The following is a 55122-nucleotide window of genomic DNA, read 5'->3' as shown; positions in this document are numbered from 1 at the left end:
AAACGCCCGGTTAACCGTTCCGATCCCGGTAGCTAAGCCCATTCGCGCTGATGGTACTGCAACTTGGTGGTTGTGGGAGAGTAAGTGACCGCCGCAAATTGATTTGAAGTGTGTGGGGCATGACCTTTCAGGGGTTGCGCCCCACACGCGTATTCATCTGCTCCAGCCCTTCGGCCTCGCCGGAGGGCTTTTTTGGTTTTCCGATGCGTCGGACTGTGTTTCTGTGTTGTAACACACAATTGGCATATCAGCGTGTACGCTAGGGGATGCCGCGGACGCGCAGGAGCGATCCTCCTGCTGTTGTGGCAGATCGTCCATCAGCAGTCGACGCCCAGTTCAGAACCCGTATGATCTCGCATCACCTCGGGTACGGTGATGGAGTGCTGATAGAAAAGACGAGACGAAGATCCAGATGTCCATGTGAGCGCACAGGTCCTCAGCGTCGAGCGACCAGGCCCTCCCATCCATTCGACCGTCCATCCGACAAAGGAATATCGAGATGACCGACGTAATAGATCCACAAGCCAAACCGGACAAGGTGTCCAGATCCCTTCCCAAGGTCAACAAGAAGGTGTTCTTCGCCGCAGCGATCGGCACCATCGCCATCACCCTGTGGGCGCTGATCTCCCCGACGAGCGCCGAAGGCGTACTCGGTGCGGCGGTCAGCTGGATATCGGATTGGTTCGGCTGGTTCTACGTCCTCCTCGTCGCCGTCGTCCTGGTGTTCGTCATCTATCTCGCTGCTTCGCGGCACGGATTGACCAAGCTGGGGCCCGAGCACTCCAAGCCTGAATTCGGTCTGCTCTCATGGGCGTCCATGCTCTTCGCCGCAGGCATCAGCACCGACCTGATGTTCTTCGCAGTCGCAGAACCGGTGACCCACTACCTGGCGCCGCCGAGCACCGAGCCCGAAACCGTGGAGGCCGCCCGTGAGGCCACCGTGTGGACGCTGTTCCACTACGGACTCAGCGGATGGGGACTCTACGCTCTGATGGGTCTCGCTCTGGCCTACTTCGCCTACCGGGCGAACATGCCGTTGGCCATCCGTTCGGCTCTCGCTCCTATCTTCGGCAAACGCATCCACGGTCCCATCGGTGACAGTGTCGACTTCGCGGCTCTGCTGGGGACGATCTTCGGCGTCGCCACCTCATTGGGCATCGGCGTCGTCATGGTCAACGTCGGACTCAACGCCGTCTTCGGGTTGCCGGTCACCACCGCGTCCCAGGTCGGCATCGTCATCGTCGGTGTGGCCGTGGCGACCCTGTCCGCGATCTCCGGAGTAGACAAGGGCATCAAGTTCCTGTCCCTGCTCAATGTCTTCCTCGCCATCGCGCTGGCCTTCTGGGTTCTCGTGGCCGGCAACACCAAGTTCCTCCTCGATGCCTTCGTCCTCAACGTCACTGACTTCGCGCGGCTGTTCCCGGACATGGTCGGCCAGACCTTCGCCTTCGAAGACACCGGCACATGGATGACCGACTGGACCCTGTTCTTCTGGGCCTGGTGGATCGCGTGGGCATCCTTCGTCGGACTGTTCCTCGCCCGCATCTCCCGCGGCCGTACCATTCGTCAGTTCGTCATCGGAACCTTGACCATCCCGTTCATCTACATCTTCATGTGGATCTCGATCTACGGGAACTCTGCCCTCGACCTGATCCGCAACGGAAACAAGGAGTTCGGCGAACGGACCATGGCCAGCCCGGAAGGCGGGTTCTACGAACTGCTCGCCCAGTACCCGGCCTTCGTCATCATCGCCGCGCTGGCGACGATGACAGCGCTCCTGTTCTATGTCACCTCGGCGGACTCCGCGGCACTGGTGATGGCGAACCTGTCCTCGTTCCTGCCCAACCCGCAGGACGACGGTCGACCGGCACTGCGCGTCTTCTGGGCCGTTCTCACCGGCGCGTTGACCGTGGGCATGCTCATCGTCGGGGGAGTCGGGGCATTGCAGGCCGCGACGGTGATCATGGGGCTGCCGTTTGCGTTCGTCATCATTCTCGTCATGATCGGCCTGCACAGAGCTCTGCGGATCGATTCCTACCGCTCGAACAGCGCCGACCAAGGCCTGCCGTACTCCCGGATTCGCCGTTCGGGCTCGAGTCGGGACAATCTCAAACAGCAGCTCACCCGTGTCCTCGCCTTCCCCGGCCGCTCCAAGGCCCTCGACTTCGAGAACAACGTGCTGCTGCCGACCCTGCAGGAGATCGCTGAGGAGATGCAGTCGCGCGGCATCGGCGCTCGTGCCTGCCGGGCGAACTCGGAGGGCCACGCCGACGAAGAGGGCGCGCTGATCCAGCTCGAAGTCGACGGCGAGGGGGAGTACCCCTTCCACTACCAGGTCTGGCCGCGCAAGGTCGGTGTGCCGTCGTTCGGAGGCCGGGTGCCCAAGGGCGCCGAGGAATACGTGCGGATGGAGGTCTACTTCGACGGCGGAGCCAGCCAGGGCTACGACATCATGGACTACACCAAGGACCAGATCATCGATGATGTCCTCGACAAGTATGAGCGTCACGTGGAGTTCCTCTACATCAACGACAGTTCGAACGGTCGGAATCACGAGTGAGCGCACGCGCGTCGGGATGAGCACTGCGACATCTCGCCCGCGGCGTGAAGTGTCCGCTCGCCATCGCTGACCGCCCGTGGGGCATGACCTCGGTCGTGCCCCACGGGCGTTCTCGCGCTCCGACGGACTCCGCTCGACGGGGTTTCTGCGCCCTCTCGATGTGACTTCTTCTCATGGCTGATCCTCCCACGTGGGCTGATACCGGCACCAAGATCGCTTGTAATTCGCTTAACGATCGGTAGTCTGGTGCGCGTCACTCAATGGAAGGTATCCGTCATGCTCGTGAGACTGCACGATACACTCAGACTCAGAACGACCCCATCGATCTTCTTCGCCTCGGCACTGGTCATCATCCTCTTCGTCCTCGGGACGATCTTCTTCACCGACGCTCTGGACACCGGCGTCTCAGCAGCCTCGGAATGGCTCCTGACGAACCTGGGCTGGTTCTACATCCTCGGTGTGACCGTCTTCCTCGTCTTCCTCATCTATATCGCCGCCTCCCGGTACGGCAGAGTGAAGCTCGGCCCGGAGGACGAGGAGCCGGAGCACTCCCGGGGCGCCTGGTTCGCGATGCTGTTCGCGGCGGGCATCGGATCGATTCTTATGTTCTGGGGTGTCGCGGAACCCGTCAGTCACCTCGGCGATCCTCCACGGGCGTCGCTGGGCATCGAACCGGGCACCGTGGCAGCGGCCACCGATGCCATGAACTTCACCTACTACCACTTCACCCTGCACACGTGGACGATCTTCACCCTGCCGGCGCTGTGCTTCGCGTACTTCATCCACAAACGCAATCTGCCGCCGCGCGTGAGCTCGATCTTCCAGCCGATCCTCGGTGAGCGGATCCACGGTCCGATCGGAAAGCTCATCGACGTCGTCGCCATCATCGGCACCGTGTTCGGTGTGGCCGTGTCGATCGGACTCGGCACGCTCCAGATCAACAGCGGCCTCGCGCAGACCATCGGAATCCCGGAGAGCGCACTCTGGCAGCTTGTCATCATCGGAGTCGTGTGCGGTCTGGCCACGATTTCCGTCGCTCTGGGCCTGGACAAGGGGATCAAGGTCCTGTCGAACATCAACATCGTCATCGCCGTGCTGCTGCTGATCTTCGTCTTGGCGCTGGGACCGACCCTGTTCATGACGCGCGGCGTCTTCGAGTCCCTCGGCACCTACATCCAGGAGCTGCCCAAGCTGGCACTGTGGAACGACACCTTCGCCAACACCGGCTGGCAGAACAGCTGGACCGTGTTCTACTGGGCCTGGACCATCACCTGGTCACCGTTCGTCGGCATCTTCATCGCCCGGATCTCACGCGGGCGCACCATCCGCCAATTCGTCATCGGCGTGCTCGCGATTCCCTCGGCGTTCTCCATCATCTGGTTCGGCGTCTTCGGCTATGCGTCCTTCGACATCGAGTTCAATCAGGGCGGAGGGCTCGTCGATCGGGTCGTGGAGCAGGGCGATGTGCCCGGAGCGCTCTTCGCGTTCCTCGAGCACTATCCGCTGGCGGGCCCGATGTCGGTGATCGCCATCGCGCTCGTCGTGATCTTCTTCGTCACCTCGGTGGACTCCGCTGCACTGGTCCTCGACACGATGAACAACGGACACGAGGACTTCAATCCGCTCGGCCAGCGCATCTTCTGGGCCGTGGCGGTCGGACTCGTCACCGCCACCCTGCTCGTGTTCTCCGGCAGCGGAGGCCTCGAAGCGCTGCAGTCGACGATCATCCTCGTCGGTCTGCCCTTCTTCGTCATGGCGTACTTCCAGATGTACGCGCTCATGCGTGCCCTGCGCGAGGACGCCGGCATTCTGCCCCGAGTCCGCGTCAGGCGCTGGAAGAAGGTGCTGCCACCCGAGGAAGTCGAACGCCGTGAGGACGGCAACGACGCGTTCAACGAGCATTACGACGAGGCGGAGGAGATCGTCGTCGTGCCGGAGGCCATCGAGCCGGCCCCGGAGTTCGCCGACCCCTATGTCGACACACACGCGCACAAGCACCACCGCGAGGGAACCCTCGCGTCCAGGACCGGCAGCAAAGCGCGGCACTACGACCACGGCTGACACGCCGGCACAGAAGAGGGGCCCTGCAGTTCACGAACTGCAGGGCCCCTCTCGCACGCCCAAGCCATTCAGGCTGCAGAAGCAGCCTCTGAGCGACTCAGGCGAGCAGAGTGATCAGTTTCCGGACTTGATCAGCTCGGCGCACTTCTCGCCCATCATCATCACTGTGATGTTGGGGTTGACCGTGGTGATCTCCGGCATCGCCGAGGCGTCCACCACGCGCAGGCGTCCCACACCCTTGACCCGCAGCTGCGGATCCAGCGGTGCCGACTCGTCGTCGACGGCACCCATGCGCACGGTGCCGGCGGGGTGGTAGACGGTGTTGTGAGTGCGGGTGATGTAGTCCTCGATCTGCTCATCCGTCTGCACGTCGGCACCGGGGAACAGCTCCTGGCCGGCCCATTCGGACATCGCGTCCTGGGAGACGATCTCACGGGCCTTGCGGATGCCGGCGATCATCACCCGCATGTCGTGACCTTCGGGATCGGTGAAGTAGCGCGGGTCGACATGCGGCTTGTCGCGGAAGTCGCGGGAGCGCAGGCGCACCGTGCCGCGTGAGCGGGCGTGGGTGACGTTCGGCGTCAGGCAGAACGAGTTCTCCGACGTCGGGTAGCCCTGGCGCAGGGTGTGCATGTCGAAGGGCACCGATCCGTAGTGCATCATCAGGTCGGGGCGATCGAGCCCGTCCTGTGTGGGGGAGAAGATGCCGATCTCCCACCACTGCGTCGAATCCTCGACCATCGGCTTCTTGGCCTCCCAGGAGATCACACCTTCGGGGTGGTCCTGAAGGTTCTCACCGACTCCCGGCGAATCGACGCGGACGTCGACGCCCACCTCGGCGAGGTGCTCTGCCGGGCCGATGCCGGAGAGCATCAGCAGCTGCGGGGTGTTGATCGCACCCGCGGAGACGATGACCTCCCTCTTCGCCTCGATGCGCTTCGTCCGACCGAAGGCGTTGTTGACCACGAGGACGCCGGTGCAGTTGTCTTCGGCGTCGAACTCGAGTTCCTTGGCCTGCGTGTCCGTGAGGATCGTGAGGTTCTCGCGATCGAGGATCGGGTGCAGGTAGGACACCGAGGAGGACGACCGGGTGCCGTCTTCCTTCCGGTTGATCTGGAAGAAGTTCGCCCCGCTGATGATGGTTTCACCGTCATTGAACTGAACCCGGGGAATGCCGGCCTGTTCGCAGGCGTCGAGGAGCGCGATGCCACACGGGTCGACCGCTGGCACGTTCATCAGCCGCACCGGTCCGTCGTGACCGTGGTGGTCGCCGGGAAGCTCATTGTTCTCGAGCTTCTTGTAGAGTCCGAAGGTGTCCTTCGAGCCCCACCCGGTCGCGCCGTACTTCGACTCCCATTCGTCGAGGTCTTCCTTCGGAGCCCAGAACGCGATGCACGAGTTGTGCGAGGAGCATCCGCCGAGGACCTTTGCGCGGGCATGGCGCATGTGGGAGTTTCCGTGTTCCTGGGCTTCGATGGGGTAGTCCCAGTCGAAGCCCGATTCGAGCAGTTCCATCCAGCGGTTGAGGCGGAGGATGACGTCTTCGTTGACGTCGGTCGGGCCTGCCTCGAGCAGACCGACGGTGACCTCGGGGTCCTCGCTGAGTCGAGCTGCGACGGCGGCTCCCGCGGACCCGCCGCCGACGACGACATAGTCAAAGCTGTGAGTGGTTTCCAATTCTCATCTCCTTAGTGGCAGTGGCCGGGGATCATTCGCTGTGCTCGCGGAACCAACCGGTGACGGCGGGTTCGAGGTTGTGGTAGATGTGCTTCGCCTCCTGATATTCGGCGAGTCCGGTGGGCCCGAGCTCCCGGCCGAATCCGGACTGTCCGAATCCGCCCCACTCGGCCTGCGGGAGGTAGGGGTGGAAGTCGTTGATCCAGATGGTGCCGTGGCGCAGCTTCGCAGCGACCCGCTGGCATTTGCCGGCGTCCTGGGTCCACACGGCGCCGGCCAGACCGTAGATCGTGTCGTTGGCGGTGGCGATCGCGTCTTCCTCGGTGGAGAAGGTCTCGACAGTGACAACAGGACCGAAGGCCTCATCGGTGACGACGGACATTCCGCGCTTGACCTGGTCGAGGACGGTTGGCAGGTAGTAGAAGCCCTTCTCCAGATCGCCCTCGCCCCACTTGCCGCCGCAGCGCAGACGCGCGCCCTCGGCCACACCGTTCTCGACATACTCGGTGACCTTGTCGCGGTGCTCGGCGGAGATGAGCGGTCCGGTCTCGGCGTTCTCGTCGAAGGGTCCGCCGAGGCGGATCTTCTCGGCACGGGCGACGAGGCGATCGGTGAACTCCTCGGCGATGGAATCCTCGACGATGAGCCGAGCTCCGGCCGAGCACACCTGTCCGGAGTGGACGAAGGCGGCGTTGAGCGCATTGTCGAGGGCGGCGTCGATGTCGGCATCGGCGAAGACGACGTTCGGGTTCTTCCCGCCGAGTTCCAGGGCGACCTTCTTCACCGTCGCGGCCGCGTTGGCGCCGATCAGGCGTCCGGTGGCAAGTCCACCGGTGAAGGAGACCATGTCGATGTCGTCGTGGGTCGACAGCGGTGCGCCGGCGACGCGACCGCGGCCGAGGATGAGGTTGCCCACGCCGGCAGGCAGGCCCAGCTCCTCGAGCAGCTGCATCGCGAGGATCGCAGTGCTCGGAGTCAGCTCGGCCGGTTTGAAGACGAACGAGTTGCCCGCGGCCAGGCACGGTGCGATCTTCCACGCTGCCTGGAGCAGCGGGTAGTTCCACGGAGTGATGAGAGCGCAGACGCCCACCGGCTCGTGGACGATGCGGCTGACCACGGATTCGCTGCCCGCATCGACGATGCGACCGGCGTCGTTGGCGGCGAGCTTGCCGAAGTATTCGAAGCAGTTGGCGATGTCGTCCATGTCGATCTGCGACTCGACGAAGCGCTTGCCGGTGTCGAGCGATTCGGCGCGCGCGAACTCATCCTTGCGCTCCCGCAGCGTGTCGGCGAACCTCAGCAGCAGGTTGCCGCGCTCGGCGGCGGGTGTGGTCGACCAGACCCCCGAGTCGAAGGCACGACGGGCGGCGGCGATCGCCAGTTCGGTGTCCGCGGCAGTGGCCTCGTCCACCTCGACGACGATGCTGCCGTCGGCAGGGTTGCGGATCTCGCTGGTTCCGCCCTCTTGGGCCGAGACCCAGTTTCCGTCGATGAAAAGCGTGTTGGGCACGGTTATCTCCTATTCCTTGGGGGCGAAGTCGTCTGGCCAGCCTACGCTCAATGTTTTCTCACCGGAATGAGCCGAGCCGCAGGCTGAGAGTGGGACATATGTGATTCGGCATTGCTCAAAATCAGCGGGAAGACAGGCGATGAGCCGATTTCGGGCGTCGAACAATTTCTCGTGCGCGGAGTGTCGTCGCACCGCGAAACGGTGTGGTGGTGACGGCATGACGGAAGCGGCTCGTGGTGTCCTGGTGAGAACCTTGGAGTTCCGCTGTGCGAGCATGCCAACGGTTCCGTCGACACGCGGCACATCCCTCACTGGTGGCGTGAAGCATCGTTGCTTCTCGACGAACCTCAGCTGGCGGACCGGCACCGGGCCATATTAACAGACAATTGGTATGTCAGACCGGACCTCCGGGGCGTCCATGGACAGTGGTATCGGGTCCGGCGCGTGCCCGCTGCTGTGCGGTTTCGAGTGGGGAAAGACTCCCGTGTGAGGTGGCTGGAACAGGGGGCGCGGACCGGCTGGTGCACTAGAATGGTACGGAATCATCAAAAGACTTTATAGGGAGAATCGTGGCCCAAGGGGATTCGCGAGACCATCAGCAGAACCGCCGATCTGAAGGCGGACACCGCCCAGACCGCGGGAACAACAATCGGAATTCTCACTCCGCTCGGGATGAGCGGGGTCACTCGGACCGGCGCGGTGGATACCAGGGGAATCGTCGCGAGGACGGGGAACGCCGCGGTGGTTTCAACTCCGATCGTCGCAGCGACGATCGTCGAGGTGGCTATCAGGGGAACCGTCGTGAGGACGGAGAGCGTCGCGGAGGTTTCGGCGGCGAGCGTCGGGACGACAACCGTGGTGGCTACCAGGGCAACCGCGGCGGTTACCAGGGCAACCGCAACGACGGCGAACGCCAAGGTTTCAACTCCGATCGTCGCAGCGACGATCGTCGAGGTGGCTATCAGGGGAACCGTCGTGAGGACGGGGAACGTCGCGGAGGTTTCGGCGGCGAGCGTCGGGACGACAGTCGCGGTGGCTACCAGGGCAACCGTGGCGGCTACCAGGGCAGCCGCAAGGACGGAGACCGCCGCGGAGGTTCCAGCGGCGACCGACGCGAGGACAGCCGCGGTGGCTACCAGGGTAACCGTGGTGGTTACCAGGGCAATCGTCGTGAGGACGGCGACCGCCGTGAAGGTTTCGGCGGCGACCGTCTGGACGATCGTCGCGGTGGCTACCAGGGCAACCGTGGTGGTTACCAGGGGAACCGTCGTGAAGACGGTGACAAACGCGGCGGTTTCGGCGGTGACCGTCGCAATGATGATCGCCGAGGCGGCCAGGGCGACCGTGGTGACGACCGCCGAGGCGGTTACCAGGGGAACCGTCGTGAGGACGGCGACCGGCGTGGAGGTTTCGGCGGCGACCGTCGGGACGACCGTCGCGGTGGCTACCAGGGGAACCGAGGTGGCTTCCAGGGTGATCGCCGGAACGATGGCGAGCGCCGCGACTTCAACTCCGATCGACGCAACGATGATCGCCCAGGTGGCTACCAGGGGAACCGTCGTGAAGACGGCGACCGCCGAGACGACAACCGTGGCGGCTACCAAGGGAACCGTGGCGGCTACCAGGGCAATCGTCGTGAAGACGGCGACAACCGCGGTGGAAACCAGGGCAGCCGTGGCGGCTACCAGGGGAACCGTCGTGAAGACGGCGACCGCAGCGGCGGTTTCGGCGGCGACCGTCGCAACGATGATCGCCGAGGCGGCCAGAGCGACCGTGGTGACGACCGCCGTGGTGGCTACCAGGGGAACCGTCGTGAAGACGGCGACCGTCGCGGTGGTTTCGGCGGCGACCGTCGAGACGACAAGCGCGGCGGCTATCAGGGCAAGCGAGACGGCGACCGTCGCGGAGGCTTCGGCAATGACCGACGGTCCGACCGTGACCAGGGCGACCGTGGCCGCAACAACAACGATCGTCGGGCGTCGCGTCCGACCGACTCGGGCGACTACGCACGTGAGCAGCGTTCTCGTCGACCCCGCGTCCAGGAGCCCGAGATCCCGGCAGAGGTCACCGGTTTCGAGCTCGACAAGGAGATTCGGGGTCAGCTGCGCTCTCTCGACAAGGAGAACGCCGACATGGTCGCGAAGCACCTCGTCGCAGCCGGCGGATTCCTCGACGTCGACCCCGAGCGTGCGCACCAGCATGCCAAGGCGGCTATGGCGCGAGCCGGTCGAGTCGGCCTCGTCCGCGAAGCCCTCGGCATCGCGGCCTACCACGTCGAACAGTACGACGAGGCAGTGCGCGAGCTGCGCACCCACCGTCGCATCTCGGGCTCGAACGACAACATCGCTCTCATCGCTGATGCCGAGCGTGGACGCGGCAAGCCGGAGAAGGCGATCGAACTCCTCGAACAGTCGAAGGAGCTCGAACTCGACAATGAGACTCGCACCGAACTGGTCATCGTGGCGGCCGGAGCGAAATCGGACCGCGGCGACCTCAAGGGTGCGCGTGCACTGATCGAGGCCGAGGACTTCACCCAGCGTCCGGGCGGCGCACTGGTTCGCCTGCTCGCCGCGTACTCGGAGGTTCTCCGCCTGCACGGTGAGTCCGAGATGGCCGACAAGTACGAAGAGCTCTCCCGCCGCACGGCGAAGGCCACAGGCACCCTCTTCGGTGACGAGGAGCCGGATCCGAACGCCGGCGTCGAGATCGAAACCGTCGAAGAGCTGCCCGACGAGGACTTCGAGGCCGACGAGGACGAACCCGAGTTCGAGTCCGACGAGTTCGATTCCGCGGATGACGAAGACGACCGGGACGACGAAGACGACCGGGATGACGACGAGCTCGGCGCCGGTGTGTCCGGCAACCGCGTGGTCCCGACCGCAGCCGTCGAGAGCGATGTGCACGGGACTGTCGATTCCGACGGCGATGAGTTCACGGATGACGACTCCGAGCACGATGATTTCGCCGAAGACGCCTTCGCGGACGTTTCGTTTGCCGAGGAGGAATCCGACGACGAGGAACCTGCGGATGACGATTCCGACGGCGACGAGTTCGCCGACGTCAATTCCGACGATGATGGGTTCACGGACGTCGACTCCGACGACGAGGAACTCGAGCACGAAGAGGCTGCACCCGCTCCGGCGAAGTCGAAGACGCACGTCTCCGAGAAGGAGCTGAAGAAGATCAAGGTCTCCGAGGCCGAGATCGAGGCCGAACTCGCCGAGCTCCTCGGTGAGGACGACACCGAGTCTGCTGACACCGAGTCTGCTGACACAGAGTCTGTCGACACTGAGCCCGTCGAGGCCGAGTCCGACGCAGAGTCTGCTGACACCGAGTCTGCTGACACAGAGTCTGTCGACACTGAGCCCGTCGACACCGAGTCCGCAGCTGCGGACAGCGAAGCGGCCTCCAAAGGATCGACGGAGGACGCCGACGACTCGAACCCCGAGGAAGACGATCGGTGAGTCCGAGCACTGATCATGGTGCTCCCGGGCAGCCGGGAGCACCGATCGACTGCGTTCTGTTCGACCTCGACGGAGTCGTCTACCGCGGCCCCGAAGCGGTCCCCGGAGCCGTGGAGGGAATCGGCTTCCTGCGGGATCACTCGATCCCGCTCAGCTTCGTGACGAACAACGCGGTGCGCACCCCCGAGGCCGTGGCCGAGCGGATCACCGCGCACGGCATCAGCACCACCGCCGCCGAGGTGACCACCTCGGCGCAGGTGCTCGCCGCACGGCTGGCCGAGAAGTACGGAGCCGGGGCGCTCATCCACCTCGTCGGCGCGGCCGGGCTGGCCGCGGCACTTGAGTCCGAGGGCCTGCGGATCACTCGCTCCCTCGATGACGACGTCGTCGCCATCGCCCAGGGGCTCGACCCGGAGATCGACTACGCGACGATCGTGACCACCTGCGAAGTGGTCCGCTCCGGGATCGACTGGTGGGCGTCCAACCCCGACTTCTCGATGCCCGGACCCCACGGTGAGGTGCCCGGCAACGGCGCGTTCGTCGAGATGATCGCTCGGCTCACCGGTACGCAGCCGACCATCGTCGGCAAACCCTCACCGCACATGCTCGAACACGCCGCCCACCGCCTCGGCGCCGTGCGGCCACTGATGATCGGTGACCGTCTCGACACCGACATCGAGGGCGGGAACGCCGCCGGTTTCGAGACCGCACTCGTCCTCACCGGCGTCCATGACATCCACGACGCCCTGCACGCCCCTGCGGGACGGCGGCCGGACTTCGTGCTGCCGAGTCTGCGCGCGCTCCCCGAACTCATCGCTGCCACGAAGGCAGACATCCAGGCCGCGACGAGTGCCGCCGCACCCAGCCCCGGACCCGGTGGCGTCCCTGCGACCACCTCCTGCCGCCTCGTCGACGGTGAGCTGATCGTCGACGGTGAGCTGATCCTCGACGATGCCGCGCGCACCGGCGCCCACGGCGTCGAAGCGGCGCTGCGGTTAGCATGGGAGGCGATCGACCGGGGAGAGCCAGTGCGTCCCGGGAACCTGCCGCGGAGGATCCATGACTGAGATGACCCCTGCCGCCCTCAGCGGCGACGTTCCGGCCGAGAAATGGCGCCGCGACCTCGAGGCGCTGGCCGAGGTCCCCTCCCGCGAACGCCACGCGCAGCTCGGCGAACTGCTCGACGAACTCGATGCGCAGGTGGGCTCGTTGTGACCCGGCTCGACCGGGCTCTGGTCGAGCGGGGACTCATCCGGTCCCGATCCCGCGCCGCCCGCGAGATCGCGGCCGGGAGGGTCAGCGTCAACTCCGCGACCGCCTCCAAACCCTCCGCCGAGGTGGGAGAGGCGGATGAGGTCACCGTGCACGAACCCGACCCCTGGGTGGCCCGCAGCGCCCACAAACTCCTCGGCGCCCTCGACGCCTTCGGCATCGAGACGCTGTCCGGCATCAGCGCCCTCGACGCCGGTGCCTCGACCGGCGGCTTCACCCAGGTGCTGCTCAGCCGCGACGCCGCCGAGGTGTGGGCGGTCGACGTCGGCCACGATCAGCTCGACGTCTCCCTGCGCACCGACCCCAGAGTCCGCGTCCGCGAAGGACTCAACCTGCGCGAACTCTCCGCCTCCGACGTCCCTGCCGTCGACCTCGTCGTCGCCGACGTCTCCTTCATCTCCCTGCGCCTGCTGCTCGAACCGCTCCTCGCGGCCACCCGGCCCGAGGGTGAGCTCCTGCTCATGGTCAAACCCCAGTTCGAACTCGCGCGCAGCTCCCTCGACAAGCACGGAGTCGTGACGAGCCCCGCGAACCGTCGACGCGCCGTGCTCTCCGTCGTCGAGGCGATCACCGCCCTCGACGCCCGCGTCACCGACATCGCACCCTCCGTCCTGCCCGGTCCGAGCGGAAACCGGGAGTACTTCCTGCGTGTTCGACCAGGAAGAACCACCGCCGCTTCCGATAGGCTCAATGAGGCGGACGTGCCCGAGACCGTGGACGCGATCATGAGAGGAGAGTCGTGAGGCGAAACATCATGGTGCTCCTGCACCCCCACCGCGAGGATTCGGCGGTGGCGGCGGTGCGCGTGTGGAAGGCACTCCTCGAGGACGGCATCATCCCCGTCGTGCTCGACGAGGAGATCCTCGACATCGCCCGGCGCAGCTCCTACCCCGACGTGCACCAGGACCTGCTGCGCCGCTGCGAGGTCATCAGCCCCAACCAGCTCGCCACCTGGAAGTCCCGGTGCGAACTCGTCATCGTCCTCGGCGGCGACGGCACGATCCTGCGCGCGGCCGAACGCTTCCACGGCTCCGGAGTGCCCCTCATGGGCATCAACCTGGGCCACGTCGGATTCCTCGCCGAGAGTGAGAGGGAGGACCTCGCCGAGGCGGTCCACCGGGCGTCCCAACGCGACTACCTCGTGGAGGAGAGACTCGCCCTCGACGTGTCCGTGTGGCACGAGGGGGAGAACATCTACAGCGCCTGGGCGCTCAACGAGGCGACCGTGGAGAAGACCTCGAAGTCGCGGATGATCGACGTCGTCCTCGGCGTCGACTCCCGCCCCGTGTCCGCCTTCGGCTGTGACGGAGTCATCCTCGCCACCCCGACCGGATCGACCGCCTACTCCTTCTCCGCCGGCGGGCCCATCGTCTGGCCCGAGGTCGAGGCCCTGCTCCTCGTGCCGATCTCCGCCCACGCGCTCTTCACCGAACCGCTCGTCGTCAACCCCAACTCCCGCCTCGGCGTGGAGATCAGCTCGTCCAACCCAGACTTCTCCGCGGTGATGTGGTGCGATGGCCGGCGTGCGCTCGAACTGCCGGCCGGTGCGAGGATCGAGGCCAAGCGCTCGGAGTCGCCGATCAAGTTCGCCCGCCTCCATACCGGCCCCTTCACCGACCGGCTGGTGGCCAAATTCCGTCTGCCCGTCTCCGGCTGGCGGGGACCCGTCGAGGAGGCGTAGATGCCGAGGAGGAACCGATGATCTCCGAACTGAGGATCTCCCACCTCGGCGTCATCGCCGAGGCCGCGGTCGAACTGTCCCCGGGCCTGACCGTCGTCACCGGTGAGACCGGCGCCGGCAAGACCATGTTCGTGTCCGCACTGACCCTGCTGATGGGACGCAAGGTCGGCTCCGGGGTCGTGCGCCGAGGCGCGGAGAAGGCCGAGGTCGAGGGCATCTTCTCCGAGGTCTCCGAGGCCGTGCGCGCCCGCATCGAGGAAGCCGGCGGCAGCGTCGACGACGAGGCCATCGTCACCCGCACCGTCGCCGTCAAAGGGCGCGCCCGCGCCACCGCCGGCGGTCGCACCGTCCCGATCTCCGTGCTCTCCGAGGTCTCCGAGGAGCTCATCGCCCTGCACGGTCAGTCCGAGCAGTTGGGACTGCGCAGCCCCGCCCAGCAGCGGCAGCTCCTCGACGCCGCCGGGGGTGCGGAGCTGGCCCGGGTCGCCGCCGACTACTCCGGGGCCTACGAGCACTGGCGTGAGACCGTCGAGCGCGTGGCGCGGATCAAGGACTCCACCGCAGCCCGGCGCGAACGCATCCTGTGGCTGCGCGGCTGCCTCGAGACGATCGACAATGTCCGCCCGGTCCCCGGCGAGGACGAAGCGCTGCAGGCGCTGGCCGCGAAGCTCGGCGCCGCCGCGGAGATCACCCGCGCCGTGGGGCTGGCCCACGACCTCATCGTCGGCTCCGAGATGGACGACGCCCCCGCCGCGGTCGACGGCGTGCACCAGGCCATCAGCATGCTCTCCGACGTCGAATCCTCCGACACGGAGCTGACGCGGATCAGAGAAACGCTCAACGACGCGGTGCTGCGGCTCAGCGACTCCGCGGCCGAACTGAGCTCCTACCTCTCCGGCTTCGACGAACTGGGGGAGACCTCCCTCGAGGAGACCGAAGCGAGGCGGGCCGAACTGGGGACGCTGGCACCGTACGGGCAGAACGTCGCCGAGGTGCTCGACTTCGAGACCCGCGCCGCCCAGGAGCTCGCCGAACTCGAGGCCGAGGACCGTGACCTCGACCAGCTCGACGCCGAACTCGTCGCCGCCGAGGAGGCGATGCGCACGCAGGCGACCGCGCTGACCGAGATCCGCACCCGCACAGCCGAGCGGTTCTCGGCCGCCGTCAGCGCGGAGCTCGCAGCCCTGTCCATGCCGAAGGCGCAGGTGCGGTTCGAGCTCACCGACCGCGAACCGGCCCCGCACGGCTGCGATGACGTGCGCCTGCTCTTCGCCCCGCACGACTCCTCGACCGGTGACGACATCGGCAAGATCGCCAGCGGCGGTGAGCTCTCCCGTGTGATGCTGGCCATCGAGGTCGTCCGCGCCGCCGGGGACCGGATCCCCACCTACGTCTTCGACGAGGTCGACTCGGGAGTGGGCGGTCGCGCCGCCGTCGAGATCGGCCGCCGGCTTGCGAAGCTGGCCGAACACGCCCAGGTCATCGTCGTCACCCACCTGCCCCAGGTCGCGGCCTGGGCCGACACGCACGTGACGATCGTCAAGGACGACGACGCGGAGACGGTGTCCTCAGGGGTCCGGGAACTGAGCGAGGACGAACGCGTCGTCGAGCTCTCACGGATGCTGGCGGGGATGGAGGAATCCGCCTCGGCGAAGGCCCATGCCGCCGAACTCCTGGACTCCGCACGGCAGGTCAAGGCGGGAGCCGAGACGCTTGCATGAGAGAATGGCCGCACCATGAAATCGCGTAGAACTCGGGAGACACCCACGGTTGTGCCCCGCACTGGCCCGGCTCCTGCCAGGCTCGACCGGCGGACGAAGGACCTGACGAAACGCTTGAACTCCGGCGACATCGCCGTCATCAAGCACTCCGACATCGACCGAGTCTCCGCCGAGGCCCTCGTCGCCTGCCGCCCCGCCGCCGTCATCAACGCGGACAAATCGATCTCCGGACGCTACCCCAACCTCGGGCCGGGAATCATCGTCGAGGCGGGCATCCCGCTCATCGACGACACCGGTGCGGAGATCTTCGAGGCGCTGGCCGAAGAGGACGAGATCGTCGTCGAGGGTGAGAACGTGCTCCGTGGCGACGAGGTGATCGCCACCGGCCTCCTCCAGACCGCCGAGACCATCGCCGAGGACATGCACCGGGCCGAAGCCGGGATGAACTCGGTGCTCGTCGACTTCGTCGAGAACACGATCGAGTACATCCGCAAGGACTCCGACCTGCTCTCGGCCGAACTCGTCGTGCCCACGGTGCGGACGAACTTCAAGGACCGTCACGTCCTCATCGTCGTCCGCGGATACCACTACAAGGAGGACCTGGCGATGCTGGCCTCCTACATCCGCGAATACCGGCCGATCCTCATCGGCGTCGACGGCGGCGCCGATGCGATCCTCGAGGCCGGGCACAGACCGGACATGATCGTCGGCGACATGGACTCCGTCTCCGACTCCGCCCTGACCTCGGGCGCCGAGATCGTCGTCCACGCCTACCGCGACGGACACGCCCCCGGAGTCGAACGCGTGCATTCGCTCGGCGTCGACTGCGTGCCCTTCCCAGCCTCGGGCACCAGCGAGGACATCGCGATGCTGCTCGCCGACGACAAGGGGGCCAGCCTCATCGTCGCCGTCGGCACGCATGACACCCTGATCGAATTCCTCGACAAGGGCCGCAAGGGAATGGCCTCGACCTTCCTCACCCGCCTGCGCGTGGGCTCGAAGCTCATCGATGCCAAGGGCGTCTCCCTGCTCTACCGGCAGAGGATCTCGAGCATCCAGCTCAGCGTGCTCATCCTCGCCGGACTCGTCGCCCTCGGGGTGGCCCTCTTCGCCACCGCCGCGGGGCAGACGTTCCTCGGCCTCATCGGCGCCCAGCTCGACGGAGTGTTCGGCTGGATCGGTTCGCTCTTCGGCGGCGACCCGGCCGTCACCCCCGAATCAGCAGTCTTCGGCGCAAGGATTGACCAGTGATTGATTTCCGTTACCATCTCGTCTCCCTCGTCTCGGTGTTCCTCGCCCTGGCGGTGGGAATCGTCCTCGGGGCCGGCCCGCTGAAGGAGCCGATCGGGGCGTCGCTGCAGAGCCAGGTCGACTCGCTGCGCACCGATCGCGACGATCTGCGCGCTAAGCTCGACGCGGCCGGCGGCAACATCGAGAAGCAGAACGAGTTCATCACCGAGGCGGCTCCCGAACTCACCAGCGGGATCCTCAATGACAAGACGATCAGCATCGTCACCGGTCCGCACGCCGACCCCGAGCAGGTCGAGGCCGTCGTCAACCGGATCACCGAAGCGGGCGGCACTGTGGCCGTCGACGCCTCCTTCGTCGAGAACACTCTGTCCCTGGCCGATTCGACCGAGTTCCTCAAGACCCTGCGCACACTCGTGCCCGCTCTGCCCGAGGACGACGCCACCGCGATCCGGTCCGCACTCGTCATCGCGCTCACCGGAAAGGCCTCGGCGCTGCCGGAGGGCAAGGAGCGCGACGATGCGGCCAAGCAGGCGGGCGCCCTCTTCGACGCGTTCGTCGACGCCGGCCGCCTGCGCACCGACTCCGACCACGCCACGAGCGATCTCTTCCTCGTGGTCGACAACAAGAACTCCCAACTGGCCGAACAGGACAAGCCGACGGCCGAGGCGAGCGAAGGCCAGGCCAAGCGCACCGTCATCACCGACTTCGTCAACGCCCTGACCACGGAATCGAAATCGGTCGTCGCCGCCGGCGACGCCGGATCCGCCCAGACCGGCCTCATCTCCGTCCTGCGCACCGAACGGTCCAAGGCCAGCACGGTCGACGGACTCTCGCTGGGCGCGGGACCCGTGATCACGGTGCGGGCCCTGGCCGCGGGCAGCGCCGGCGGGCACGGCCACTACGGCTTCGCCTCGAATGCCGACACCATCCTGCCGAAGAAGGAGTGAGATGATCCGTTCACTGGTCAGCGCGGGCGTCGCGGGTCTGGCGTCCTTCGCCGTGACCCGAGCCGTCATGCGCTCGCAGCTGCGCCGTCACGACAAGGTGCTGAGGACCAACCACGCGGGCGCAGAGGTCTCCCTCATCGAGGGTCCGGCCCTGGCCGCGGGACTGCTAGCCGGAAGCGTCCTCATCGAGGACCCCAGGCAGCGGGCCGCGACACTGCTCGCGACCTCCGTCTCCGGTGTCCTCGGGGGAGTCGACGACTTCTGCGAGGCCGGCAGCTCGAAGGGACTGCGCGGTCACCTCGGCGCTCTGGCCCGCGGTGAGATCACCACCGGGGCGATCAAGGTCACCGGGATCCCCATTGCGGCCATCGCCTCGGCGGCGATCCTCGGATCGGAGACGAACGCCTCGGCGAGGAGGCTGTCCTTCGGTGCGAGCTCTTCGGCGGGGTCCAACTCGGCGGCGCGGAATGCGCTCGGCACGGCCGTCGACGTCGTCGTCGCCGGGGGAGTCATCGCCGGGACTGCGAACCTATTCAACCTCCTCGACCTGCGGCCCGGGCGCGCGCTCAAGGCCGGATTCCTCGCCGTGGCCTGCATGGAGCACCATCACGGGGTGACGTGGGTGCCCGCCGCCGCGGTCGCCGGCGCCGGAGCCGGCGCCTGGGACGACGACCTCAAGGGCGCGGCGATGCTCGGGGACACCGGGGCCAATGCCCTCGGTGCGGCGCTGGGCACGATGCTGGCCGCGCACAGCAGTCCTGGGCAGCGGGCGGGGATGCTCGCCGTCCTCGTGGCTCTGACCCTGCTCAGTGAGAAGGTGTCGTTCACGAGCGTCATCGAAGCCACTCCTGGACTCCGGCAACTCGACGCATTCGGGCGTGACACGTGTGAATAGGCTGGTTCGAGTCTTCGCCTCCGCGGCGCTGCTCGTCTCGCTGATCACGCTCGTCACCCGGCTCGTCGGGTTCCTCCGGTGGCTCGTGTTCTCGCCCACCGTCGGCGCCGGCACGGTGGGCACCGCCTACCAGTCGGCGAACCAGGCTCCCAACATCCTCTTCGAGGTCGTCGCCGGCGGTGCATTGGCCGGGGCCGTCATCCCTCTGCTCGCCATTCCCCTGGCGCGGGCGGACAGGGAATCGGCGTCGAGGATCGCCTCGGCGCTGCTGACCTGGGCGGTGAGCCTGACGCTGCCGTTGAGCGTGCTGCTCGTCGTCTTCGCCGATCCCATCGCGACCCTCCTCCTCGGCTCGCACACCGGCGCGCACATCCAGACCGGCGCCCACGCGCAGACGACGGCGTTCCTCGTGATGTTCGCCCCCCAGCTCGTCCTCTACGGCATCGGCGCCGTGCTCACCGGGGTTCTGCAGGCGCATCGGAAGTTCCTCTGGCCGGCCTTCGCGCCCCTGCTCTCAAGCGCCGTCGTCATCGGCTGCTACATCACCTACCGGATGGTCGGCGGCACGGACTCCACGTGGGAGTCGACGATCGGCTGGCTCGGCTGGGGCACCACCGCGGGAGTCGCGGCGCTGGCCCTGCCCCTGGCCCTGCCGACCCGCTCGACCGGACTGCGGCTGCGTCCCACCTGGTCCTTCCCACCCGGAGTCGCCCACCGGGCGCTGCGCCTGGCCGGGGCAGGAATGGTCGCCCTGCTCGCCCAGCAGGCTGCGGTGCTCGCGACGATGAGACTGTCGAACCAGTCCGGGGGCACCGGCACGTTCGTCCTCTTCAGCTACATCAACGCCGTCTACCTCCTGCCCTATGCGGTGCTGGCTGTGCCCGTCGCCACGGTGATGTTCCCGGCCCTGTCGCATCAGGTCGCGCGCAGCCAGGATCCCGAGTCCTCACCGAGCAAGCGCCAAGAGGCCGCCGAGGCGCTGCGACACACCACCGCCACCACCTCGGCGTTCATCCTCACCATCGGTCTGCTCGGAACGGTGATCCTGATGAGCGCGGCGGGGCCCCTGCAGACGTTCTTCACCGCCATCGACGCCGCGAGCGGACGCTCGAGCGTGCCGTTCGATGCGATGACCGAGGCGATCACGGTGATGGCCCTCGCCGTTCCCGGCTGGTCCTTCGTCGCCTGGGGCACCCGCATCTTCTATGCGATGGAGCGCTCCCGCCACTCCTCGATCGCCACCACCCTGGGGTGGATCCTCGTCATTGTGGGAATGGTCGCCGCGATCATCCTCACGAATGCGAACAATGACCCGGGACTCACTCTCGTGGCGATCTGCAGCGGCTACGTCCTCGGCATGAGCGTCGCGGCGCTGTCCCTGCTCATCTCCGTGCGCCGCAGCCTCGGCCACGGGGCATTGAGGCATGTGCTGCGCCGCAGCGCGCTGTCCCTGCTCGCCGCGACCCTCGCCGCCGTCGCCGGGATGCTGACCTCGCGCGGTCTGTCCGCGGCGCTGGGCACCGCGGCACTGCCGTCGGTGCTGACCGGGGTGCTGTCTGCGCTGCTGGCCTGCCTCGTCTTCGGCGTCATCCTGCTCCTCGACCGCCGCTACATCGCCGAGGTGCGCGAGATCCTCATCGGCCGCCGAGGTGAGAGCGAGGAGACCTCCGTCGCCGCGGGTGTCAGAAAGTCACAGGAGCAGAACTCGGTCGGGAACGGCCCGGTCGGGAACGGCTCGCACGGGAACGGCTCGCACGGGAACGGCTCGCACGGGAATGAGGAGGAACGATGAGGATCGTCTATGTGATCGGCACGTCCACCGGCGGAGTCGGCACGCACGTGCGGGCCCTGGCCCGGGACGTGGCCGCCGCCGGGCACGAGGTCGGCGTCATCGGGCCGCGTGCCACCGACGAGCACTTCGGCTTCTCCCACCTGCCTGGGGTCCGCTTCGCCGCCCTCGAGATGGGCACGGGCATCGGCCCCCGTGACGCCGCGCTCGTCATCAGGCTGCGCGCCCTGCTCGACTCCTTCGGCGCCGACATCGTCCACGCCCACGGGTTCCGCGCCGGACTCGTCACCTTCCTGGCCACCCGGTCGCTGCCCGACCGTCCCCTGTTCATCGTCAGCCTCCACAACCAGGCCGGGGGACAGGGGCTGCGCGGCCGGGTCGAGTCCGGGATCGAGATCCTGCTCGCCAAGGGCGCGGACCTCACGCTCGGAGCGAGCGCCGACCTGGTCGAGCGGGCACGCTCACTCGGCGCCTCAGGCGCCCGGTTCGCGCCTGCCGCCGCGCCCCAGGTCCGTCGAATCCCGCCCGAGGCGGCGAGACGGACCCGCGAGGAATTGGCCGTCGAGTACGACTTCGACCCGGATGCCGTCATCGTGCTCTCGGTCGGTCGGGTCGCCCCGCAGAAGAACTACCCGATGCTCGTCAGGGCCCTCGGAAGACTCACCGCGCGCCACGGCCTTACTCCCGTCGATGAGGCCGCAGGAGCTGAGGTCAACGCTGCGGGCACTGCGGGCACTGCGGGCACTGCACGCGCTCACCTCACCACGAGCGCTGACGACACTGACGGCACCGCGGGCGCTCGACACGAGCGGCCGGAACTCGTGTTCCTCGTCGCCGGCGCCGCCGACGATGCCGTGCTCGAAGAGGTCCGCGCGCAGCACCGGGACCTGGGAACCACCTCGGCGGTGCCAGAACTGCACTTCCTCGGACCCCGCGACGACGTCGCCGAACTCCTCGCCGCGGCGGATGTCTACGTGCTCACCAGCGTCTGGGAGGCACGCGCCCTGGTCCTGCAGGAAGCGCTCATCGCCGGCAAGGCGATCGTCGCGACCCGCGGCGGCGGCACCGAGGAGCTCATCGGAGACGCCGGGGTGCTCATCGACTCCGACGACGACCTCGCGCTGGCCACCGTCGTCACGAAACTGGCCGCCGATCCCGCCCTGCGGACCGAACTCGGCTCCCGGGCCGCCGCTGCCGGAGCCCGCCTTCCCGATGAGACGGAAGTCGCCGAAGTTCTCCTGGGCGTGTACTCCGAACTCAAGTCCGCCCAGGTAGGCTGAGCGGAGCGTTGATCGAATGAAAAGGATGAGGAAATGAGCGAACCCGGCGAGATCCAGCCACTGAGTGCAGACACACGGATTCTGCATGTGCTCGCCGAGACCACCGGCCCCGTCGTCGAAGTCGCCAAGCTGGCCGTGCTCGGCCACCTTCGCGCCGGCTACAAGGTGGCTGTCGCAGCCCACCGGTCCCTGCTCGGCACCTTCGGGGTCCCGCCGGAGCTGGCGGAGAACTTCCGCGAGATCCCGCTGACCGCGCGCCGCCGACTGTCGGCGGCCGATCCCAGCACCGCCTTCCGACTGCACAAGTACTACCAGCACGTCGACCTCGTCCACGCCCATGGCCTCCACGCCGCGACCCTGGCCGGGCTGGCCTTCACCGGACTGCCGGCCCGGCACCAGCCGCGGCTGGTCGCCACCGTCGAGTCCTTCGACTCCAACAACGCCATCGAACGCACCGGGGCCGAGATCGTCACCCGCACCGCCACCGCGGTGCTCGGCACCACGGAACCCGTCGTCGACTACTTCGGCGACACGGTGCCGGTCGTGGAGCGGGCCGAACTGGTCCACCCCGACATCGACATCGACCTCACCGTACGGACCCCGCGCGCCGAGGTGCGCGAGAGCCTCGGCATCGAGGTCGGCACCTGGATGGTCGCCAGCCCCATCGCCCTGCGCGATCACACCGCCCTGGCCACGGTCCTCGACGCCGCCTCCCAGATCAACACCCGCCGCCCCGACCGCAAGGTCGTGACCGTGCTGACCGGCACCGGCCGGGACCGCCGAACCATCGCCCGGGCATTCGCCGACCGCGACGTCATCGTCGCCCCGGCCGACGACCTCGTCGACGTGATTGCGGCCGCCGACGTCATCATCGCCGGCGAGCAGATGACCGGACTCAGCCACGAGGACCTCATGCAGCTCTCGCGCCCGGCCGTGTTCATCGGCAGCGCCCGCCGGGCAGGCATCTGGGGGAGTGCGGCCAACGCCGTCGCCCCCGACAGCACCGACGAGCTGCTGCGTGAGATCAATCATCTTCTCGACAACCCCTCCGGACGCGGGTCGCGGGCGGTCGCCGCGAAGAAGCGGGTCATCGACGTCGCCAACGGCGCCGCGATCTCCTCGACGCTGCTCGATCTCTACGCAGAAGTCGCCGAGACCGGAACCGGGCGGAGCGAACTTTGATAGAATCAAACCCCGTGGTGAATCGAACCGGCCCAGGCGGCACAAATACGGCAAAGCACATCTTCGTCACCGGAGGCGTGGCCTCCTCGTTGGGCAAGGGACTGACGGCCTCGAGCCTCGGCCATCTGCTCACGGAGCGCGGACTCAAAGTGGCCATGCAGAAGCTGGATCCCTACCTCAATGTGGATCCGGGAACCATGAACCCCTTCCAGCACGGCGAGGTCTTCGTCACCGAAGACGGAGCCGAGACCGACCTCGACATCGGTCACTACGAACGCTTCCTCGACATCGACCTCGACGGTGCGGCCAACGTCACCACCGGCCAGGTGTACTCCTCGGTCATCGCCAAGGAGCGCCGCGGCGCCTACCTCGGCGACACCGTGCAGGTCATCCCGCACATCACCGATGAGATCAAGTCGCGCATGCGTGCCCAGGCCGAACGCCCTGTCGCCGATCGCCCCGACGTGATCATCACCGAGATCGGCGGCACCGTCGGCGACATCGAGTCCCAGCCGTTCCTCGAAGCTGCTCGCCAGGTCCGGCACGACGTCGGTCGCGAGAACGTGTTCTTCATCCACGTCTCCCTGGTGCCCTACCTCGGACCCTCGGGCGAGCTGAAGACCAAGCCGACTCAGCACTCCGTGGCCGCCCTGCGGTCCATCGGCATCCAGCCCGACGCCATCGTCCTGCGCTCGGACCGTGAGCTGCCCGATTCGATCCGGACGAAGATCGCGTCCTCCTGCGACGTCGACGCCGAGGCGGTCGTGTCCTGCGTCGACGCCCGCAGCATCTACGACATCCCCAAGGTCCTCCACGACGGCGGCCTCGACGTCTACGTCATCCGCCGGCTCAATCTGCCCTTCCGCGACGTCGACTGGGACAAGTGGGACTGGGTGCTCGAACGCGTCCACAACCCGGCTCACGAGGTCAACATCGGCATCGTCGGCAAATACATCGACCTGCCCGACGCCTACCTGTCGGTGACCGAGGCCCTGCGCCACGGCGGATTCGCCAACGACGCCCGGGTGAAGATCCACTGGATCCAGTCCGACAAGTGCGAGACCGAGGAGGGCGCCGCCGAGGCACTGTCCGGCCTCGACGCGATCTGCGTCCCCGGCGGCTTCGGCATCCGCGGCATCGAGGGCAAGCTCGGAGCGCTCGAATACACCCGCACGAAGGGCATCCCGACGCTGGGCCTGTGCTTGGGCCTGCAGTGCATGGTCATCGAGTACGCCCGGAACGTCGCCGGTATCGACGAAGCCTCCTCGTCCGAGTTCGACCCGGAGACCCCCGTGGCCGTCATCGCCACGATGGCCGAGCAGCTGTCCATCCTCGAGGGCGAGGGCGACCTGGGCGGAACCATGCGCTTGGGCACCTATGAGGCGCACCTCCTCGAGGACAGTGTGACGGCGAAGGCCTACGGGTCGACCGTCATCAGCGAACGCCACCGCCACCGCTATGAGGTCAACAACTCCTACCGCGACCAGCTGGGCGAGGCAGGGCTCGTGTTCTCGGGAACCTCCCCCAACGGTGAGCTCGTCGAATTCGTCGAGCTGCCGGAGTCGGTCCACCCGTACTACGTCTCGACCCAGGCGCACCCTGAGCTGAAGTCGCGTCCGACCCGCCCGCACCCGCTGTTCGCCGGCCTGGTGGCGGCGGCCCTCAAGCTCAAGTGAGCCTGTTCGCATGAGCGACCCGGTGTCTGAGCAGAGGCGGACGAGCGAACTGCGCGACGAGGCCTACGTCCCCGAGATCACCGCATCCGAGGTCGTCTACCGCGGGGCCGTGTGGGACATCCGGCGCGAGACCTTCGACCTGCCCGAGGCGAAGGGTCTCGTCCGCGACATGATGGACCACACGGGCGCCGTGGCGGTGGCCTGCGTCGATGAGCAGGATCGGATCCTGCTGGTCAAGCAGTACCGCCATCCCGTCCGGGCCCGGCTGTGGGAGGTCCCCGCCGGACTGCTCGACGTGGACGGGGAGGATCCCCTCGCCGCCGCGCAGCGGGAGCTCGCCGAGGAGGCCGACCTGCGGGCCGGACGCTGGGAGCTCCTCAGCGACTCCTGCCTGACCCCCGGGGGAAGCAGCGAATCGATCCGTCTCTACCTGGCCCGGGACCTCCACCCCGTCGCCGAGGCGGATCTGCACGAGCGCAGCGACGAGGAAGCCGGCTTCGAATTCCGGTGGACGACGATCGACGAGGCTCTGGCCGCGATCGCCGCCGGTGACATGGCGAACGCGGTCGCCCAGCTGGCCGTGCTCCAGGTCGCCAATGTCCTGCGCTGTGAGGCCGAGGGCAAGCCCGCCCCCACGCGCGACGCCGAGGCGCCTCGGCTGCTGATCGACTGAGGGCAGCCCCATGGCCCGGCACGGCGCCGAACTCCTCCCCGAACTGCCGCCTTCCCTGGTGCGCGCCTTCGAGTCGTACCTGAACTCCCTGCGCTTCGAGCGCGGGCTGTCACTGAACTCCATCGACGCCTACGCCCGCGACCTCGGACGCTACGGTCACTGGCTGCACGAGCGGGGGACCGGCGAGATCGGCGACGTCGATCGCAGCGACATCGAAGCCTACGCCCTCGACCTCACCGACTCTTCTCTGGCTCCGCGCACCCGGGCGCGGGCTCTCGTCGCGGTCCGCCGCTTCCACTCCTTCGCCTCCGCCGAGGGACTGAGCACCATCGACCCCGCCTCCGAGGTCAGCCCACCCCAGGAGGGGCTGCGGCTGCCGAAGGCGCTCTCGCTGACCGACATCGAAGCGATGCTCGCCACCACGGCGGGCGAGGAGCCCACCCAGATCCGCGCCGCGGCCCTGCTCGAACTCCTCTACGCCACGGGTGCCCGCATCTCCGAGGCGGTGGGCGTCGACCTCGACGACCTCGACCTCGACGCGTCCCTCGTGCGCCTCTACGGCAAGGGCGGCAAGGAGAGGATCGTGCCCCTGGGATCCCACGCCAGGACCGCGCTGGGCGCCTGGGTGTCGCGGGTGCGCCCGACCATGGCGGCGAAGGCGAAATCGCCCGGACGCGGACCCGCGTCAGCACGCACGACGACAGCACGCACGACGACAGCACGGGCGGCAACCGGACGTGACCACGCAGGGGCGCTGTTCCTCAACGCGCGCGGGACCCGGCTGTCGCGGCAGAGCGCGTGGCAGATCGTCAAGGACGCGAGCGATCGCGCGGGTCTGACCGTCGAAGTCTCCCCGCACACGTTCCGGCATTCCTTCGCCACCCACCTGCTCGAGGGAGGCGCTGACATCCGCGTCGTGCAGGAGCTGCTCGGGCACGCCTCGGTGACGACGACCCAGATATACACGAAGGTCTCGGAGGAGACACTGCGCGAGGTGTACGCGACCTCGCACCCCCGAGCGCGGTAGTGTTGGAGACAGCGAGTAACGAAAGGTGGCCGGCCGAGTGACCAATATGCAACAGGCGTTCGATCTTCCAGCATCCACCGAGCCCGAACGGCTCGACTTCCCGGAGCCAGAAGCTCTGGACACCCATGGGCCTGCCCGCATCATTGCGATGGTCAACCAGAAGGGCGGGGTCGGGAAGACGACGTCGTCGATCAACCTCGGCGCGGCCCTGGCGGCCTACGGTCGCAAAATGCTGCTTGTCGACTTCGATCCGCAGGGCGCCTTGTCGGTCGGGCTGGGAGTCAACCCCTATGAACTCGAGATCAGCGTCTACAACCTCCTGATGAACCCGCGGCTGGATCCCCACGAGGTCATCGTGGAGACCGACTTCGAGAACATCGACATCCTGCCGGCCAACATCGACCTGTCCGCCGCCGAGGTCCAGCTCGTGGGCGAAGTCGCCCGTGAGCAGGTGCTGTCGCGGGCGCTGGCGAAGGTGGCCGACGAATACGACGTCGTCCTCATCGACTGCCAGCCGTCGCTGGGCCTGCTGACGGTCAACGCGCTGACCGCGGCCCATGGCGTCATCATCCCGCTCGAGACCGAGTTCTTCGCCCTGCGCGGTGTCGCGCTGCTCGTGGAGACGATCGAGAAGGTCCAGGACCGGCTCAACCCCTCGCTGGAGATCGACGGCATCCTCGCCACGATGTTCGACTCGCGCACGCTGCACTCGAAAGAGGTGATGACCCGCGTCACCGAGGCCTTCGGGGACCGGGTCTTCGACACCGTCATCAACCGCACCGTGAAGTTCCCGGACGCCTCCGTGGCGGCCGAGCCGATCACCAGCTTCGCCCCCAAGCACGCCGGGTCAGAGGCCTACCGCCGACTCGCCCGGGAGCTCATCGCCCGTGGAGGCGCCCCCTGAGCGAGACGGTTGCTCTCGGCAGTGAGACCGCCGGGCTCGAGGTCTCCGGACCCGCCTCGGCGGACGAGGTGCCACCCGCCACTGCCTCCGAGGCGCCACGGGGATTCCAGGTGGAGCTGGAGAACTTCTCCGGCCCCTTCGATCTGCTGCTCGGGCTGATCTCGAAGCGTCGCCTCGACGTCACTGAGATCGCCCTCGCCGAGGTGACCGATGAGTTCATCGCGTACACCACCGCGCTCAAGGACAAGGCGGATCTCGCGGAGATCTCCCAGTTCCTGCTCGTCGCGGCCACCCTGCTCGACCTCAAGACCTCTCGTCTCCTGCCGCATGAGGAGGGCGAGGAGGAGGTCGACCTCGAACTCCTCGAGGCCCGTGACCTGCTGTTCGCCCGGCTGCTCCAATACCGGGCGTACAAGTCCGTGAGCCGCTACTTCGCCGAGGCGCTGTCTGCGACCCAGGTCCGCATCCCGCGCAGCGTCTCGCTGGAGCCCGAGTTCGTCGATGTACTCCCGCCCCTCGACATCCGGGTCACCGCCGGCGAACTCGCCGGCCTCTACGCCACCGTCCTCCAGCGCGACCACACCCCGCCGGCCGTCGCCGTCGACCACATCCACCTGCCGCTCGTCAGCGTCTCCGAGCAGCGCGGACACATCCTCGGGCTGCTGCGCTCCGGCGACGTCGAGTTCCAGCACCTCGTCGACACCGCGGAGAACCCTCTCGTCGTGGTCGCGCGGTTCCTCGCCCTCCTCGAACTGTTCAAGGTCGGGCTGTGTGACTTCACGCAGGACGAACCTCTGGGACGCCTCATCATCTCCCGCACCGAGAACTCCGAGGACGGCGTCGACCTGCGCACCGAGGGAGCCTGGAGCGCCGAGGAGGAGGCTCCCGCACATGAGGAGGCTCCCGCCGGGCGGTCGGCCGACCCATCGCTCTCGGAGGAGGCTCCATGATCGACGGAAGCACCATGATCGACGATGAGATCCTCGCAGGCATCGAGGCGGTCCTCATGGTCAGTGATTCCGCGGTCTCGACTGCCGACCTCGCCTCCGCGCTGGGCATCGATGAGGACACGGTCACCTCGGCGATCGCCGCACTCAAAGCCGACTACGACGGCGACGAGAACCGCCGTCAGCGCGGATTCGAGATCCGCAGGGTCGCGGGCGGCTTCCGCATCTTCTCCCGCGGGGACTACCGCGACATCGTCAGCGACTTCCTCACCACCGGCCAGAGCGCGAAGCTGTCGCAGGCCGCGCTCGAGACCCTCGCCGTCATCGCCTACCGGCAGCCCATCTCGCGCCCCCGCATCGCCGCCATCCGCGGAGTCAGCGTCGACGGCGTGATCCGGACCCTGCTGCTGCGCGGACTCATCGTCGAAGCAGGGAAGGAGGCGACCACCTCGGCGCTGCTCTACGCCACGACGCATCAGTTCCTCGATGTGCTCGGCCTTGACAGCCTCGACGACCTCCCGGACATCGCGCCGTACCTGCCGGAGGACTCCGGCGTCGACGAATTCGGTGCCGAGACGGCCGAAGTTCTCGCCCAGGACGAGTCCGAGATGTCACGAGACGACGATTGATTTGAGACAATGGGGCTATGAGTCCCTACCGTGATCCCAGAGCGCCCGGCGGGCGCCAGAATCGTCCGAATCGAAAACAGCGTGCGAACACCGGATCGAAGGCCACCCAGCGGCATGCCTCCGCACCAGGAGAGGCATCGGACGCCCATGTCAGCGGGGGAATGCGACTGCAGAAGGTCCTCGCCGAGGCGGGACTCGGCTCACGTCGTGCCTGCGAGCACCTCATCCTCGACGGACGCGTCGAGGTCGACGGTAAGCTCGTCACCGAGCTGGGGACGCGGATCGACCCCGAAAAGCAGTCCGTCTACGTCGACACTTTGAGAATTTCGACACAGAAGACCAAGGTGTACCTGGCGTTCAACAAGCCCGCCGGAGTCGTGTCGACGATGAAGGATCCCGACGGCCGCAAGTGCCTGACGGACTACCTCGGCGACCGCACGGAGCGGCTGTTCCACGTCGGTCGTCTCGACACCGACACCGAGGGTCTGATCCTGCTCACCAACGACGGGGAGCTCGCCAACCGTCTGGCCCACCCGCGTTACGAGATCCCGAAGACGTACCTGGCGCAGGTCAAGGGGCAGCTGGCCAGGGACGTCAGCGCACGTCTCAAGGCCGGCATCGAACTCGACGACGGGTTCGTCAAAGTCGATGACTTCAAGCTTGTCGACTCGACCCCGGGCCGCTCCGTCGTTGAGCTCACCCTGCACTCGGGTCGCAACCGGGTCGTGCGTCGACTGCTCAAGGAGATCGGCCACCCGGTCGAGCGCCTCGTCCGCCTCCAGTTCGGTCCGATCGCCCTGGCTGAGCAGAGGCAGGGCAAGATGCGTTCGCTGCGCCCCGACGAGGTCGGAGAACTCTTCGAGGCCGTCGGCTTGTGAGAGTCCACATCATCGGCACCGGGCTCCTGGGCGCGAGCCTGGGTCAGGCGCTGAGCGCACAGAACTACCGGGTCAGCCTCGAGGACACGTCCCCGACTGCGCAGCAGCTGGCCGCGGACCTCGGCGCGGGGGAGCTGAGCAGACCGGGCGACCCGGACATCGTCGTCGTCGCGACCCCGCCCGACGTCGCCGCGCAGGTCATCGCCACAGCACTGCGGAAGTACCCGAACGCCACCGTCACCGACGTCGCGAGCATCAAGACCCGACTGCTCGAGTCGGTGCGCGCCATGGTCACCCGCGACGAACTCGACCGCTACATCGGCTGCCATCCGATGGCCGGGCGGGAGAAGTCGGGGGCCATCGCCGCCCGCCCGGACCTGTTCACGGCCCGGCCATGGGTGATCTGCTCGGACGAGGACACGCCGGCCGACCGCCTCGGCGAGGTCGTCGCGATGGCCGAGGCCACCGGTGCCTCGGTGACCCACCTCGATCCGCGCATCCACGATGCGGCGGTCGCGAAGGTGTCCCATGTTCCGCAGGTGATCGCGTCCCTGGTCGCCTCGCAGCTGCGGCACGCCCCGCTCGAGGAGGTCGCTCTGGCCGGTCAGGGCCTGCGCGACGTCACCCGGATCGCGGCCTCGGATCCGCGGCTGTGGACGCAGATCCTCGCGGGCAACGCCGAGGAGGTCCGGGGCGTGCTCACCGAGCTGCGGAGCGAACTCGACGAGGTCATCACCGCGCTTGATCTGGGCCCCGGGTCCACGGGAGTGCTCGCCCGCGCGATCGCCCTGGGCAATGAGGGCTACGACCGGATCCCGGGCAAGCACGGGCAGGCCCCGACGAAGTACGCCGTCGTCACCGTCCTGATCCCCGACACCCCCGGAACCTTGGCCCGACTGTTCAAGGACATCGGCGACCTCGGCATCAACGTCGAGGACTTCCGGATGGACCATGCGCCCGGGCGCAGGCTCGGCATCGTCGACGTCTCGGTCGTGCCGGCCGCCCAACAGGAACTGGAAATCGGATTGTCGTCGAAGGGATGGCAGATCCCGGAGTCCGCCATCGAGAAAGAAGGAAATGCATGAGCGTCGTAGCAATTGACGGGCCCAGCGGAGTCGGCAAGTCCAGCACGGCCAAGGAAGTGGCCCGCCGGCTGGGCTACCGCTATCTCGACACGGGAGCCATGTACCGGGCGATGGCCTGGCTGTGCCTCAACCGTGGGGTCACCGATCCCGTCGACGTGCTCGAGCAGGTGCGCGGAGTCGACCTCGAGATCTCGACCGATCCGTCCGACTTCTCCATCTCCGTCGACGGCATCGACGTGACCGAGGAGATCCGCGAACCCGAGGTCTCGGCGAACGTGCAGACGGTCTCCGCCGTCGTCGACGCCCGTTCCGAGCTCATCGAGATGCAACGCGACATCATCAAGGCCGCTCCCGACGGCATCGTCGTCGAGGGGCGGGACATCACCACCGTGGTCGCGCCGGATGCGCCGGTGCGGATCCTCATGACCGCCCGCGATGAGGTCCGGGTGGCCCGCCGCGCCAAGGAGCTGCACGGCAGTGCCGACGCCGAGGCGCTCGCCGCCACTGCATCCAATGTCACCGGCCGTGACGCCAAGGACGCACAGACGACCCAGTTCCTCGAGGCTGCGGACGGTGTGCACACTCTCGATACCAGCGACATCGACTTCGACCGAGTGGTCGAGACGGTGCTGAGTCTGGTGAAGGACACACAATGACAGAACCCGAATTCAGCGATTTCAGCGAGACCCCCGACGAGAGCCTCGTCGAGCGTCTGCAGAGCATCAGCGAGGAAGAGGCGGAGCAGCGGGCAGCCGCTCTCGAAGCCGGCCTCGAGAGCTATGACCTCGAGGACGAGGACCGGGCGCTGCTGTCCGGCCTCGGATTCGAGGACGACGACGAGGAGATCCGCGGTGCCGATCCGGTGCTGGCGGTCGTCGGGCGGCCCAATGTCGGCAAATCGACGCTGGTCAACCGCATCCTCGGCCGCCGTGAAGCGGTCGTCGAGGACGTTCCCGGCGTCACCCGCGACCGGGTCAGCTACCGCGCGGAGTGGAACACGAAGACGTTCACCCTCGTCGACACCGGAGGCTGGGACTCCGATTCGAAGGGCATGGCCTCGCGGATCGCGATCCAGTCCGAGGTCGCCGTCGACATGGCCGACGCCGTGGTGCTCGTCGTCGACGCCACCACCGGACCGACCGCCACCGACGAGATGATCGTGCGGATGCTGCGGCGCAAGAAGAAGCCGGTGATCCTCGCCGCGAACAAGGTCGACGACGAGCGCGGTGAGCTCATGGCCGCCGAGCTGTGGGGCTTGGGGATGGGGCAGCCCTGGGCGGTTTCGGCCCTGCACGGTCGTGGAGTCGCCGACCTCCTCGACGAGGCGCTGACGGTCCTGCCCGAGGTCTCCGCGGTCGAGACCCGCATCGAGGAGGGGGGTCCGCGCCGGGTCGCACTCGTCGGGCGGCCGAATGTCGGCAAGTCCTCCCTGCTCAATCAGCTGATCGGCACTGAGCGCGTGCTCGTCGACAACGTCGCCGGGACCACTCGCGACCCCGTCGACGAGCTCATCGAGCTCGGTGGAAAGCAGTGGCGGTTCGTGGACACGGCCGGCATCCGCCGCCGCGCCCACCAGGCCAGCGGCGCCGACTTCTACGCGGCCCTGCGGACGCAGACCGCTCTGGAACGAGCCGAGGTGGCTCTCGTCCTGTTCGAGGCTCAGGATCCGCTGAGCGAGCAGGACGTCCGCATCGTCACGACTGCCGCCGAGGCGGGTCGTGCTGTGGTGCTGGCGTTCAACAAGTGGGATCTCCTCGACGAGGAGCGCCGCTACTACCTGGAGCGCGAGATCGAGAAGGAGCTCGCGCACGTCGCTTGGGCGCCGCGCGTGAACATCTCGGCCAAGACCGGTCGGCATGCGGAGAAGCTCGTGCCTGCGATGGAGACCGCGCTGGCCGGCTGGGACACGCGCATCCCGACGGGACGGCTCAATGCGTTCCTCGGTGAGCTCGTCGCGGCCAACCCGCACCCGGTGCGCGGAGGTAAGCAGCCGCGGATCCTGTTCGGCACCCAGGTGCAGTCGCGTCCGCCCAAGTTCGTGCTCTTCACCTCCGGGTTCCTCGAGCCGGGGTACCGCCGGTTCATCACTCGGCGCCTGCGCGAGACCTTCGGGTTCCAGGGAACCCCCATCGAGGTGTCGATGCGCATCAGGGAGAAGCGGAAGCGCACCAGATGAGCCACGAGGGCCAGGCCGGCGGGCAGACGGCGAATCAGTCGCTGCCGTCGGCGCGAGTGCTGATGGTGGTGCTCACGATGGCTGGTCTGGCCTTCGCACTGACGTTCTTCAAGGGACTTCAGGGCATCATCGCGCCGGTGTTCCTGGCGCTGAACTTCTACATCGTCGTCTACCCGCTGCAACGGCAGCTGGTCAGGCTGAAGGTTCCGCGGTTCATCGGCGCCTGCGTCTCGGTGCTGCTGGTGCTGTGCCTGCTGTTCGGCTTCTTCGGGCTCACCGCCTGGTCGATCACCGAGCTCGTGATCACGATCCCGAACTACGGCGATGAGCTCAACGCCATGTACCGCAGCAGCCTCGCGTTCCTCTCCGATCTGGGCCTGACCTCAACCGTTCTCGAGGAGCAGTTCCGGCAGTTCAACATCCGGTCTCTCATCGAGGCGGCCTATCCGGTGCTGACGAACGTGTCGCTGATCGCCGGGCTGCTGACGACGGTGGTGATGGCGGTGTTCTTCATCGCTATGGACTCCCTGCGCGCCGATGACCGCTTCCGGATGCTGTTCGACGCCAAGCCCGAGCTGACCACGTCTCTGCTCGAATTCGCCTCCGGGGTCAGACGCTACTGGGTGGTTGCGACGATCTTCGGGCTGATCGTCGCAGTCCTCGACGTCGTCGCCCTGGCGATCATCGGTGTTCCCCTCATCTGGGTCTGGGGCGTGTTGGCGTTCCTGACCAACTACATCCCGAACATCGGGTTCTTCATCGGTCTGGTTCCACCGGCCCTGCTGGCGCTCGTCGACGGCGGGTGGCAGTCCGCTCTCTGGGTCGTCGTCGCCTACTCGGTGCTCAACTTCGTCATTCAGGCGATCATCCAACCGAAGTTCACCGGCGAATCCGTCGGCGTCACCCCGCTGGTCTCCTTCCTGTCGCTGCTGTTCTGGGTGTGGGTGCTCGGCTGGCTGGGGGCGCTGCTGGCACTGCCGGCGACATTGCTGCTCAAAGCTCTCCTCGTCGACGTCGACCCGCATGCGCGATGGATGAACATCCTGTTGGCCTCGGATCCGAGGACCTCGAAGGCCGAGTTCCCGAGTCCGGCGGGGATGAAGGACGAGCCGCTGACGCCCGATGAGCCCGAGGGAGCTGATGGCGACGATCCGGGTTCGAAGGACGGCGGCACGGGTGCGGATCGTAGGGCTTTTCAGTGAGGCTCGGGAACTCGCATGAGTTCACCGGGCAAACCCTCGCCACTCAAGCACAGACTCGATAGCATGAGGTATGGCGACTCTACTGAACATTCATCCTGAGAACCCACAGAACCGTTTGATCGAGCAGGCTGCGCAGGCCTTGAGGGACGGCGGACTGATCGCCTATCCCACCGACTCCTGTTACGCGTTGGGCTGTGCGCTGGACAACAAGGCGGGGATCGAGAGGATCGCCCGCATCCGTCAGCTGGATTCCAAGCACCACTACACCCTCATGTGCCATGACTTCGCCCAGCTGGGGCAGTTCGTCAACGTCGGCAACTCCCACTTCCGCACCATCAAGTCGATGACCCCCGGCCCCTACACATTCATCATGAAAGCCACGAAAGAAGTTCCACGGCGGATGATGCACCCGAAGAAGCACTCGGTGGGCGCACGGATTCCGCAGAACGCGACGGCACTGGCCCTCGTCCAGGCGATGGGGGAGCCCATCCTGTCATCGACTCTGCTCATGCCCGGCGACGAGGATCCGCTCAACCGGGCCGAGGACGTGATGGACCGTCTTGCCAATGACGTCGACATCGTCATCGAGTCCGGAGTTCCCGGACTCGTTCCCACCTCGGTCATCGACTTCACCGGCGGTGAGCCCGATGTCGCACGCGTCGGTGCCGGCGACGTCTCGCGCTTCGAAGGCTGAGGCGGGCGGTAGGCTGAGGCGGGCGGTAGGAGGCGCACGACTGCGATGAGTCGTGGCGACCGCCTCGGCGGTTGAGTCACAACACTCGAGCCCGGAACAGCGATCGATCGAATCGCGGTTCCGGGCTTTTCCGTTTCCCCAAAGTCTGATCAATCAATCGTTCAGCGGTGGAATTGGTCTACTCTTGAGTCAATGGCAAGGAGACCGACATCACTTCTCGGGCCTCTTGCCGGTGGATCGAGATGAAGCCGAAAACGAAGGACGGGGAGTATGTCACGCACAGCAATCATCACAGGCGGCGGCCGCGGCATCGGAGCGGCGATCGCTGGGCGATTGAGCTCGGACGGCATGAAAGTCGCAGTGCTCGACATGGGGCCGACCGAGGCGACCGTCGCGGAGATCAAGTCGGCCGGTGGTGAGGCGATCGGACTCGAGGCTGATGTCTCCGACGAGGTGTCGGTGCAGTCTGCGGTGGAACAGGTGGCGGAGAAGCTCGGCCCACCGACGGTCCTCATCAACAACGCCGGGATCCTGCGCGACAATCTGCTGTTCAAGATGAGCTATGAGGAGTTCCAGAAGGTCCTCTCCGTCCATCTGGGCGGCGCATTCCTCATGGCCAAAGCCGTGCAGTCCTACATGGTCGAGGAGAAGTACGGTCGCATCGTGTCGATGTCATCCACCTCGGCGCTGGGGAACCGGGGGCAGACGAACTATTCCGCGGCCAAAGCCGGCATCCAGGGCATGACGAAGACCTGGGCGATCGAGCTGGGCAAGTTCGGGGTCACGGCGAACGCGATCGCCCCCGGTCTCATCGAGACCGAAATGACCAGGGCGACGGCCGAGCGGATGGGCGTGGGCTATGAGGAGTTCGTCGCGGCCGCGGCCAAGCAGATTCCTGTGGCCAGGACCGGCCGTCCCGAGGACATCGCGCACACGGCGTCGTTCCTCGCCTCCGAGGGGGCGGGCTTCGTCTCCGGCCAGGTCATCTACGTTGCCGGTGGACCGCGGGACTGAGTCTGCAGCGCAACCCTGCACTTGGAGCATCCGCAGCAGGACTCCTGCACTTTGAGCATCCGCAGCAGAACCCCTGCACTTTGAGAACTTGAGAGGAAATCATGCGAGAAGCAGTCATCGTGTCCACTGCCAGGACACCTATCGGCAAGGCCTACCGGGGTGCGTTCAATGACACGCAGGCCCAGGAACTGGCCGGCCATGTCGTTGCCCACGCCGTTGAACGCGCTGGACTCGAAGGCGGTGAAGTCGAGGATGTGATCCTTGGCGCCGCGCTGCAGCAGGGAAGCCAGTCCACAAACATCGCACGACAGGGCGCATTGCGGGCCGGACTTCCTGTCACTGTTCCAGGGATGTCCATTGATCGTCAGTGCTCGTCGGGCCTGATGGCGATCGCCACCGCCGCGAAGCAGATCGTGATGGACGGTCAGGAGATCGCCGTGGGCGGTGGCGTGGAGTCGGTTTCGCTGGTGCAGAACGACAAGATGAACACCTACCGTGCCAAGGATCCGTGGCTCGTCGAGAATGTCCCCGGAATCTACTACCCGATGCTCGCCACCGCCGAGGTGGTGGCAGAGCGCTACGGAATCAGCCGAGAGGCGCAGGACGAGTATGCTCTGTCCTCGCAGCAGCGGACTGCGGCCGCGCAGGAAGCCGGTCGCTTCGACGACGAGATCGTTCCGCTGCCGTCGACGAAGGTCGTCGTCGACAAGGAGACGAAGGAGTCCTCGCAGCAGGAGGTCACGCTTACCAAGGACGAGGGCAACCGTCCGTCGACCACGTTGGAGAGCCTCGCCGGCCTCAATCCCGTGCTCGAACCCGGGGCCGCGTCCAAGGTGCCGAGCATCACTGCGGGCAACGCCTCCCAACTTTCCGACGGTGCGTCGGCCTCTGTGCTCATGTCGGGCGACGAGGCGAGCCGTCGTGGATTGTCACCGTTGGGGATCTACCGCGGCATGGCAGTTGCTGGTTGCGCACCCGATGAGATGGGCATCGGCCCCGTCTTCGCGATCCCGAAGCTCCTGAAGACACACGGGTTGAGCATCGACGATATCGGTCTGTTGGAACTGAACGAGGCGTTTGCAGTGCAGGCGCTGTACTGCCGTGATCGGCTGGGCATTGACCCGGAGAAGTACAACGTCAACGGTGGCGGAATCTCGATCGGTCACCCCTATGGAATGACCGGTGCTCGTCTGGTCGGTCACGCGCTGATCGAAGGACGCCGTCGAGGAGTCAAGTACGTCGTTGTGACCATGTGCATCGGCGGCGGGCAGGGAGCCGCAGGACTGTTCGAGGTCTGCTGAGCTTGGGACGGGACAGGTCTGGTGAACTGCAGGACCGGTTGAAGTCCGCTGAGCCGTGCGGTGGACTGAGGTCGGCTGGAATTCGCGTCCGATTGAGGTCCGCTGGGATGCAGGACCGGTTGAAGTCCGCTGAGCCATGCGGCGGACTGAGGTCGGCTGGGATGCGGGACTGATCTATGTCGGCGGGACCGATCGAGGTCTGCGGGATGAATAGCGGCTCGCCGTGTCGCCGCCTCAGAAGGGTGGGGACTCTCCGGTGTCCCAGAACCATTCCTTGAGTTCGCCGCCGACAGGATCCTTGAACGGGTTCACGTATTCCGTCCACCCCGGTGCACCATTCTCCGGCGCGGGGCCAGGGCGAGTGGGCGCTATCCGGCGCTCGCCGGTTCGTGGTGTGTTGTTGGCAGCGGTTGCCTTGGCTGTGCCGACGACTGGCGTGCCGTCAGCCACTGAGGTGTGTTTGTCTGTGGCCGAACCGTCGAGGTCGGTGACCCGGTCATGCGCGCCATTGCCCGAGTTGCAGTCGTCATCGGTCGAACCGCGGGCATCGACTGAGCCATGTGCATCGTTGATAGCATCCCGTGCGCCGCCGGCTGATCTGCGAACAGGGCGCAGCTGACCGATGGGTGGCGAACCAGGGCGTTGGATCGAATCTTCGGTCGCTGGCGCGAAGTGTCTGAGCGTGTCGAACAGCTTGAGCAGCATCCGAGCATGCTCAGTGTTGGTCGGGTTGTCGGGTGAGACGACCTCGGTGCTGGTGCCGTGGCTGAACACGTACTCAACACAGCCCGGCGATGTCATCTCGACCGAGAATTTCCTGTCTGTCTTTGCCTGGTGATGCTTGCGGCACAGGGGCATGAGGTTGCCGAAGCGGGTGAGGCCGCCGTTCTCCGGAGAGTCATGATTGTAGGGATCGATGTGGTCGATCTCCGAGGTCAGAGCGTTGCGGGTGCATCCTGGCGCAGTGCAGTTCATCCACTGAGCGACGATGGTGCGGCGAACCTCAGCCGGGATGGCATAGCTGGTGGCTTTGGCATCGAGTGGGGTGCCGGTGGCGGGGTCAGTGAGAATTCGCATCCAGGTTTTCGAGTGGGACGCGATCTTGCGTGCCATGTCAGCCGGCAGTGGGGACCCGTCGGGCAGCATTCCCGCCAGGTCACAGACATCCATGGTCTCGGTCTCGCCGGTGTTCTCACTATCGGTGACTTGCGAGGAGTCCGTCATCAGGGTGAGGAAGGGGACGGTGACGACCGTCGTCGCCTGGTGGGAGAGCCAGTAGTCGTGGGTCGGCAGCTCGAGGAGGATCTGATAGCTACAGGACCCACCTGTCCCTGGAATGCGAGTCCTCGCTCCCAGTTCCTGAATGCAGGGATCCGCGTCGCCGGCGCTGCTGTCCATGGAAGTTTCAGTGGCGGGCGACGCATCGGCAGGGGAGCGTGGGGAGGCCTCCTCGACCGCGGAGTGTGGAGAAGTCGCTGCCGCCTCAGGTGCATCGGAGGCTGCGTCTGCGCCGCCGAAAGTCCGGTTGATGTAGTCCGCGAGGCTCTCCAGAGTCGGGCACGGCGCACCGTCGGGCCGAGCGACGAGATCGTCGATGGGGAAGTCGGTGCTGGTGGTCTCTCCCGTGGATGTGTCGTGAGCAGTGATCCGCAGTTTCAACTGGGGACGCGTGCGGGTCGCGATGTCGAACATCAGAGAATCGATGCCGCGGGTGTCAGCGAACTCGTCGCCGGGCTTCAGTTGGTCCACGAATGCGCTCGTGTTGCCTGAGCGAACAGCGCGGGCGAAAGCTTCGATGCGCCGGTAGTAGGCGTAGAGCTCAGGTGCCGGCCCGGTCAGCGTCAGGTAAGCCGTACCGTCGTCGCCAGTGCTGATATCGACGCGGCGGCGAGCGGAAACCTTCTCGAGAGTCTCGATGGCAGGTTGCACAGCGGCGATCTTCAGAGCGAGCGAACGCGCGAACGACTCGATGGTGATGTCGGCTCGGCGCTCGGCCAGGTAATCGTCGAGGGCGGGAAGGTACGTGAAGGCGACGTCTCGGCAGCGGCGGGTGGCGACATTGACGTGTTCGATGGTGAACTCACCGTTGAGGCACCGCTGGTGGAACTTCGGCAGCCCATGGACGAGCGTCAGGGCCGAGGTGATGTGCCTGTATGTGTTTGAGATACTCGCTCCGAGCAGCGTGGCGAATTCACAGATGTCATCGGCACCGGCGTTCTGATGAACCCAGCTGTTGAAGGTGCTGGAGGGCCGAAAGTCGGGGAAGAGGGGCAGCGGCACAGGAGGGCGCTGAACATTGGTCTCCGGCGCCGACTTCTGCTGCCGCCGGAGAATGCGACGTTCTTTGCGTCCGAGCTTCTGCTTGCCCTTCGAGATCCGCCGTTTGCCCTTCTTCGCATTCGTGCTGTGCTGAGAACCGGTGGGGCGGGATACCGCCGAGGGATGAGAACCGGCAGCGGGATGAGGACCGGCAGCGGGATGAGGACCGGCAGCGGAGAAGGAGTTCGTCGTATCGCGCTCGGACGCGGAGGCTGCGATTTCGGGGGCCGTGGCTTCGCTTGAAGCAGGGGAGAGGGAGCGTGCAGATGCTTCCTGCGCTGTCCTGTGGTTCTCAACGGTCTCTGCCAGCGACGTGAACTCGTACAGCTCTTCATCGCTGGGGTGCACGAGGCCGAGGTGGTGGACGACGTCCTGGATGAACAGGGTGCTGGTCCCCGCGAGAGCAGCGAGTTGAGCCTGATCGCTGATGGAGTACATGGTGAGGAGTTCGTGGAAGGGCGAATCCCCATCGACTTCCAATCCCCGAACCGCGATGCATGATTCGACAGAGGGCACCAGGGAAGAGAGAGCCTCGATTCCGCGATTCGGAGAGTACTTCACGAGTGCCGCCTCCTTCCCACTTCTCCGTGGTTCCTGTTTCTATTCTAGTGCAGTAGGCTACTGTTGCGTATAACAATTCGATTAAATATAGAACGGAAGATCTGTAATGCTCGGGCCAGGCGAGGGTCGCTTGTCTACTGCGTGAGGAGTAATGCTTGCTTCCTTGGAATCCATCGTCGACGCACTCTCCGTTCGTTAGTCCTCTGATCGTCGCATCCGCCACTGACACGAGATCACGACCGGCGTGAGCTCTCGGCCGTCGCCCGTATCCACCGGTGTGCTCAGCCCCGTTCACCGGATACATCAGATCCATAGCCGGGCTCGCCCGACTCTTGGCCGGGGACGCCGGACTCCTCGTCGGGTTCGTTAGACTCAACCGCGTGGCAGCGATCGACAAGGACATTCTCCGTTTGGCCCTTCCCGCCCTCGGAGCTCTGATCGCCGAACCCATTTTCCTGCTCTCGGACACGGCCATGGTCGGTCACCTCGGCGCGGATGCCCTCGGGTCGCTCGCGATCGCCTCGACGATCCTGCAGACGGTCCTCGGTCTGATGATCTTCCTCGCCTATGCCACGACTCCGCGGGTGGCGAAGCGAATGGGCGCCGGCGACCGGTCGGGAGCCATCACGGCGGGATTCGACGGCATCTGGCTGGCCCTGTGCACCTCGGTCATCCTGCTCGCCATCGGCCTGCCACTGCTCGGCCGCGCGATCGCAGCCTTTGATCCGACTCCGGGAATCACGGGAGGCGCACAGGCCTATCTCGCGATCTCCTGGTGGGGCCTGCCCTTCATGCTCGTCGTCATCGCCGCCACCGGACTCCTGCGCGGACTCCAGGACACCCGCACTCCCTTGATCGTGGCCGCCGCAGGCTGTATCGCGAACATCGGCCTCAACGCCTTCTTCATCTACGGCTTGGACATGGGAGTCGCGGGCTCCGCGCTCGGGACGGTCATCGCGCAGGCCGGGATGTGCTCGATCTACGTGCTCATCGCGATCCGGGCGGCGAAACGATTCGACGCGAGCCTCAGGCCGCACTGGGCCGGCGTTCTCACCTCGGCGAAGACTTCCGGGTGGTTGCTTCTGCGCAACGCGTCACTGCGGGCGTCCCTCATCATCCTCGTCTTCCTGGCAACCGCATTGGGAACAACTGAACTTGCCGCTATCCAGGTTGCCCAGAGCATCTTCTTCGCCCTGGCGCTCGCCCTCGACTCTCTCGCGATCGCGGGCCAGGCGATGATCGGTCTGCAGCTGGGGAGGAAGGACGCCGAGGCGGTGGCCGCGATCAACCGGCGCCTGTGCCTGTGGGCGCTGATGTTCGGAGTCCTCGTCGGGGCCGTTCTTCTCGCCGGCACCGGCTTCATTCCCCGCGCATTCTCCTCCGACCCCGAGGTGGTCGAAACACTGCGGACCCTGCTTCCGGTCCTCGCGCTGAGCATGCCGATCGCGGGCTATGTGTTCGTGCTCGACGGGGTGCTGATGGGCGCGGAGGACGCTCGGTACCTGGCTCTGGCACAATTGGTAGCCGTTGCCGGTTACGCACTGCTGCTCATCCCGGTCACCACGCAATGGCCCGGAGCACTGGGGCTGTGGGCGTCATTCTGCGTGGGGTTCATCGGACTCCGTGGTCTGACCCTGGGGTGGAGAGTGCGCAACCGCAATTGGATCCACCGTGCAGTCGAGAAAGGAATCTCATGAACGAAGACAAGACGATCGCCCCCGCCGAGGTGGGGGCCGGGGCCGCTGACACCGACGTCACAGCGGCCGATGGGGGCGCGAACTTCTGGATCCTGCCGCTGTCGGCGGACTCGGCCAAGAAGGCGATCCCGCCGTTCCTCGACCTGTGCATCAACTGGTCGATGGACAAGCCACATATCGACCTCGACGAGATCCTCGAACGCGACGATGCGAAGTTCTACTTCGAGGACTGGGGCCGGACCGGTGACATCGCCGTCGCCGCCTGGGACAGAGTGCCCGAGGACACGAGCTTCGCGAACGCCATGTCCGCATCGAAATCGGCACGCTCAGCGGACGAATCAGCAGCGCCGGCCGACAGATCGGACGACGCGATCGGCACCAGCCGGGAGCGCGACATCATCGGCCTGGCCTGGCTGCGGTTGAGCACCGAGGAATCGACCGGCTTCGGCTGGGTCGCCGCCGACATCCCCGAGCTCTCGCTGGCCGTGCGTCCCGAGTACCAGGCCCACGGGGTCGGCACCAGGCTTCTCGAAGCGGCGTGCTCACTGGCCAGGATGAGCGGCCATCACGCCGTCAGCCTCGCCATCGAGGACGGCAACACCGCGGCTGATCTCTTCCACAAGCGCGGCTTCGTCGCCGTCGGCCGCAACGGCGACTCGGACATCCTCGTCCGCCAGCTCGGCTGAAGAAGGCTCCGCCAGCGCCTATCCGCGCGGCGTCGGCAGCTCCGGCAGCGCCGTCTCGGTCAGCCACGGGCGGACCACCTCGGCGATGTCGGTCGCTGCGACCTTCGAGACGCAGTCGACGAACGCGGTCGTGTCGACCGAGGCGTGCCGGTGCTGGACCGTCCACTCCCGCAGTGCCGCGAAGAACACCTCGTCGCCGAGGTGGAGGCGCAGGGCATGCAGGCACAGCGCGCCGCGCTTGTACACGCGGTCGTCGAACATCGACGGTCCACCGGGATCGCCGAGCAGGATGTCCTGCGGCAGGCCCGCCAGCGTCTCCCACCACTGGCGGGCGCAGGCGTCCGCGCTCATGCGGCCGCTCGCTTCCGACCACAGCCATTCCGCGTAGCAGGCGAAGCCCTCGTTGAGCCAGATGTCGGACCAGCGCCGAGGTGTCAGTGAGTTCCCGAACCACTGATGCGCCATCTCGTGGGCGATGAGGCGCTCGGCCTCCCACTCCGGGCCCAGGTGGTTCGGTCCCAGCACCGACAGCGGCTGGGACTCGAGAGGGATGTCGAGTTCGTCGTCGGTGACGACGACGTCGTAGCGGTCGAAGGGGTAGGGGCCGAAGCGCTCGGCGAACAGATCCATCATCGGGTGCTGCACGCGCAGCCGGGCCGAGGCCTCGTGCCAGTGCTCTCCCGCGTGGAGACCCAGGGGGACGGGCGCGACGGGGGTGTGCGCCTCGGCGTCGATGCGGCCCTGCCGGTAGCGGCCGATCTGAACGGTCGCCAGGTAGGTCGCCAGCGGCACATCCGATTCCCAGGTCCATGCCGTGCGCCCGGCCTTGCGCACCCTATCGATGAGCCGGCCGTTGGACACGACCGTGTACTCGGACTCGGTGAGCACCTTGATCCGATAGGTGGCCTTGTTCGACGGGTGGTCGTTGCAGGGGAACCAGGTGGAGGCGCCGACAGGCTGGCCGGCGACGAGGACACCGTCCTCGAGCTCCTCCCAGCCGATGTCGCCCCAGGCGCCGATGGCCGGCTGCGGATTCCCGACATAGGCGATGTCGATGCGCACCGGCTGGTTGCTCGGCAGCGGTTCGGTGACCAGATTCAGCTTTCCGTCGCGAGCGGAGAAGCGGATCTTGCGGCCATTGACGGCGGCCTTCGTCACCCGCATCCCCGTGAGGTCGAGGGCGATGGCCCTGGTCTCGGTGAGCACCCGGCCGGTCAGCCGCGCTCGGGCCGAGAGCCGGTTGGGGCCGATCCGGTAGTCGAGATCGAGATCGTAGTGGTCGATGTGCAGATCCGGGTTCCCGGCTCCGGGGGTGTAGGGATCAGGCATGCTGGTGCGCGAGTTCATCTGAGTCTGCGGCAGCGGTGGTGGGAAGTTCCGGGGCATCCACCCAGGGTATGACAGGATTGCCGCTGAAGTAGGCGTGGGCCGGCACGAACTCCCCGCGCATCACCAGTGACGTCGCTCCCACCGTCGCATTGGCCCCCAGAGTCGAGGCGGGCAGGATGACGCTGTTGGGCCCCAGGGACGCACCCTTCTCGAGCTCGACGGTGTCGAGGCTCATCACCCGGTCGTGGAACAGGTGGGTCTGGACCACGCAGCCGCGGTTGATCGTCGAGTTGTCACCCAGTGTCACGAGGTCCGCCTCGGGCAGCCAGTAGCTCTCGCACCAGACGCCGCGGCCGATCCTCGCACCCATCGCCCGCAGGTACCAGACGATGGCCGGGGTGCCCACCGCATTGCGCGTGAACCAGGGTGCGGCGACGAGTTCGACGAAGCAGTCGGCGACTTCGTTGCGCCAGATGAACGAGGACCACAGTGGATGCTCGCCGGGGTTGATGCGACCGACGAAGACCCACTTCGCCGCGACTGCGATGCCCGCGGCCATCGCTCCCGCCGCCATCATCACGATCCCCGAGGTGAGCAGTGCGAGTCCGACGGGCACGAGGAACGACTGCGCGAACCCGGAGCCCGCCGTCGTCGTCGCGCTGCCGCCGGACAGCGCGAACCCGGAGCCCGCGGGGGCGATTCCGGGGCCGGCCGTCGTCAGCCCCGCGCTCGCCTCGGCGGGGAGTTCGAGCAGGAACTGGATCGTGAGGATGACCGCGGCGATGAGCGCCCCGCCCACCATCACCGAGGTGATGCGCAGGGTCTCCCAGAAACCGCGGGCCGCCCTCACGCCGAACTTCGGTGCGTAGGTCAGCGATTCGTCGGCAGCGACGGTTGCCCGGCGGAGCTGGACCGGGGGAGAGCCGAGCCAGGAGGAGCCCTTCTTCGCCTTCGCCGGGGCTGCCGAGAGCACGGCCACGAGTGCATTCTTCGGCACGCGGCGACCCTGGGAGGCGATGCCCGAATTGCCGAGGAAGGCCCGTTTGCCCACTTTGGCCCGGCCGGCGCGCATCCACCCGTGGCCGAGTTCGTAGCTGGCCACCATCGTGTCGTCGGCGAGGAACGCCCCCGCCGCGATCGTCGTCATCTTGGGGACGAAGACCAGGGTGGAGATCTCGGTTCCGGGGCCGACCTTCGCCCCCAGCAGCCGCAGCCACCAGGGCGTGAGCATCGACGCATAGAGGGGGAAGAGCAGATCCCTGGCCAGGTCGAGGAGACGTTCGGTGGCCCAGATCCGGTAGCCGCGGGCGGACCGGACGGGGAACTCGCCCTCCTCCATCCCGATCGCCAGCAGCCGCACGGAGATGAGGATGAGCAGGGCAGTGCAGAGGAACCAGACACAGGCGATGAGCGGCGACCAGGCGAGGACGAGCCAGGGCGATTCGAGGACCTCGACGCCGGACACGGCGATCATCAGCGCCAGCCCGGGCACCGCCGCGAGATACGGCAGCGTCGCATTGACCTGGGAGCCGAGCGCATAGAACAGGAAGGGAAGCTTGCGTCGTACCGGTGGGGCGGGCCAACTCTTCTTCGCTTTGCCGATCCGCACGGCAGGAGAGCCCGAGTGGATCTGATTCTTCCGCACCTTCCCGGTCACCGCCGACCCTGCCTCGATCAGCGCGCCGGCGCCGATGCTCGTGCCCGGCATCAGGGTCGAGCGGGCGCCGACCGTGGCGTGCTCACCGACCTCGATGGTGCCGATGCGCAGCAGGTCGCCATCGACCCACCAACCCTTGAGATCGACCTCGGGCTCGATGGCCGCTCCCTCGGCAAGCGAGAGGAACCCCGTCACCGGCGGAACCGAGTGGAGGTCGGCGCCGGGCCCGATCCTGTTGCCCAGCAGCTTCGCGTACCAGCTCACCCACGGGGCGCTCGCCACCGAGACGGCGGCCGCGAGATCGGCGATGTGCTCGGCGAGCCACAGGCGTTTGTGCACCCAGCCCGAGCGCGGATAGACGCCGGGGGTGACTCCGAGCAGCAGGAGCCTGGCGGCCGCCGCCGAGATGAGCATCCGTCCCCAGGCGGTGACGAAGACGAGGAAGAGAACGGCCACGACCGGCCACGGGGTGAACGGGAGACGGGCGCCGAGGAGGGTGCCGAGATTCGCGAGCACCATCGCGATGACGACCCACCGGACCCCGCCGAGGATGTGCACGGGAATGCCGAGCAGAGTCTGGAACGCCTGCATGCCCTTCGAGGTGCGCCCGATCCGGCGCCGAGGACGCGCGGTCGCTGCGGCTCCCGACTCGCCGACGCAGAGGGTGCTCAGGGCGCCGAAGCGCGGGTGGGCGTAGACATCGCCGACGGTGACGCTGGGGTGCCGGGTCCGCAGCCGGGAGACGAGCTGCGCCGCAGCCAGGGATCCGCCGCCGGAGGTGAAGAAGTCCGCGTCCGGGCTCGGACGGGTGCCGAGGACCGCCGTCCATTGGTCGGCGATCCAGGCCGACTCGGGATCGAGCTCGGCGAGGCCGTCCTCGGTCCCCGTCTCGGCCGCATCTGACGTCGGCCAGGGCAGGGCGTTGCGGTCGACCTTGCCCGAGGTCTTCGTGGGCAGTTCGTCGATGAGCGTCAGCCGGGGCACCAGTGCCGCCGGCAGTTCGGTCCGCAGGGCTTCGTCCCATTCCGCCAGCCGCGATGCGGCGTTCGGGTCGTGAGAGGCGATGTAGCCGACGAGGATGTCCGTGCCGGCCGGTGTCCGCTTCACCGCCGCCGCGGCTCCTTCGACGTCGGACAGGGACTGCATGGCAGCGTCGATCTCGCCGAGTTCGATCCGCCGCCCGCCGAGCTTGATCTGCTCGTCGGCGCGTCCGACGAAGATCAGTCCCTGCGGGTCATTGATGACGAGGTCACCGGAGCGATATGCCCGGTCCCAGCCGAGGCTCGGCATCGGCGCGTACTTCTCGGCGTCCTTGGCGGGGTCGAGATAGCGGGCCAGGCCGACGCCGGAGATGATGAGCTCACCCGTCTCGCCGGCGGCGACCGGCATGCCCTCGGCGTCGACGACGGCGAGGGCCCATCCGTCGAGCGGGAGGCCGATGCGGACGGGCTCCGATCCGTCGAGCCGCGCCGCGCAGGCGACGACCGTCGCCTCGGTGGGGCCGTAGGTGTTCCACACCTCGCGTCCCTCGTCGCTGAGCCGTCGGCCGAGTTCAGGGGGACAGGCCTCCCCGCCGAAGATGAGCAGGCGGACAGCGTCGAGGCTGTCCGCGGGCCACAGGGCGGCCAGGGTGGGAACGGTCGAGACCACCGTGATGCCGCGCGAGGACAGCCATGGGCCGAGATCCATTCCGGACTTCACGAGCGCGCGCGGGGCGGGCACCAGGCAGGCACCGTGACGCCAGGCCAGCCACATCTCCTCACAGCTGGCGTCGAAGGCCACGGACAGGCCGGCGAGAACCCGGTCCCCGGGTCCCAGCGGCTCCTCGGTGCAGAACAGGGCCGCCTCGGCGTCGACGAAGGCCGCAGCGGAGCGATGGGAGACTGCCACACCTTTCGGGGTGCCGGTCGAGCCCGAGGTGAAGATCACCCAGCAGTCGTCGTCGGGGGTCGGCTGACGCAGTTCGGACCGGGCCAGCGGCCCGCGATTCGTGCGCGACTCGATCGTCGGGCCTGCGGTGATGACTCCGGTCACGGCCGCCTCGGTGAAGACGGTGCGAGCTCGCTCCTCGGGGTCGTCGACGTCGACGGGGACGTAGGCGGCGCCGAGCATGAGGACGGCGAGGATCGAGACGTAGAGATCGACCGAACCCGAGGGGACGCGCACGCCGACCTTGTCCCCAGGGCCGATCCCGGCGTCTGCCAGCTGCAGAGCCAGATCCCGCGTCGCGCCGAGGAGCTCACGGTAGGTCAGTGAGGTGCGTCCATCGTCGAGCGCCGGCTGGTCGGGATGCGCCCCGGTGGTCTCGAGGAGCACGTCGATGAGCGTGCAGTCGTGGCGGGGGCGAGCGGCGGCGGGAAATTGCGGCGGGTGTGCAGTCACAGGGCTTCCGGGTCGAAAGGTGCGCCGCCCGGCGGAATGCCGCCGAACAGGACGCAGTGTCGACTAGGAATGATACTGGCCGCAGGTGTCGGGCAGGTGAACTCGGCCGCGCCTCCGCATCGCATCGCCGTGGACGCCGGCGTCGGGCCACCTCGGCGAGGGTGATGCGGTTATGCCGGGTCCGGACTGCTGTGATAGGTGTGACATGGGACGCCGGTCACAGGGATCGGAGTCCATCGTCGAGGAGGGTCAATGGTCACAGTTCTCACTCATGCCAAGGTGTTCGACGGGACACGGTTCCTGCCCGGGCTGCGCGACGTCGTCATCGACGGCACGCTCATCAGCGCGATCACCGAGGACGGCCAGGGCTCGCACAACGCCTCCGACACCTTCGTCGACTGCTCCGGCCGCACCGTCGTCCCCGGGTTCATCGACTGCCACGTCCACCTGACGAGCACCGGGGCGGGCAACGCCTCGGCGTTCCACGACCCCTTCTCGCTGCAGTTCTACAACTCCGTCAACCATATGGAGAAGACCCTGCGAGGGGGAGTGACGACGGTCCGCGACGCGGGAGGGACCGATCTCGGCGCGAAGGTCGCCGTGGAGACCGGCGTCGTGCGCGGCCCCCGGCTGACGATCGCCGTCAACATCATGTCCCAGACCGGCGGCCATGGGGACTTCCACCTGGTGTCGGGCAGCCAGGCCCCGATGCTCGCCGAGCATCCCGGCCGACCCTCGGGCGTCGCCGACGGACTCGAAGGGGTCCAGCGCAAGGTGCGCGAGCTGCTGCGCGCCGGCGCCGACCACATCAAGATCTGTTCCACCGGAGGTGTGCTCTCACCGCGCGACGATCCCCGCCACTCGCAGTTCACCGAGGCCGAGATCGCCGTCATCGTCGCCGAGGCGGCAGCTCAGGGAGCTCATGTCATGTCCCACGCCCAGGGAGCGGCCGGGATCAAGAACGCCGTCCGCGCGGGTGTGCGGTCCATCGAGCACGGGATCTACCTCGACGAGGAGTGCCTCGACCTCATGCTCGAGCACGGCACCTTCCTCGTGCCGACGCTGCAGGCGCCACAGGCGGTGATCAAGGCCGCCGAGGCGGGGTTCCCCCTGCCGCTGCCCGTCGTCGCGAAGGCCCATGCCGTCGTCGAGCATCACCTCGTGTCGATCTCCCGCGCGCATGAGGCGGGGGTGCGAATCGCGATGGGCACCGACGCCGGAGTCGGACCGCACGGGGAGAACCTCGAGGAGATCAGCCTGCTCGCCGACACCGGAATGTCGACCGCCGAGGCGCTGGCCGCCGGCACCTCGGTCGCCGCCGAGCTCCTCGGCCTGGAGGACGTCGGTCGGGTGGCCGAAGGGGCACTCGCCGACCTCGTCGTCATCGACGGGGACCTCAGCGTCGAGGATGTGCGCGGCATCGAGAACCGCGTCGACTCCGTGTACCTCGACGGCACGTTGGTCTGAGGGGTGCCCGGCTCAGCCGCTCAGTCTGCGAGCCGGGTGAGTGCGAGGTGCGCGAGCGCGGCCGCCTGATCGGCGAGCACCGCGTCGTCGAAGAGGACATGCGGGGAGTGATTCCACGCCACGGTGTCGGGATCGATGCCCTCGGGTGAGCAGTGGAGGAAGAAGAACGTGCCCGGCACCTCCTCGAGGACGAAGGAGAAGTCCTCCGAGCCCATCAGCGGCTGCTCGACCGTGTTGATCCGTTCCTCCCCGAACAGTCCGCGGAGCTCGGAGACGACCCATTCGGTCTGGTCCGGGGTGTTGATCGTCACGGGGTACTGGACCTCGAAGTCCACCTCGGCGGTGCAGCCGTGAGCGGCCGCGATGCCGGAGGCGAGGCGATTCGTTTCGGTCCGCATCGTCTCGACCGATTCGGGGGACAGGGTGCGCACGGTCGCCCCCAGTGATGCCTGCGGCGGGATCACGTTGATCGCGTCCCCGGCCTGGAGCTGCGTCACCGAGAGCACGACCGGATCGAATACGGAGAACCGGCGCGTGACCATGGTCTGCAGCTCGGAGGCGATGGCGAGCAGGGCGGGGACCGGGTCGGTAGCGGTCTGCGGCTGGGAGCCGTGCCCGCCTTTCCCGTGGACGGTGACCTGCAGAGTGTTCGATCCCGCCAGTGCAGGGCCGGACTTGATGCTGAACGTCCCGCGCGGTCCTGGGGCGACGTGGATGCCGTAGGCGGCGATCGGGCGCTCGCCGGCAGCCTCGAGGACGCCTTCGTCGAGCATCACCTTCGCGCCCTTGTAGCCTTCCTCGCCGGGCTGGAACATGAAGATCACGGACCCGTGGATGGACTCGCGCTTGGCGGCCAGCAGCTTCGCGGCGCCGACGAGGCCGGCGGTGTGGAGGTCGTGGCCGCAGGCGTGCATGTTCCCGTTCGCGGCGGCGAAGTCGATTCCGGTCTCCTCGGCGACGGGCAGTCCGTCCATGTCCCCGCGCAGCAGCACGGCCGGACCCGGGTGCGCCCCGCGCAGGACGGCGACCACCGAGGTGGTTGCGGTGCCCAGGGTGATCTCCAGGGGCAGTCCGTCGAGGGCTCTGAGGACCGTGGCCTGGGTTTCGGGCAGGTCGAGGCCGATCTCGGGTTGGCGGTGGAGGTCCCGGCGGAGGGCGACGAGTTCGGGGAGGAGGGCGGTGGCTTCGGTGCGCAGTCGGGTCATTCGAGGTCCCATCGTCGGTGTGGATCCGTCCCCGGAGGTGAGGACGGCATCCGATGTGCTGAGGAGAGCGTCCTCGGTGCGAGGAGTGTTCCGATCATATCCACCGTCTCCCTGCGCCCGACTCGGGTGGGGTCGCTAGAATCGGTGCGTGAGACGGCGAGAGGACTGAGAGAATGAGGAACAACCGGCGATGAACCCCTTGAACTGGTCGCTGCCGGTCTTCGTCACCTGGCTGATCCTGTTCGGCATCATCCTCGCGCGTGCCGGAGGCACCTTCCTGCTCGGGCGTCTGGCCCGGAAGGGAATGCGCCGGATCCAGCGGGTGGAGAAGATCATGTCCGGGCCCAAGTACCGGAAGGCCGAACGGATGATCGAGCGCTACGGTGCGCCCGTGATCGTGCTCAGCTTCCTCATGATCGGAGTGCAGACGGTGCTCAACCTCGCCGCAGGCACCACCGGGATGAGCTATCGGCGCTATGTTCCGGCGCTGGTGATCGGCGGCTCCCTGTGGGCGCTCATCTATTCGACCGTCGGCTTCATCGGCTTCCGGGCGCTGGCTCACGCGTACGAGGCCGCTCCTGGCCTGACCGTGGGACTGGGCGCCTGCGTCGTCCTCGCGATCGGCGGCCTGCTCATCGGCCTGAAGAAGGAGGGCGACGTGCCCGAGACCCCGGTCCCGGGCACCGCCTGAGGGCTCAGCACGAACTCTGAAGGGTCGCCTCTGCCTGATGGCTTCGCTCCACCCCTCGGCTCAGCTTCGGGGAGAACTCGCCTCGGTGCCCTCTGCCCTGGGGCGCCCATGCGACGAGAAGTCCTCGACCATGTCCTCGAGTTCGACTCCCTTCGTCTCCGGCACCTTCCACCAGACGAAGACGAACGAGAGGAAGGCGAAGAACGCGTAGAAGCCGTAGGCGAAGGTCAGACTGATCTCGGAGAAGACCGGGAACGTCGTCGAGATGAAGAAGTTGGCGAGCCACTGAGCCGCCGCGGCGACGGCCAGAGCTCCGGCGCGGATCCGGTTGGGGAACATCTCGCCCAGCAGCACCCACACCAGGGGACCCCAGGTGGCGCCGAATCCGACGACGAACGTGTTGGCGGCGATGAGCGCGATGATCGACCACGGAGCTCCCAATTCGGCGCTGGTGGTGCCGTCGGGGGCGGTGACGAGCTCGGCGAACGAGAACGCGATCGCCATCATCGCCAAAGAGACGCCCATGAGCAGGGAACCGGCCAGCAGCATCTTCCTCCGGCCGACCTTGTCGACGAGGAGGATGGCGACGATCGTGACGGCGATGTTCGTCACCGAGGTGATCACCGACGTCAACAGGGCACTCGATTCGTCGAACCCGACCGACTTCCACAGTGTCGTGGAGTAGTAGAAGATGACGTTGATGCCGACGAACTGCTGGAACACCGACAGCAGGATGCCGATCCAGACGATCGGCTTGAGACCGAGGCGGTTGCCGAGGAGGTCCTTGAACGACTCCCGATCCTCCCTCTGGATCGAGATCCGGATGCGCTCGATGAGGCGGTCGGTGTTCGTCTCACCGGTGAAGTGCCGCAGCACACGGGCGGCTTCGTCCTCCTTGCCGCGCGCGACGAGGAACCTCGGCGACTCAGGAAGGCCCAGGGCCATGAGCCCGTAAACGAGCGCCGGGATCGCTTCGACCATGAACATCCAGCGCCAGGTCTCGATGCCGAACCAGAACTGCTCCGCGGCGCCGCCGGAGATGGAGGCGAGCAGAGCGTTCGACAGCAGGGCCGCGAAGATACCGCTGACGATGGCCAGCTGCTGCAGGGAACCGAGGCGTCCGCGCACCCGGGCGGGAGACACCTCGGCGATGTAGGCGGGAGCGATCACCGATGCAGCACCGACGCCGACTCCGCCGATCATCCGCCAGATGATGAGGTCGAGGACGCCGAAGGCCAGTCCGGATCCGATCGCGGAGACGAGGAACAGGATCGCCGCGACGACCATGACCGGCAGGCGACCGAACCGGTTCGCCAGGCTGCCCGCGAACCAGGCGCCGAGCGCACAGGCGAGCAGTGCCGAGGAGACGGCAAAGCCCTTGATCGCCGCGGTGAGGGCGAACTGGTCGGCCATGGCGTCGACGGCGCCGTTGATGACGGCGGTGTCGAAGCCGAACAGGAATCCGCCCAGGGCGGCGGCGATCGAGATCCCGATCATCCGTCCGCTGACTCTCTGCATCCCGTGAAGACGGGTGTCCTCCGGCTGCTCGTGTTCCGACATGTCGGCCTCCTTGCTCGCATGTGTCTTCCGAGTGCGTGACGGTCGAGTGCGTGCAATCGATCGGGTCGGCATCCGGGTGTGATCAGGTGGGAATGAGTCTAAGCCCATTTCCACCGATTTCGTCGGACAGGTTACTCAGCCGTTGCGGTGCGTCGTCACCGGGGAGCGGCGATCGGAGGTCGACGGGGTCCCGCCTCGGCGGCTCCTGGGTGACGGCGCTGGGGCGACGGCTCGAGGTCAAAGGGGGTCGCGCCTCGGCGGCATCGGGGAGTCTGCAGGAGTCGGTCGACTGCGGCTTAGAGTAGGGCTGTCGACGTCGACGGTCGATCGCACACCGTGCGCCGACGGTGAGGAGGATGGTTCGCATGGTCGTCGCTTGGTGGACCCTTCTCCCGTTCGTGCTCCTGCTGGCGGTCCTGCCGCTGGTCCCTGCCACGGAGAAGAGCAGGGAGAGCAGCCTCGTCAAGCTCGTCAGCTCCCTCATCCGCGGCGTGCCCATCGTGGTGTGGTTCGTCCTCGCCGGAGAGGGCGATTCCGTCACCCACGCACTGATCGAGTACTTCCGCACCGCTCGTCAGGAGACTGTGGCCCCGCGATGATGAGAGAGACTCCAGGCTCCCATGTGAAGGCCGTCGCCGGTATCGGTGTCTTCTTCAGCAGCAACGGACTCCTCTATGCCTCTCTGCTGCCGTGGTATCCGCTCCTCATCGAGCGCCTTGATCTCAGTCCCTGGGAGTTCGGACTGGTCGTCGCCTGCTTCGCGGCCGGAGCTGTCGCCTCGTCAATCCTCCCAGCGCGACTGATCGCGAGATTCGGGTCAGTGTCGGTCACGGTCGTCGGCACCGTCGGGACGGCCTTCTTCGCCGCGCTCGCCGGTTGGTCGACGACTCCCTGGATGCTCGCCGGCTGCCTCTTCCTCCTCGGCGCCTGCGACGCCACCGTGGACGCGGCGCAGAATGTCGCCGGCACGCTGGTGCAGGACCGCGGCGGGCGGACGATTCTGTCCTCCATGCACGCGGTCTGGAGTCTCGGGGGCCTGCTCGGGGGTGCGGCATCGACCGCCGTCGCCGCGGCCGGCCTCGAGCTCCGAGCACATCTGGCCGTGGTCGCGGTCGTCTGCGTCGGTCTGGTCCTGCTCGGTGCGCGTCTCGTCGGGGGAGAGGCTGCCGACCCGCCCTCCCCAAGAACCGTGCTCGGCATCGACGACCTCGGTGAATCCTCCGCTGACGCGGCCACCGCTGACGCCGGGCAGTCGTCGGCCCGACGATCGTTCCTCCGCGCCGTCGTGCCCCTGGCCGTGATCGCGGTCTGCGGCATCATGGTCGAGGACATCGCCAACAACTGGTCGGGCCTGGCCGCCGTGCAGCTGAGCGGCATCCCCGTCTCCGGCGCGGGAATCGCCTTCAGCGTGGCCATCGGAGCCCAATGCCTCGGCAGGTTCAGCGGGGACCTCCTCAGCAACCGGTTCGGAGCCGACCGCATCGCAGGCGCGGGCGGCATCCTCATCGCCCTCGGCGGAGCGGCGATCATCAGCGCCGTGCATCCCGCGCAGCTCCTGGTGGGACTGGCTGCGATGGGCTGCGGTTCGGCGACCTTGGTACCGGGAGCCCTGGGGGCCGCGGCTCATCTGCCCGGAGTCGACCGCGCGGCGGGCGTCACCCTCGTCAATTGGGTCATGCGTCTCGGCTTCCTCGGCACCAGCCCACTCGTCGGACTCATCGCCGCCGGAGGAGGCCTGCGCTGGGGACTGTCGCTAATCGTCGTCATCGGCTTGGTGACCGTGGTCTTCGCCCGTCACCTCAAGCGCTGAACGTCACGGAGCCCTGAACGTCACGGAGCCGCGAACATCACGGATGGCAGGCGGGTCAGGCTCTCGATCACAGTTCGGCCTCAGCCGCATTCGGGCAATGAAAAAGCGCCGGAACATCGTTCCGGCACTTCCATGAAAAGTCGGGCTAGCGGGATTTGAACCCACGACCTCTTCACCCCCAGTGAAGCGCGCTACCAAGCTGCGCCATAGCCCGTTACCGAACACCCTCGTGAGGCAACGAGACCTAGCCTATAACGATCAT

The 55122-nt window shown here is 67.0% G+C and carries 42 protein-coding genes and 1 tRNA gene; 34 read left to right on the top strand and 9 right to left on the bottom strand.

The genetic code is table 11. The annotated features are described in order from the left end of the window. Positions 1-499 precede the first annotated feature (499 nt). Both betT and RIT73_RS15015 read left to right on the top strand, forming a co-directional pair. Positions 500-2560, top strand: a complete 2061-nt coding sequence (gene betT, locus RIT73_RS15020) for a choline BCCT transporter BetT (protein WP_309132903.1) — start codon at positions 500-502, stop codon at positions 2558-2560. 276 nt (positions 2561-2836) lie between these two features. Then, positions 2837-4621, top strand: coding sequence for a BCCT family transporter (locus tag RIT73_RS15015; RefSeq protein ID WP_309132902.1), 1785 nt, complete (start codon positions 2837-2839; stop codon positions 4619-4621). A 114-nt stretch (positions 4622-4735) separates the two neighbouring features. Here the strand turns inward: RIT73_RS15015 and RIT73_RS15010 are convergent, their stop codons facing one another. The 3 genes from RIT73_RS15010 to RIT73_RS15000 all read right to left on the bottom strand — a co-directional run bounded on the left by RIT73_RS15010 (position 4736) and on the right by RIT73_RS15000 (position 10009). Continuing rightward, entirely contained in the window at positions 4736-6298 is a 1563-nt protein-coding gene (locus RIT73_RS15010; protein ID WP_309132901.1) for a GMC family oxidoreductase N-terminal domain-containing protein, read from the bottom strand. A 31-nt stretch (positions 6299-6329) separates the two neighbouring features. After that, on the bottom strand, positions 6330-7808 hold the full coding sequence (locus RIT73_RS15005; RefSeq protein WP_309132900.1) for an aldehyde dehydrogenase family protein: 1479 nt from the start codon (positions 7806-7808) through the stop codon (positions 6330-6332). A 545-nt stretch (positions 7809-8353) separates the two neighbouring features. Continuing rightward, positions 8354-10009, bottom strand: a complete 1656-nt coding sequence (locus RIT73_RS15000) for a hypothetical protein (protein ID WP_309132899.1) — start codon at positions 10007-10009, stop codon at positions 8354-8356. Here RIT73_RS15000 and RIT73_RS14995 point away from each other — a divergent pair. The 26 genes from RIT73_RS14995 to RIT73_RS14870 all read left to right on the top strand — a co-directional run bounded on the left by RIT73_RS14995 (position 9941) and on the right by RIT73_RS14870 (position 37496). Then, entirely contained in the window at positions 9941-11272 is a 1332-nt protein-coding gene (locus tag RIT73_RS14995) for a hypothetical protein (protein ID WP_309132898.1), read from the top strand. The two genes, RIT73_RS15000 and RIT73_RS14995, sit on opposite strands and share 69 nt — an antisense overlap. Next, the gene (locus RIT73_RS14990; RefSeq protein WP_309132897.1) at positions 11269-12339 is read left to right on the top strand and encodes an HAD-IIA family hydrolase; all 1071 of its coding nucleotides are present in this window, start codon (positions 11269-11271) and stop codon (positions 12337-12339) included. The genes RIT73_RS14995 and RIT73_RS14990 overlap by 4 nt, the downstream gene beginning before the upstream one ends. Further along, the gene (locus RIT73_RS14985; protein WP_309132896.1) at positions 12332-12487 is read left to right on the top strand and encodes a hypothetical protein; all 156 of its coding nucleotides are present in this window, start codon (positions 12332-12334) and stop codon (positions 12485-12487) included. Before RIT73_RS14990 ends, RIT73_RS14985 begins: the two co-directional genes overlap by 8 nt. After that, positions 12484-13287 carry a TlyA family RNA methyltransferase gene (locus RIT73_RS14980; RefSeq protein ID WP_309132895.1) on the top strand — a complete coding sequence of 268 codons (804 nt, stop codon included), beginning with the start codon at positions 12484-12486 and terminating at the stop codon, positions 13285-13287. The genes RIT73_RS14985 and RIT73_RS14980 overlap by 4 nt, the downstream gene beginning before the upstream one ends. Continuing rightward, a complete protein-coding gene (locus RIT73_RS14975) occupies positions 13284-14225 on the top strand; it encodes an NAD kinase (RefSeq protein ID WP_309132894.1) in 942 nt (313 codons plus the stop codon). Before RIT73_RS14980 ends, RIT73_RS14975 begins: the two co-directional genes overlap by 4 nt. A gap of 17 nt (positions 14226-14242) precedes the next feature. Next, positions 14243-15946, top strand: a complete 1704-nt coding sequence (gene recN / locus RIT73_RS14970; RefSeq protein ID WP_309132893.1) for a DNA repair protein RecN — start codon at positions 14243-14245, stop codon at positions 15944-15946. Between the two features lie 15 nt (positions 15947-15961). Then, positions 15962-17197 (top strand): putative cytokinetic ring protein SteA, encoded by a 1236-nt coding sequence (steA, locus tag RIT73_RS14965; protein ID WP_309132892.1) that lies wholly within the window; start codon positions 15962-15964, stop codon positions 17195-17197. Then, on the top strand, positions 17194-18144 hold the full coding sequence (locus RIT73_RS14960) for a copper transporter (protein ID WP_309132891.1): 951 nt from the start codon (positions 17194-17196) through the stop codon (positions 18142-18144). The genes steA and RIT73_RS14960 overlap by 4 nt, the downstream gene beginning before the upstream one ends. A 1-nt stretch (position 18145) precedes the next feature. Next, positions 18146-19039: a hypothetical protein gene (locus tag RIT73_RS14955; RefSeq protein ID WP_309132890.1), complete on the top strand. Its 894-nt coding sequence runs from the start codon at positions 18146-18148 to the stop codon at positions 19037-19039. Next, positions 19023-20831, top strand: a complete 1809-nt coding sequence (gene murJ, locus RIT73_RS14950) for a lipid II flippase MurJ (protein WP_309132889.1) — start codon at positions 19023-19025, stop codon at positions 20829-20831. The genes RIT73_RS14955 and murJ overlap by 17 nt, the downstream gene beginning before the upstream one ends. Further along, a complete protein-coding gene (locus RIT73_RS14945; protein WP_309132888.1) occupies positions 20828-22108 on the top strand; it encodes a glycosyltransferase family 4 protein in 1281 nt (426 codons plus the stop codon). The genes murJ and RIT73_RS14945 overlap by 4 nt, the downstream gene beginning before the upstream one ends. 33 nt (positions 22109-22141) lie before the next feature. Further along, positions 22142-23290 (top strand): glycosyltransferase, encoded by a 1149-nt coding sequence (locus RIT73_RS14940; RefSeq protein WP_309132887.1) that lies wholly within the window; start codon positions 22142-22144, stop codon positions 23288-23290. Beyond that, positions 23287-24966 (top strand): CTP synthase, encoded by a 1680-nt coding sequence (locus RIT73_RS14935; RefSeq protein WP_375295018.1) that lies wholly within the window; start codon positions 23287-23289, stop codon positions 24964-24966. The genes RIT73_RS14940 and RIT73_RS14935 overlap by 4 nt, the downstream gene beginning before the upstream one ends. Before the next feature lie 10 nt (positions 24967-24976). Next, positions 24977-25639 (top strand): NUDIX hydrolase, encoded by a 663-nt coding sequence (locus RIT73_RS14930; protein WP_309132885.1) that lies wholly within the window; start codon positions 24977-24979, stop codon positions 25637-25639. Positions 25640-25649: 10 nt separating this feature from the next. Beyond that, positions 25650-26666: a tyrosine recombinase gene (locus RIT73_RS14925; protein ID WP_309132884.1), complete on the top strand. Its 1017-nt coding sequence runs from the start codon at positions 25650-25652 to the stop codon at positions 26664-26666. 46 nt (positions 26667-26712) lie between these two features. After that, positions 26713-27570: an AAA family ATPase gene (locus tag RIT73_RS14920; protein ID WP_309132904.1), complete on the top strand. Its 858-nt coding sequence runs from the start codon at positions 26713-26715 to the stop codon at positions 27568-27570. 68 nt (positions 27571-27638) lie between these two features. Continuing rightward, positions 27639-28520: a ScpA family protein gene (locus RIT73_RS14915; protein WP_309132883.1), complete on the top strand. Its 882-nt coding sequence runs from the start codon at positions 27639-27641 to the stop codon at positions 28518-28520. Beyond that, positions 28517-29146 carry an SMC-Scp complex subunit ScpB gene (gene scpB, locus RIT73_RS14910; RefSeq protein ID WP_309132882.1) on the top strand — a complete coding sequence of 210 codons (630 nt, stop codon included), beginning with the start codon at positions 28517-28519 and terminating at the stop codon, positions 29144-29146. Before RIT73_RS14915 ends, scpB begins: the two co-directional genes overlap by 4 nt. A 17-nt stretch (positions 29147-29163) precedes the next feature. Further along, positions 29164-30024 carry a pseudouridine synthase gene (locus RIT73_RS14905; RefSeq protein WP_309132881.1) on the top strand — a complete coding sequence of 287 codons (861 nt, stop codon included), beginning with the start codon at positions 29164-29166 and terminating at the stop codon, positions 30022-30024. Next, complete coding sequence (locus tag RIT73_RS14900; RefSeq protein ID WP_309132880.1) at positions 30021-31109, top strand: prephenate dehydrogenase; 1089 nt, start codon at positions 30021-30023, stop codon at positions 31107-31109. The genes RIT73_RS14905 and RIT73_RS14900 overlap by 4 nt, the downstream gene beginning before the upstream one ends. Further along, positions 31106-31765 (top strand): (d)CMP kinase, encoded by a 660-nt coding sequence (cmk, locus tag RIT73_RS14895; RefSeq protein ID WP_309132879.1) that lies wholly within the window; start codon positions 31106-31108, stop codon positions 31763-31765. The genes RIT73_RS14900 and cmk overlap by 4 nt, the downstream gene beginning before the upstream one ends. Next, positions 31762-33285 (top strand): ribosome biogenesis GTPase Der, encoded by a 1524-nt coding sequence (gene der / locus RIT73_RS14890; RefSeq protein ID WP_309132878.1) that lies wholly within the window; start codon positions 31762-31764, stop codon positions 33283-33285. Before cmk ends, der begins: the two co-directional genes overlap by 4 nt. Then, complete coding sequence (locus RIT73_RS14885) at positions 33282-34487, top strand: AI-2E family transporter (protein WP_309132877.1); 1206 nt, start codon at positions 33282-33284, stop codon at positions 34485-34487. Before der ends, RIT73_RS14885 begins: the two co-directional genes overlap by 4 nt. A gap of 70 nt (positions 34488-34557) precedes the next feature. Further along, positions 34558-35181, top strand: coding sequence for an L-threonylcarbamoyladenylate synthase (locus RIT73_RS14880; protein ID WP_309132876.1), 624 nt, complete (start codon positions 34558-34560; stop codon positions 35179-35181). Positions 35182-35451: 270 nt separating this feature from the next. Beyond that, the gene (locus RIT73_RS14875) at positions 35452-36195 is read left to right on the top strand and encodes an SDR family oxidoreductase (protein WP_309132875.1); all 744 of its coding nucleotides are present in this window, start codon (positions 35452-35454) and stop codon (positions 36193-36195) included. Between the two features lie 101 nt (positions 36196-36296). Next, positions 36297-37496: an acetyl-CoA C-acyltransferase gene (locus RIT73_RS14870; protein ID WP_309132874.1), complete on the top strand. Its 1200-nt coding sequence runs from the start codon at positions 36297-36299 to the stop codon at positions 37494-37496. A gap of 234 nt (positions 37497-37730) precedes the next feature. On the opposite strand, the gene RIT73_RS14865 is transcribed toward RIT73_RS14870, so the two are convergent. Further along, the gene (locus RIT73_RS14865; RefSeq protein ID WP_309132873.1) at positions 37731-40376 is read right to left on the bottom strand and encodes an HNH endonuclease signature motif containing protein; all 2646 of its coding nucleotides are present in this window, start codon (positions 40374-40376) and stop codon (positions 37731-37733) included. Between the two features lie 380 nt (positions 40377-40756). On the opposite strand from RIT73_RS14865, the gene RIT73_RS14860 reads away from it, so the two are divergent. Together RIT73_RS14860 and RIT73_RS14855 are read left to right on the top strand one after the other, a co-directional pair. After that, entirely contained in the window at positions 40757-42073 is a 1317-nt protein-coding gene (locus tag RIT73_RS14860; protein WP_309132872.1) for an MATE family efflux transporter, read from the top strand. Next, positions 42070-42759 (top strand): GNAT family N-acetyltransferase, encoded by a 690-nt coding sequence (locus RIT73_RS14855; RefSeq protein WP_309132871.1) that lies wholly within the window; start codon positions 42070-42072, stop codon positions 42757-42759. The genes RIT73_RS14860 and RIT73_RS14855 overlap by 4 nt, the downstream gene beginning before the upstream one ends. 18 nt (positions 42760-42777) lie before the next feature. Here RIT73_RS14855 and RIT73_RS14850 read toward each other — a convergent pair whose 3' ends face one another. Both RIT73_RS14850 and RIT73_RS14845 read right to left on the bottom strand, forming a co-directional pair. Continuing rightward, positions 42778-44145 (bottom strand): M1 family metallopeptidase, encoded by a 1368-nt coding sequence (locus RIT73_RS14850; RefSeq protein ID WP_309132870.1) that lies wholly within the window; start codon positions 44143-44145, stop codon positions 42778-42780. Beyond that, entirely contained in the window at positions 44081-48127 is a 4047-nt protein-coding gene (locus RIT73_RS14845; RefSeq protein ID WP_309132869.1) for an amino acid adenylation domain-containing protein, read from the bottom strand. Before RIT73_RS14845 ends, RIT73_RS14850 begins: the two co-directional genes overlap by 65 nt. 252 nt (positions 48128-48379) lie before the next feature. Here RIT73_RS14845 and RIT73_RS14840 point away from each other — a divergent pair, with 252 nt between their 5' ends. Next, entirely contained in the window at positions 48380-49594 is a 1215-nt protein-coding gene (locus RIT73_RS14840; protein ID WP_309132868.1) for an amidohydrolase family protein, read from the top strand. A gap of 20 nt (positions 49595-49614) precedes the next feature. Here RIT73_RS14840 and RIT73_RS14835 read toward each other — a convergent pair whose 3' ends face one another. Beyond that, positions 49615-50799 carry a M20 family metallopeptidase gene (locus RIT73_RS14835; protein ID WP_309132867.1) on the bottom strand — a complete coding sequence of 395 codons (1185 nt, stop codon included), beginning with the start codon at positions 50797-50799 and terminating at the stop codon, positions 49615-49617. Positions 50800-50989: 190 nt separating this feature from the next. Between RIT73_RS14835 and RIT73_RS14830 the strand changes: the two genes are divergently transcribed. Beyond that, a complete protein-coding gene (locus RIT73_RS14830; RefSeq protein ID WP_309132866.1) occupies positions 50990-51490 on the top strand; it encodes a VTT domain-containing protein in 501 nt (166 codons plus the stop codon). Positions 51491-51550: 60 nt separating this feature from the next. On the opposite strand, the gene RIT73_RS14825 is transcribed toward RIT73_RS14830, so the two are convergent. Next, the gene (locus tag RIT73_RS14825) at positions 51551-53050 is read right to left on the bottom strand and encodes a sugar porter family MFS transporter (protein ID WP_309132865.1); all 1500 of its coding nucleotides are present in this window, start codon (positions 53048-53050) and stop codon (positions 51551-51553) included. Between the two features lie 365 nt (positions 53051-53415). On the opposite strand from RIT73_RS14825, the gene RIT73_RS14820 reads away from it, so the two are divergent. After that, entirely contained in the window at positions 53416-53649 is a 234-nt protein-coding gene (locus tag RIT73_RS14820; RefSeq protein ID WP_309132864.1) for a hypothetical protein, read from the top strand. Continuing rightward, the gene (locus tag RIT73_RS14815; protein ID WP_309132863.1) at positions 53649-54860 is read left to right on the top strand and encodes an MFS transporter; all 1212 of its coding nucleotides are present in this window, start codon (positions 53649-53651) and stop codon (positions 54858-54860) included. Before RIT73_RS14820 ends, RIT73_RS14815 begins: the two co-directional genes overlap by 1 nt. A 140-nt stretch (positions 54861-55000) precedes the next feature. Here RIT73_RS14815 and RIT73_RS14810 read toward each other — a convergent pair. Next, positions 55001-55074, bottom strand: a tRNA-Pro gene (locus RIT73_RS14810). Positions 55075-55122: the final 48 nt, after the last annotated feature.

The sequence above is a fragment of the Brevibacterium sp. genome, assembly GCF_031179145.1.
In the GTDB taxonomy this organism is placed as follows: domain Bacteria; phylum Actinomycetota; class Actinomycetes; order Actinomycetales; family Brevibacteriaceae; genus Brevibacterium.
This window is presented reverse-complemented; position numbering and strand designations above follow the sequence as displayed.

What these genes read in the sequence shown, in the direction of transcription:
- betT (WP_309132903.1), top strand. Translation starts at nt 500, where the DNA reads ATGACCGACGTAATAGATCCACAAGCCAAACCGGACAAGGTGTCCAGA.
- RIT73_RS15015 (WP_309132902.1), top strand. Translation starts at nt 2,837, where the DNA reads ATGCTCGTGAGACTGCACGATACACTCAGACTCAGAACGACCCCATCG.
- RIT73_RS14995 (WP_309132898.1), top strand. Translation starts at nt 9,941, where the DNA reads ATGGTCGCGAAGCACCTCGTCGCAGCCGGCGGATTCCTCGACGTCGAC.
- RIT73_RS15000 (WP_309132899.1), bottom strand. Translation starts at nt 10,009, where the DNA reads ATGCTGGTGCGCACGCTCGGGGTCGACGTCGAGGAATCCGCCGGCTGC.
- RIT73_RS14985 (WP_309132896.1), top strand. Translation starts at nt 12,332, where the DNA reads ATGACTGAGATGACCCCTGCCGCCCTCAGCGGCGACGTTCCGGCCGAG.
- recN (WP_309132893.1), top strand. Translation starts at nt 14,243, where the DNA reads ATGATCTCCGAACTGAGGATCTCCCACCTCGGCGTCATCGCCGAGGCC.
- steA (WP_309132892.1), top strand. Translation starts at nt 15,962, where the DNA reads ATGAAATCGCGTAGAACTCGGGAGACACCCACGGTTGTGCCCCGCACT.
- RIT73_RS14955 (WP_309132890.1), top strand. Translation starts at nt 18,146, where the DNA reads ATGATCCGTTCACTGGTCAGCGCGGGCGTCGCGGGTCTGGCGTCCTTC.
- RIT73_RS14945 (WP_309132888.1), top strand. Translation starts at nt 20,828, where the DNA reads ATGAGGATCGTCTATGTGATCGGCACGTCCACCGGCGGAGTCGGCACG.
- RIT73_RS14940 (WP_309132887.1), top strand. Translation starts at nt 22,142, where the DNA reads ATGAGCGAACCCGGCGAGATCCAGCCACTGAGTGCAGACACACGGATT.
- RIT73_RS14930 (WP_309132885.1), top strand. Translation starts at nt 24,977, where the DNA reads ATGAGCGACCCGGTGTCTGAGCAGAGGCGGACGAGCGAACTGCGCGAC.
- RIT73_RS14925 (WP_309132884.1), top strand. Translation starts at nt 25,650, where the DNA reads ATGGCCCGGCACGGCGCCGAACTCCTCCCCGAACTGCCGCCTTCCCTG.
- RIT73_RS14920 (WP_309132904.1), top strand. Translation starts at nt 26,713, where the DNA reads ATGCAACAGGCGTTCGATCTTCCAGCATCCACCGAGCCCGAACGGCTC.
- scpB (WP_309132882.1), top strand. Translation starts at nt 28,517, where the DNA reads ATGATCGACGGAAGCACCATGATCGACGATGAGATCCTCGCAGGCATC.
- RIT73_RS14905 (WP_309132881.1), top strand. Translation starts at nt 29,164, where the DNA reads ATGAGTCCCTACCGTGATCCCAGAGCGCCCGGCGGGCGCCAGAATCGT.
- cmk (WP_309132879.1), top strand. Translation starts at nt 31,106, where the DNA reads ATGAGCGTCGTAGCAATTGACGGGCCCAGCGGAGTCGGCAAGTCCAGC.
- der (WP_309132878.1), top strand. Translation starts at nt 31,762, where the DNA reads ATGACAGAACCCGAATTCAGCGATTTCAGCGAGACCCCCGACGAGAGC.
- RIT73_RS14885 (WP_309132877.1), top strand. Translation starts at nt 33,282, where the DNA reads ATGAGCCACGAGGGCCAGGCCGGCGGGCAGACGGCGAATCAGTCGCTG.
- RIT73_RS14880 (WP_309132876.1), top strand. Translation starts at nt 34,558, where the DNA reads ATGGCGACTCTACTGAACATTCATCCTGAGAACCCACAGAACCGTTTG.
- RIT73_RS14875 (WP_309132875.1), top strand. Translation starts at nt 35,452, where the DNA reads ATGTCACGCACAGCAATCATCACAGGCGGCGGCCGCGGCATCGGAGCG.
- RIT73_RS14870 (WP_309132874.1), top strand. Translation starts at nt 36,297, where the DNA reads ATGCGAGAAGCAGTCATCGTGTCCACTGCCAGGACACCTATCGGCAAG.
- RIT73_RS14855 (WP_309132871.1), top strand. Translation starts at nt 42,070, where the DNA reads ATGAACGAAGACAAGACGATCGCCCCCGCCGAGGTGGGGGCCGGGGCC.
- RIT73_RS14850 (WP_309132870.1), bottom strand. Translation starts at nt 44,145, where the DNA reads ATGCCCCGGAACTTCCCACCACCGCTGCCGCAGACTCAGATGAACTCG.
- RIT73_RS14840 (WP_309132868.1), top strand. Translation starts at nt 48,380, where the DNA reads ATGGTCACAGTTCTCACTCATGCCAAGGTGTTCGACGGGACACGGTTC.
- RIT73_RS14835 (WP_309132867.1), bottom strand. Translation starts at nt 50,799, where the DNA reads ATGACCCGACTGCGCACCGAAGCCACCGCCCTCCTCCCCGAACTCGTC.
- RIT73_RS14830 (WP_309132866.1), top strand. Translation starts at nt 50,990, where the DNA reads ATGAACCCCTTGAACTGGTCGCTGCCGGTCTTCGTCACCTGGCTGATC.
- RIT73_RS14825 (WP_309132865.1), bottom strand. Translation starts at nt 53,050, where the DNA reads ATGTCGGAACACGAGCAGCCGGAGGACACCCGTCTTCACGGGATGCAG.
- RIT73_RS14820 (WP_309132864.1), top strand. Translation starts at nt 53,416, where the DNA reads ATGGTCGTCGCTTGGTGGACCCTTCTCCCGTTCGTGCTCCTGCTGGCG.
- RIT73_RS14815 (WP_309132863.1), top strand. Translation starts at nt 53,649, where the DNA reads ATGAGAGAGACTCCAGGCTCCCATGTGAAGGCCGTCGCCGGTATCGGT.